General features: G+C 58.9%; 54 protein-coding genes (1 of these 54 running past the window's edge). 18 read left to right on the forward strand and 36 right to left on the reverse strand.

The genetic code is table 11. The features are described from left to right. Positions 1-267: 267 nt before the first annotated feature. Positions 268-606, reverse strand: coding sequence for an osmotically-inducible lipoprotein OsmE (osmE, locus tag JL015_RS24555; RefSeq protein WP_201005192.1), 339 nt, complete (start codon positions 604-606; stop codon positions 268-270). 176 nt (positions 607-782) lie between these two features. Here osmE and JL015_RS24560 point away from each other — a divergent pair, with 176 nt between their 5' ends. Next, a complete protein-coding gene (locus JL015_RS24560) occupies positions 783-1,673 on the forward strand; it encodes an esterase/lipase family protein (protein WP_201020323.1) in 891 nt (296 codons plus the stop codon). Here JL015_RS24560 and JL015_RS24565 read toward each other — a convergent pair. After that, positions 1,670-2,548 (reverse strand): DMT family transporter, encoded by an 879-nt coding sequence (locus tag JL015_RS24565; RefSeq protein WP_201020324.1) that lies wholly within the window; start codon positions 2,546-2,548, stop codon positions 1,670-1,672. The genes JL015_RS24560 and JL015_RS24565 overlap by 4 nt on opposite strands. 134 nt (positions 2,549-2,682) lie before the next feature. On the opposite strand from JL015_RS24565, the gene JL015_RS24570 reads away from it, so the two are divergent. Continuing rightward, complete coding sequence (locus JL015_RS24570) at positions 2,683-2,973, forward strand: PsiF family protein (protein WP_201005076.1); 291 nt, start codon at positions 2,683-2,685, stop codon at positions 2,971-2,973. 188 nt (positions 2,974-3,161) lie between these two features. Next, on the forward strand, positions 3,162-4,172 hold the full coding sequence (locus tag JL015_RS24575) for an AI-2E family transporter (RefSeq protein WP_201020325.1): 1,011 nt from the start codon (positions 3,162-3,164) through the stop codon (positions 4,170-4,172). Positions 4,173-4,277: 105 nt separating this feature from the next. Here the strand turns inward: JL015_RS24575 and JL015_RS24580 are convergent, their stop codons facing one another. Further along, positions 4,278-5,543, reverse strand: a complete 1,266-nt coding sequence (locus JL015_RS24580; RefSeq protein ID WP_201020326.1) for an Hsp70 family protein — start codon at positions 5,541-5,543, stop codon at positions 4,278-4,280. 176 nt (positions 5,544-5,719) lie between these two features. On the opposite strand from JL015_RS24580, the gene JL015_RS24585 reads away from it, so the two are divergent. Further along, complete coding sequence (locus JL015_RS24585; protein WP_201020327.1) at positions 5,720-7,408, forward strand: DUF4153 domain-containing protein; 1,689 nt, start codon at positions 5,720-5,722, stop codon at positions 7,406-7,408. Between the two features lie 133 nt (positions 7,409-7,541). Then, a complete protein-coding gene (gene cbpA / locus JL015_RS24590) occupies positions 7,542-8,492 on the forward strand; it encodes a curved DNA-binding protein (protein WP_201020328.1) in 951 nt (316 codons plus the stop codon). A gap of 40 nt (positions 8,493-8,532) precedes the next feature. Here the strand turns inward: cbpA and JL015_RS24595 are convergent, their stop codons facing one another. The 20 genes from JL015_RS24595 to cbiE form a co-directional block, all read right to left on the reverse strand. Beyond that, positions 8,533-9,648, reverse strand: coding sequence for a sensor histidine kinase (locus JL015_RS24595; protein WP_201020329.1), 1,116 nt, complete (start codon positions 9,646-9,648; stop codon positions 8,533-8,535). Between the two features lie 234 nt (positions 9,649-9,882). Further along, positions 9,883-11,583 (reverse strand): urease subunit alpha, encoded by a 1,701-nt coding sequence (ureC, locus tag JL015_RS24600; protein WP_201005064.1) that lies wholly within the window; start codon positions 11,581-11,583, stop codon positions 9,883-9,885. A 164-nt stretch (positions 11,584-11,747) separates the two neighbouring features. Further along, on the reverse strand, positions 11,748-12,056 hold the full coding sequence (locus JL015_RS24605) for an urease subunit beta (protein ID WP_201005062.1): 309 nt from the start codon (positions 12,054-12,056) through the stop codon (positions 11,748-11,750). Then, positions 12,053-12,586 (reverse strand): GNAT family N-acetyltransferase, encoded by a 534-nt coding sequence (locus JL015_RS24610; protein ID WP_201020330.1) that lies wholly within the window; start codon positions 12,584-12,586, stop codon positions 12,053-12,055. The genes JL015_RS24605 and JL015_RS24610 overlap by 4 nt, the downstream gene beginning before the upstream one ends. A gap of 10 nt (positions 12,587-12,596) precedes the next feature. After that, positions 12,597-13,139, reverse strand: coding sequence for a GNAT family N-acetyltransferase (locus JL015_RS24615; protein WP_201020331.1), 543 nt, complete (start codon positions 13,137-13,139; stop codon positions 12,597-12,599). A 12-nt stretch (positions 13,140-13,151) separates the two neighbouring features. Continuing rightward, positions 13,152-13,454, reverse strand: a complete 303-nt coding sequence (gene ureA, locus JL015_RS24620; RefSeq protein ID WP_201005056.1) for an urease subunit gamma — start codon at positions 13,452-13,454, stop codon at positions 13,152-13,154. An 86-nt stretch (positions 13,455-13,540) separates the two neighbouring features. After that, a complete protein-coding gene (locus JL015_RS24625) occupies positions 13,541-14,386 on the reverse strand; it encodes an urease accessory protein UreD (RefSeq protein WP_201020332.1) in 846 nt (281 codons plus the stop codon). A 48-nt stretch (positions 14,387-14,434) separates the two neighbouring features. Next, positions 14,435-15,133 (reverse strand): urea ABC transporter ATP-binding subunit UrtE, encoded by a 699-nt coding sequence (gene urtE, locus JL015_RS24630; protein ID WP_025262167.1) that lies wholly within the window; start codon positions 15,131-15,133, stop codon positions 14,435-14,437. A 158-nt stretch (positions 15,134-15,291) separates the two neighbouring features. Next, positions 15,292-16,152 carry an urea ABC transporter ATP-binding protein UrtD gene (gene urtD / locus JL015_RS24635; RefSeq protein ID WP_201020333.1) on the reverse strand — a complete coding sequence of 287 codons (861 nt, stop codon included), beginning with the start codon at positions 16,150-16,152 and terminating at the stop codon, positions 15,292-15,294. Continuing rightward, complete coding sequence (urtC, locus tag JL015_RS24640; protein WP_025262165.1) at positions 16,149-17,228, reverse strand: urea ABC transporter permease subunit UrtC; 1,080 nt, start codon at positions 17,226-17,228, stop codon at positions 16,149-16,151. Before urtC ends, urtD begins: the two co-directional genes overlap by 4 nt. Next, on the reverse strand, positions 17,228-18,817 hold the full coding sequence (gene urtB / locus JL015_RS24645; RefSeq protein WP_201005051.1) for an urea ABC transporter permease subunit UrtB: 1,590 nt from the start codon (positions 18,815-18,817) through the stop codon (positions 17,228-17,230). The genes urtC and urtB overlap by 1 nt, the downstream gene beginning before the upstream one ends. Positions 18,818-18,906: 89 nt before the next feature. Beyond that, on the reverse strand, positions 18,907-20,172 hold the full coding sequence (gene urtA / locus JL015_RS24650) for an urea ABC transporter substrate-binding protein (protein ID WP_201005049.1): 1,266 nt from the start codon (positions 20,170-20,172) through the stop codon (positions 18,907-18,909). Positions 20,173-20,489: 317 nt separating this feature from the next. Beyond that, the gene (locus JL015_RS24655) at positions 20,490-21,863 is read right to left on the reverse strand and encodes a PepSY-associated TM helix domain-containing protein (protein WP_201020334.1); all 1,374 of its coding nucleotides are present in this window, start codon (positions 21,861-21,863) and stop codon (positions 20,490-20,492) included. Positions 21,864-21,989: 126 nt separating this feature from the next. Then, positions 21,990-22,415, reverse strand: a complete 426-nt coding sequence (locus tag JL015_RS24660; RefSeq protein WP_201020335.1) for a DUF2946 domain-containing protein — start codon at positions 22,413-22,415, stop codon at positions 21,990-21,992. A 22-nt stretch (positions 22,416-22,437) separates the two neighbouring features. Then, positions 22,438-22,899: a copper chaperone PCu(A)C gene (locus JL015_RS24665; RefSeq protein ID WP_201005043.1), complete on the reverse strand. Its 462-nt coding sequence runs from the start codon at positions 22,897-22,899 to the stop codon at positions 22,438-22,440. Positions 22,900-22,954: 55 nt separating this feature from the next. Then, a complete protein-coding gene (locus tag JL015_RS24670) occupies positions 22,955-23,341 on the reverse strand; it encodes a DUF2946 domain-containing protein (RefSeq protein ID WP_201005041.1) in 387 nt (128 codons plus the stop codon). A gap of 176 nt (positions 23,342-23,517) precedes the next feature. Then, positions 23,518-24,348 (reverse strand): EndoS/ChiA family endoglycosidase, encoded by an 831-nt coding sequence (locus tag JL015_RS24675; protein WP_201020336.1) that lies wholly within the window; start codon positions 24,346-24,348, stop codon positions 23,518-23,520. Between the two features lie 189 nt (positions 24,349-24,537). Continuing rightward, positions 24,538-25,266 carry a cobalt-precorrin-6A reductase gene (locus JL015_RS24680; RefSeq protein ID WP_201020337.1) on the reverse strand — a complete coding sequence of 243 codons (729 nt, stop codon included), beginning with the start codon at positions 25,264-25,266 and terminating at the stop codon, positions 24,538-24,540. Continuing rightward, on the reverse strand, positions 25,263-26,360 hold the full coding sequence (locus tag JL015_RS24685; RefSeq protein WP_201020338.1) for a cobalt-precorrin-5B (C(1))-methyltransferase: 1,098 nt from the start codon (positions 26,358-26,360) through the stop codon (positions 25,263-25,265). The genes JL015_RS24680 and JL015_RS24685 overlap by 4 nt, the downstream gene beginning before the upstream one ends. Then, positions 26,360-27,562 (reverse strand): precorrin-6y C5,15-methyltransferase (decarboxylating) subunit CbiE, encoded by a 1,203-nt coding sequence (gene cbiE / locus JL015_RS24690; RefSeq protein ID WP_201020394.1) that lies wholly within the window; start codon positions 27,560-27,562, stop codon positions 26,360-26,362. The genes JL015_RS24685 and cbiE overlap by 1 nt, the downstream gene beginning before the upstream one ends. 138 nt (positions 27,563-27,700) lie before the next feature. Here cbiE and cobG point away from each other — a divergent pair, with 138 nt between their 5' ends. The 8 genes from cobG (at position 27,701) to JL015_RS24730 (ending at position 35,483) form a co-directional block, all read left to right on the forward strand. Then, complete coding sequence (gene cobG / locus JL015_RS24695; protein WP_307726278.1) at positions 27,701-29,041, forward strand: precorrin-3B synthase; 1,341 nt, start codon at positions 27,701-27,703, stop codon at positions 29,039-29,041. Next, the gene (locus JL015_RS24700) at positions 29,038-29,664 is read left to right on the forward strand and encodes a precorrin-8X methylmutase (RefSeq protein WP_201020340.1); all 627 of its coding nucleotides are present in this window, start codon (positions 29,038-29,040) and stop codon (positions 29,662-29,664) included. The genes cobG and JL015_RS24700 overlap by 4 nt, the downstream gene beginning before the upstream one ends. Continuing rightward, complete coding sequence (locus JL015_RS24705) at positions 29,661-30,395, forward strand: precorrin-2 C(20)-methyltransferase (protein WP_374063481.1); 735 nt, start codon at positions 29,661-29,663, stop codon at positions 30,393-30,395. The genes JL015_RS24700 and JL015_RS24705 overlap by 4 nt, the downstream gene beginning before the upstream one ends. Beyond that, positions 30,395-32,098 carry a precorrin-3B C(17)-methyltransferase gene (gene cobJ, locus JL015_RS24710; protein ID WP_201020341.1) on the forward strand — a complete coding sequence of 568 codons (1,704 nt, stop codon included), beginning with the start codon at positions 30,395-30,397 and terminating at the stop codon, positions 32,096-32,098. The genes JL015_RS24705 and cobJ overlap by 1 nt, the downstream gene beginning before the upstream one ends. Before the next feature lie 196 nt (positions 32,099-32,294). Beyond that, entirely contained in the window at positions 32,295-32,942 is a 648-nt protein-coding gene (locus tag JL015_RS24715) for a hypothetical protein (protein ID WP_201020342.1), read from the forward strand. Between the two features lie 310 nt (positions 32,943-33,252). Continuing rightward, positions 33,253-34,044 (forward strand): hypothetical protein, encoded by a 792-nt coding sequence (locus tag JL015_RS24720; RefSeq protein ID WP_201020343.1) that lies wholly within the window; start codon positions 33,253-33,255, stop codon positions 34,042-34,044. A 72-nt stretch (positions 34,045-34,116) separates the two neighbouring features. After that, entirely contained in the window at positions 34,117-34,824 is a 708-nt protein-coding gene (locus JL015_RS24725; protein ID WP_201020344.1) for a hypothetical protein, read from the forward strand. Next, on the forward strand, positions 34,824-35,483 hold the full coding sequence (locus JL015_RS24730) for a hypothetical protein (RefSeq protein ID WP_201020345.1): 660 nt from the start codon (positions 34,824-34,826) through the stop codon (positions 35,481-35,483). Before JL015_RS24725 ends, JL015_RS24730 begins: the two co-directional genes overlap by 1 nt. A 4-nt stretch (positions 35,484-35,487) precedes the next feature. On the opposite strand, the gene JL015_RS24735 is transcribed toward JL015_RS24730, so the two are convergent. The 13 genes from JL015_RS24735 to JL015_RS24795 form a co-directional block, all read right to left on the reverse strand. Beyond that, positions 35,488-36,084, reverse strand: a complete 597-nt coding sequence (locus tag JL015_RS24735) for a MarC family protein (RefSeq protein ID WP_201005026.1) — start codon at positions 36,082-36,084, stop codon at positions 35,488-35,490. A gap of 67 nt (positions 36,085-36,151) precedes the next feature. Continuing rightward, positions 36,152-38,938 carry a hybrid sensor histidine kinase/response regulator gene (locus JL015_RS24740; RefSeq protein WP_201020346.1) on the reverse strand — a complete coding sequence of 929 codons (2,787 nt, stop codon included), beginning with the start codon at positions 38,936-38,938 and terminating at the stop codon, positions 36,152-36,154. 91 nt (positions 38,939-39,029) lie between these two features. Continuing rightward, positions 39,030-40,325 carry a phosphoribosylamine--glycine ligase gene (gene purD, locus JL015_RS24745; protein ID WP_201005024.1) on the reverse strand — a complete coding sequence of 432 codons (1,296 nt, stop codon included), beginning with the start codon at positions 40,323-40,325 and terminating at the stop codon, positions 39,030-39,032. A gap of 165 nt (positions 40,326-40,490) precedes the next feature. Continuing rightward, positions 40,491-42,098 carry a bifunctional phosphoribosylaminoimidazolecarboxamide formyltransferase/IMP cyclohydrolase gene (purH, locus tag JL015_RS24750; RefSeq protein WP_201020347.1) on the reverse strand — a complete coding sequence of 536 codons (1,608 nt, stop codon included), beginning with the start codon at positions 42,096-42,098 and terminating at the stop codon, positions 40,491-40,493. 86 nt (positions 42,099-42,184) lie between these two features. Then, complete coding sequence (gene fis, locus JL015_RS24755; protein ID WP_002555375.1) at positions 42,185-42,505, reverse strand: DNA-binding transcriptional regulator Fis; 321 nt, start codon at positions 42,503-42,505, stop codon at positions 42,185-42,187. Then, the gene (gene dusB / locus JL015_RS24760; protein ID WP_201020348.1) at positions 42,502-43,515 is read right to left on the reverse strand and encodes a tRNA dihydrouridine synthase DusB; all 1,014 of its coding nucleotides are present in this window, start codon (positions 43,513-43,515) and stop codon (positions 42,502-42,504) included. Before dusB ends, fis begins: the two co-directional genes overlap by 4 nt. A 316-nt stretch (positions 43,516-43,831) precedes the next feature. Beyond that, positions 43,832-45,169: a DUF3426 domain-containing protein gene (locus tag JL015_RS24765; RefSeq protein ID WP_201020349.1), complete on the reverse strand. Its 1,338-nt coding sequence runs from the start codon at positions 45,167-45,169 to the stop codon at positions 43,832-43,834. 24 nt (positions 45,170-45,193) lie between these two features. After that, positions 45,194-46,072: a 50S ribosomal protein L11 methyltransferase gene (gene prmA, locus JL015_RS24770; RefSeq protein WP_201005017.1), complete on the reverse strand. Its 879-nt coding sequence runs from the start codon at positions 46,070-46,072 to the stop codon at positions 45,194-45,196. A 126-nt stretch (positions 46,073-46,198) separates the two neighbouring features. Continuing rightward, on the reverse strand, positions 46,199-47,542 hold the full coding sequence (gene accC, locus JL015_RS24775) for an acetyl-CoA carboxylase biotin carboxylase subunit (RefSeq protein WP_201005015.1): 1,344 nt from the start codon (positions 47,540-47,542) through the stop codon (positions 46,199-46,201). Positions 47,543-47,559: 17 nt separating this feature from the next. Next, complete coding sequence (gene accB / locus JL015_RS24780; protein ID WP_201020350.1) at positions 47,560-48,021, reverse strand: acetyl-CoA carboxylase biotin carboxyl carrier protein; 462 nt, start codon at positions 48,019-48,021, stop codon at positions 47,560-47,562. A gap of 79 nt (positions 48,022-48,100) precedes the next feature. Next, complete coding sequence (gene aroQ / locus JL015_RS24785; RefSeq protein ID WP_201005012.1) at positions 48,101-48,553, reverse strand: type II 3-dehydroquinate dehydratase; 453 nt, start codon at positions 48,551-48,553, stop codon at positions 48,101-48,103. Between the two features lie 129 nt (positions 48,554-48,682). Beyond that, the gene (locus JL015_RS24790) at positions 48,683-50,461 is read right to left on the reverse strand and encodes a protein-disulfide reductase DsbD (RefSeq protein WP_201020351.1); all 1,779 of its coding nucleotides are present in this window, start codon (positions 50,459-50,461) and stop codon (positions 48,683-48,685) included. Positions 50,462-50,570: 109 nt separating this feature from the next. Further along, positions 50,571-52,226 (reverse strand): response regulator, encoded by a 1,656-nt coding sequence (locus tag JL015_RS24795; RefSeq protein WP_201020352.1) that lies wholly within the window; start codon positions 52,224-52,226, stop codon positions 50,571-50,573. A gap of 302 nt (positions 52,227-52,528) precedes the next feature. Here JL015_RS24795 and JL015_RS24800 point away from each other — a divergent pair, with 302 nt between their 5' ends. The 5 genes from JL015_RS24800 to JL015_RS24820 form a co-directional block, all read left to right on the forward strand. Beyond that, positions 52,529-53,608, forward strand: a complete 1,080-nt coding sequence (locus JL015_RS24800) for a DUF2333 family protein (RefSeq protein ID WP_201005006.1) — start codon at positions 52,529-52,531, stop codon at positions 53,606-53,608. Further along, positions 53,608-54,153 carry an NUDIX hydrolase gene (locus JL015_RS24805; protein ID WP_201020353.1) on the forward strand — a complete coding sequence of 182 codons (546 nt, stop codon included), beginning with the start codon at positions 53,608-53,610 and terminating at the stop codon, positions 54,151-54,153. Before JL015_RS24800 ends, JL015_RS24805 begins: the two co-directional genes overlap by 1 nt. Before the next feature lie 175 nt (positions 54,154-54,328). Next, positions 54,329-54,700 (forward strand): translation initiation factor Sui1, encoded by a 372-nt coding sequence (locus JL015_RS24810; protein ID WP_201005002.1) that lies wholly within the window; start codon positions 54,329-54,331, stop codon positions 54,698-54,700. Between the two features lie 88 nt (positions 54,701-54,788). Further along, complete coding sequence (gene speA / locus JL015_RS24815) at positions 54,789-56,702, forward strand: arginine decarboxylase (protein WP_201020354.1); 1,914 nt, start codon at positions 54,789-54,791, stop codon at positions 56,700-56,702. A gap of 213 nt (positions 56,703-56,915) precedes the next feature. Next, positions 56,916-57,215 carry the beginning of a contractile injection system protein, VgrG/Pvc8 family gene (locus tag JL015_RS24820; RefSeq protein WP_201020355.1) on the forward strand. Its footprint extends 1,101 nt past the window's final position, so 300 of the gene's 1,401 nt are visible here — the first part of the coding sequence; it begins with the start codon at positions 56,916-56,918; its stop codon lies beyond the right edge, outside the window.

Below are 57,215 nucleotides of genomic sequence, written 5' to 3' on the forward strand. Positions count from 1 at the left end.
ACAGGGTTTGTCGCCCGCTTCCCCAACAAGGACCTTTTCGAGCAATTCCTGCAATTCCTGCACTCGGTCCTGCCACCCACAGCCGAGTTCATGGAAAGAGACTGGGAGTGGTGAAAAGCCCGGTGCTTGATGCAACGAGATACTTGTAGGAAGCAGCTTGCTGGCGAAAAAGGCCTGAAAACCGGCAGATATTCTGCGTCGGTACGCTGAAGTCGCCAGGCTGCCTCCCACAAAGTGAGTTATGACCTTAACTGTTCGGCATCAGCCTTACAGGGCGCGTTCGTTCGCTTCGCGCTGTTCGCAGGTCATGAAGCCTTTGTTGGTAACACGGCCGTCGCCGTTGAAGCTGACGTGGTAGACCTGTTTGTGGCCATCTTTGGTCATCACGTAGTTATTGCAGGTTCCTGGGCTGACCTTGCGGTCCACTGTGGACGAAGGCTCGCCGCCGATGGTCAGCACTTGCTGTCGAGTCATGCCGTTTTCGACTTGCTTGACCAGTGGCTCGTTGCGATAGGTCACGAAGTCCACCGGATTCTGTACGGTTGCCGTACCGCAACCCGCCAATGTCCCCAATACACAGGTAGCCGCCAGGATTTTCTTGTACATCATTGTCTCTCCGCATGACAGAGCCGGTCTTGGCCCGATGTGCTTTGGAGAGGGGAAGGTGCGTGAGAGTTCGATAATGGATGGCAATAAGGCAGTACACGTGTTTGTCATATATATCTGTCTTGCTGCCAAACACCGCTAAGGTTCTAGCTATTGGCTAACGTCGGAGAGGACACATGGCGCAAGAACAAGCTACGCGATATCCGTTATTGCTGGTGCCCGGTCTCTTGGGGTTTGTGCGTTTGCTGGTTTATCCCTATTGGTTCGGCATCATCAAGGCACTGGAGCGGGGTGGGGCGACGGTGATTCCGGTGATGGTTTCCGGGGTCAACTCAACCGAGATACGGGGAGAGCAACTGCTCAAGATCATTGAGAAGACCGTCCGCGAAACCGGCGCAGCCAAGGTCAACCTGATCGGCCATAGCCAGGGCGCGTTGACTGTTCGTTATGTCGCCGCCAAACGTCCTGATCTGGTGGCCTCGGTGACGTCAGTGGCCGGTCCCAATCAGGGCTCAGAGCTGGCGGATTATCTGGAGCGTACTTTTCCGGTTGGCAGTGCGGGTGGGCGTGTCGTCAATGCGGTGATCGGTTTGCTGTCCTGGACGATCACGACGTTTGAGACCGGGTATCGCGGACCCAAGTTGCCGATGAATATCTCGGCTTCCCACCAGTCGCTGACCACGACCGGGGTTGCGCTGTTTAACAGGCAGTACCCTCAAGGGTTGCCGCAAACCTGGGGCGGGCAGGGCGAGGAACTGGTCAATGGCGTGCGCTATTACTCCTGGTCCGGGATTCTGAAGCCGGGGATTACCAATCGAGGACGTAACCTGATCGACGGGACCAACGTGACCTGTCGTATTTTCGCCCGCACCTTCGTCAAGGAAAAAGGCCAGTGCGACGGCATGGTCGGGCGTTTCAGCTCGCATCTGGGGACTGTGATCGGCGATGACTTCCCGCTCGATCACTTCGATATCGTCAACCAGACCTTTGGCCTTGTGGGCAAGGGCGCGAACCCCGTAAAGCTCTTCCTTGACCATGCGGCACGTCTCAAGGCCGCAGGGCTTTAAGCGGTCTGCCGCATCGGGGTTTTCCAGCGCTCTGCCAGGATGACTCCGCACAAGGTCAATGCTCCACCGGCCAGGTGATAAAGCGCCAGTTGCTCGCCCAGAAAGGCTGCCGCGATCAGGGCAGTCGCAATGGGCATCAGGTTGAAGAACAGCGTTGTGCGGCTTGGTCCCAGACGCATGATGGCGGTCATCCACAACCATGGCGCGAGCATCGAAGTCGGAATGGCCGCATACAGGACCATGGGGATGTTGCTCATGTTCAGGCCTGTCCGGGGCGAGAGAATGAACAGCGGAAACAGCACAATGATCGCAATCAGTATTTGCAGGTACAGCAACTGCAAGGGCGGCAGACACAACTGCCACTTTTTCAGCAGGGTGCTGTAGACGGCATAGGCTGCTGCCGCGACCAGAACCATCGCATCCCCACGATTGATGCCCTGCTCGATGAGCCCGGTCAGATTGCCGGCCGACACCACCACGACTACACCGGCAAAAGACAATACGGCCCCGAACAAGGCGCCGAAAGTCAGTCGATTACCCAGGCAGGCAATTGAAAGCCCCAGCGCCATCATGGGCACCAGGGATTGAATGATTCCCATGTTGGTGGCCGTGGTCATGCTGGCGGCGAAATACGCCAGGCTCTGGTACACCGCCATGCCCAGCACGCCCAATACGACGATCTTGCCCAGCACCGGTTTGATGAGCGCCCGGTTCTTCCACACCGGTCTGAGCATGAACGGCGTGAACAGGAGGCCTGCCAGTAGCCAGCGATAGAAACCGATCTCGGCGGGGAAGATCACTTCCGATGCAGCCTTGGTAATGACGGTATTGGCTGCCCAGATCAGGATGGTCAGCAGAGGAAATGCGTATTGCATGAGGTAACCGATAAAAAGCGAGAGGTGATTATCCGCCTGACAAGGTGTCTTGGCTCGACATATATCGCAACATCTTTGACTACACTCTTTTGAGACCGCGCTGATCGGTACGGTCGTTCTGGAGAGTTGACCTGATGAAGACGCTCGGTATTTCTTTGTTGCTCGTTGGTCTGATGGTATCCGCCCAAGGCTTTGCTGCCACGGCGCAGCAGAACAAGATGACCTCCTGTAACGCGGATGCCACTGCCAAGTCGCTCAAGGGCGATGAACGTAAGGCATTCATGAGCACATGCCTGAAGGCTGCACCGGCTCCGGCGCAAACCCAGCAGGAAAAAATGAAGACCTGCAATGCGACCGCTACCACTCAAGCTCTCAAGGGCGATGCTCGCAAGAGCTTCATGAGTGATTGTCTCAAGAAGAAATAATTTTCCGGTGATGGGCTCACTGGCCTGAATATTGGCCCAGGTGCGGGAAATAAAGCGCTTGGGCCTGATTCGCACCGCAGCTATTGAGCCGAGGCGCGTGCTATTGCTGTTCTGACCTTCGGATCACTGGTCCTCGGCTCTGAACGCTGGCAGACTGCCGTCTTCTTTGGGCCGCCCGTTGAGGCTTTATGCCAACGTTTTCTTTGCGTCAGGTGTTATTGGCCAGCTGGATTCTGGTTTTTGGCGGTTTGCTGCTGATTTTACCTTTCAAGCTGTTGCCAAGTCTGTTGGCAGGTCTGCTGGTCTACGAATTGGTCAACATGCTGACCCCAAGACTGCAACGCCTGATTTCCGGTGAGCGTGCCCGATGGCTTGCCGTGGCCTTGCTGGGGACCATCATTGTCAGTCTGCTGACGCTGATTTTCGCCGGTGCCATCAGTTTTGTATTGCATGAGGCCGAGAATCCCGGCGCGTCACTGGACAAGTTCATGGTTCTGGTGGACCGCGCCCGTGGGCAGTTACCGCCTTTCATTGATGCCTACCTGCCGGCCAGTGCAGCCGAGTTTCAGGTGTCCCTGGGCCAATGGCTGCAAAAGCATATCGGTGAGTTGCAGATGATCGGCAAGGGCGCGGCCCACATGTTCGTGACCATGCTGATCGGCATGGTGCTGGGCGCGATCATCGCCTTGCAGCGAATCTCGGACGTTCATACCCGCAAGCCACTGGCTGCTGCGCTGTTCGACCGGCTGAGCCTGTTGAGCCGTGCCTTCCGCAATATTGTCTTTGCCCAGATCAAGATCTCGCTGCTCAACACCGCCTTTACGTCGGTATTCCTGGCGATTGTCCTGCCGTTGTGGGGCATTCACCTGCCATTGACCAAGACCCTGATCATCATGACCTTCCTGCTCGGCCTGCTGCCGGTAGTGGGTAACCTGATGTCCAACACCCTGATCTTCATCGTCGGGATGTCGGTGTCGATCTGGGTGGCCTTCGCGGCGCTGACCTACCTGATCGTGATCCACAAGGTCGAATACTTCCTCAATGCGCGGATCGTCGGCGGGCAGATCAATGCCAAGTCGTGGGAGCTGCTGCTGGCCATGCTTCTCTTCGAGGCAGCCTTCGGCCTGCCGGGCGTGGTGGCCGGGCCGATCTACTATGCGTATCTCAAGAGCGAGTTGCAGAAGGAAGGGTTGGTGTAGGAGGGGAAGTTTCAAGCTGCAAGCTTTAAGCGGCAAGTAAAAGCACAGCGCGTATACCGTCTGCTTTTTCTTGCAGCTTGAAGCTTACAACTTGCAGCTCACCCCTCACCCATACCTTTTCTTCGCTTCGATCGCCAGGCCGCTACCAATACTGCCGAAGATATTGCCTTCCACATGGCGGGCATTGGGCAGCATTGCAGACACGCTGTTGCGCAGGGCCGGAATGCCGCTTGAACCACCGGTGAAGAACACCGTGTTCACTTGCTCGACACCCACGCCTGCATCGCTCAACAGTTTGCTCACGCTGTCACGCACGCGCTCAAGCTGGGCATCGATGGCTGACTCGAACATTGCCCGGCTCAAATCCACGCTCAGGCCGCTTTCGATACGATCCATGGGAACATGGCGGCTTTCGGCGTTGGTCAGCTGGATCTTGGTTTCTTCCACTTCCATTGCCAGCCAGTGCCCGGCGCGTTGCTCGATCAGTTTGAACAGGCGGTCGATACCACCGGTATCTTCGATGTCGTAGCGCATGCTGCCCAGCGCCAACTGGGATTTCTGCGAGTACACGGCGTTGATGGTGTGCCAGGTCGCCAGGTTCATGTGATGACTGGTAGGCATGTAGGCACCGCTTTTCATGCGGCTGCCATAACCGAACAGCGGCATCACGCCTTGCAGGCTCAGTTGTTTGTCGAAGTCGGTCCCGCCGATATGCACGCCGCCCGTGGCCAGGATGTCTTCATGACGGTCGTTGTGGGTACGTCGCTCCGGTGACAGGCGCACCAACGAGAAGTCCGAAGTACCACCGCCGATGTCGACGATCAGCACCAGCTCTTCGCTATTGATGCTCGACTCATAGTCGAAGGCTGCGGCGATGGGTTCGTACTGGAATGACACGTCCTTGAAGCCGATCTTGCGAGCGACTTCGGCCAGGGTGTCTTCGGCTTCCTGGTCCGCTTGCGCGTCGTCATCGACGAAATGCACAGGACGGCCCAGCACAACCTGCTCGAACTCCCGGCCAGCGGTGCGCTCTGCACGCTTTTTCAGCTCGCCGATGAACAGCCCCAGCAAATCCTTGAATGGCATGGCCGTGCCCAGCACGCTGGTGTCGTGTTTGATCAGCTTGGAACCCAGCAGGCTCTTGAGCGAGCGCATCAGGCGGCCTTCGTAGCCTTCCAGATACTCGTGCAGCGCCAGGCGGCCATACACCGGGCGGCGCTCTTCCATGTTGAAGAACACCACTGACGGCAGAGTGATCTTGTCGTCCTCCAGCGCAATCAACGATTCCACGCCTGGTCTTTGCCAGCCGACAGTGGAGTTGGACGTGCCGAAATCGATGCCGCAGGCACGGGCCGGGGATTGGTCATTCATGTCTTTTACGTTCCAGTCAAAAAACGGCCGCGCAGTGTATGTCAGTGCATCGTGATTGCGTAGTGCTGTCAGGCGAATGGAGTTACAGCATTTTACGTGACATGATCCCGCCGCCCTCTGGTTTCTGCATGGTTTGTGGTTGAGGCCCAGGCTCTCGTTTTCAATAAGGAAGTTGAATGCCCGTACTCAAGGGAACCCTCCCGTTTTACCTTTCCGTCGGCTTTTTGCAGGCCGTCGTGATGGTGTTCTCCTGGGAGTTTGAAAGGAATTCTGTTGTCGTGGCTGCTCTGGTTTTCGGGGTCAACCTGCAATTGCTGGGTAACCATTTCAGGCAGCGTGGTGCCTGGATCGGGGCCGGGTTGCTGGCTTTGATACTGGCCGCCATTACTGAATGGGCCATGCACAGGTCGTTGAGATCCTGGGACGAGCACTGGATCTTTGGCTCACTCATCGTGGGTTATATCTGTTCGGCCTTCATCCTCAGCTGGCCATCAGGCGAGAGGCTACGGCTGCCTTATCGGGTGCTGTTTCAGCACGCCTGGAACAGTGGCCTCATCCTGCTGCTGGCTCTGTTGCTGACAGGACTGTTCTGGTCACTGTTGCAGCTATGCGCGAGTCTGTTCCAGATGATTGGCATCGGCGCACTCAAAGAGGTGATCAAGACCCGGAACTTCAATATTGTCAGTCTGTGCATGGTGTTCTCCTTGGGCATACGCATAGGGCGTGAGAACGACAAAGTCATCAGCATGCTGCGGGGTGTTCTGCTGAGTCTGTGCCGTTTTCTGGCACCGCTGACGGCGTTGATCGTGGTGTTTTTCTCTCTGGCACTGCCGTTTACCGGGCTGGAGTCAATCTGGGAGACTGGCCGCGCCACTACGATCCTGCTGTCTCTGGTGGCTGCGAATCTGTTTCTGGTCAACGGCGTGTTTCAGGATGGCAGCCAGCCACAGGCTTATCCACAGGGGCTCAAGTGGATGATAAACGCCAGCCTGCTGCTATTGCCGGTGCTGGCAGTGTTGGCGGCTTATTCAACCTGGCTGCGTATCGAGCAATACGGGCTGTCTCCATCGCGCGTCATCGGTCTGTTGTCAGTGGTGATCGCCGTTCTATACAGTCTGGCTGCGCTGTGGGCGGTCTTGAGATCAGGCGCTGACTGGCTGGGCAATCTACGAGCAACCAATCCCTGGCTGGCCTTGCTGGCGTGCGTAGTGGTGGTTTCGACTCACACGCCTTGGTGGAACCCGGAAGAGTTGAGCGCTCGTAATCAGATACAACGGTTGATGGATGGAACGACATCGCCTGCCATTTTCGATGCCTATTCCCTGCGCAACTCTTTGGGTAAACCGGGGCTGCGGGCATTTAACCGTCTGATGGCGGACCTGGACCAGCTCCCGCAGAACATGGACGCCAATGCCCGTGAAGTCCTCAAGACGCGGATGTATGACGCATTGGAAACCTCTACGAAACGCTACAGGGCGATCCCTGTACCAGATCAGAACCGGATCTGGATCGGCGAGCCAGTGGATGGTCATGAACAATTCGCCAATCCCAGGCTGGGGAGTCTCAATTGCAATAAGTTGCAATGCGTTATGTGGGTTATCGATCTGGATGGTGACGGTCAGAACGAAGTGGTGCAGTTTTTTGCTTCGACTCAGGCGTGGATGTATATCTTCAAACGCAATGCAGATGGCCAGTGGGAAGAGATCGGGAGAATGGATGGCTCGTTTCATACCGGCAAGGAACTGGCCGATATGATCCGGGCGGGTAAGGTAAGGCTCGTCGAGCCGCGTTATCGAAATCTGGATATCGACGGGCAGTTGTATACCCCGAATATAGAGAGAGATCACACGTCAGCCCATCAATAGGCTATGGCGTTGTCATCCATTGCGACCGTTTACGGATACACTCTGCGACTTGAGTTTTCCAGGCACCGCCCCATGACAGGGTAGATAGTTACGTATGGTGCGGCTGGGCATATTGGGGATGGGTGATCGTTAGATGGATTTCAAAGATTATTACAAGATTCTCGGCGTTGAGCCGACGGTCGACGACAAGGCGCTCAAGGCGGCCTATCGCAAGCTTGCGCGCAAGTATCATCCGGACGTCAGCAGAGAAGCCGGCGCGGAAGACAAGTTCAAGGAAGCGTCCGAGGCTTATGAAGTCCTGAGCAGCCCGGACAAGCGTGCCGAGTATGACGAGCTGCGCAAGTACGGGCGTCAGGGGCGGCCTTTCCAGCCGCCACCTGGCTGGCAGAGCCGTGCAGGCGCTGGCGCCGGTGGTTTTGGTGGGGATACCACGGACTTCTCCGAGTTCTTCAGTTCGATCTTCGGTGGTCGGGCTCAGCAGCAGGGCGGTCGTACCCGTAACCAGGGCCGCAAGGGGCAGGACGTGGAAATGGAACTGGCGATCTTCCTGGAAGAAACCCTGTCAGGTGAATCCAAGCAGGTCAGTTTCAAGGTTCCGCAGCACAGCCCCAACGGGCAACGCATGGCTGACATCACCAAGACCCTGAACGTGAAGATTCCTGCCGGGGTCGTGGATGGCGAGCGTATCCGCCTCAAGGGTCAGGGCGCGCCGGGTGTTGCAGGTGGCGAGAATGGCGATCTGTACCTGATCATCCGCCTGGCACCGCATCCGATGTTCGAGGTCGAGAATCATGACCTGATCATCACCGTGCCGCTGGCTCCATGGGAGGCTGCGCTGGGTGCCAAGGTCGCTGTGCCGACCCTGACCGGCAAGATCAACCTGACCATTCGTCCGGAAAGCCAGAACGGTCAGCGTCTGCGTATCAAGGGCAATGGCTTGCTGGACAAGAAAGGCGAGCGTGGCGACCTGTACGCTCAGCTCAAGATCGTCATGCCCAGAACGATCGATGATGCCACCAAGACCCTCTGGCAAAAGCTGGCTGACAAGTCTGCCTTTGATCCACGGAGCCAGTGGGGTAATTGAGCCATGAGTCAGGTGGTCGACAGACCGGCCACCTGCAGGTTCAAGCCGTGCGCGGCAGGACCACGGTAAACGTGGTTCCATCGCCGATGGTCGATGTCACCGTAATGCTGCCGGCATGGGCATTGACCACTTCCTTGACGATGAACAAGCCCAGACCAAGGCTGGTCGATGGGTTGTGGGTTTCGGCGTCAGGGTTCACGCTGCGTACCATCGGGTCGAAAATCGTGCCGATGGCGTCCTCCGCAATGGGCTCGCCATCGTTGTGGACGATCAGTTCCACATTGTCCTCCCAGCCAGTGACCTTGACGCTGACTTCGTTGCTCGAGGTGCCGTGCTGCAACGCATTGCCGATCAGGTTCTGTAGCAGTTGGCCAATCCTGGCGCTGTCCCACTCGCCTCGGGTATTGCCCGCCACTTTCAGGGTCGGTGTGCTGGCTGGCTGACCGGCACAGGCTTCTTCGATGGCTTCGCGGCATGCAGCGGCCAGGTCCATGGGCTTGCGCTCCACCGGCAGGCTGGCGCCGAGTCGGCTGCGCACGAATTCCAGCAGGTCCCCGACCATGGCGCCCATGTGCCGAGTGCTGCTTTTGATCTGGGAAATATAGGAGAGCGTCTTTTCATTCTGCTCTGTCTTGCGCATCAACATGTCTGTAGACATGCTCACGGCCTGTAACGGCGCACGCAGGTCATGGCCGAGAATGGCCAGAAACATATCCCGCGAGCGGGTTACCTGCTCGACGTACGCGGCGGTGGATTCGGCCAGTGCTTCGTCGATGACTTCGTTGAAGCTGATCATGTCCTCAAAAGAGGCTTGTGCCGGTGTCTCCAGGCTTTCGGTCCACAAGCGAGTGACGCTGGAGCGCAAATGGCGAAACTCGGAAGTCATCTGCACCAGATCGAAGCCCACGGTATGCCGAAGCTCGCCATGGCTGGCGGCTGCTTCATCCAGGTTCAGTACAGTGCCCGGAACTCTGGCGGCCTGTTTGCTCCTGGCAGCATCCATGTCCCGTGCAGCGGCCAGCAGAATCGACTTGGCATGGTCGCGCAGTTCGACACGGCTCATGGAGTCAGCCGCAGGAGTCAGGGTCTTGGCGAAGTCTTCCCATTCATCGACGATGCGATCCACATGAGCGACGATGAATTCGGATAGGCGCATTGCCGGTTACCTTGCTTCGGGGTAATGAGGAGGTGTCGGGCATATTATCGTCTTTGCTTTGTCCGACAAACAGCCGTTTGACGTTATTTGTCTCTTAAGTCAACTTTTTGAGAGTCACTTCAATATGTTGAAAGTGACCGGCTTGATCGCAAAGGGCGAGTATAGGCTTCCGATAGCCTACCCCGGCGCGGCTGAAAACCCAAAGGGCCTTCCCGCAGGAAGGCCCTCGTCGGGTCAGAACAGGAAATACCGCTGCGCCATCGGCAGCACATCCGCCGGTTCACACCACAGCAATACGCCGTCGGCCTTGACCTGATAGGTTTGTGGATCGACATCGATGTCGGGCAGGTAGTCGTTGTGAATCAGGTCTTTCTTCTGAACACTGCGGCAACCCTTGACCACACCAATCTGTTTCTTCAGGCCCAGGGCTTCTGGCACGCCGGCGTCGAACGCTGCCTGGCTGATGAAGGTCAGGCTGGTGGCGTGCAATGAGCTGCCATAGCTGGCAAACATCGGGCGGTAATGCACGGGTTGCGGTGTCGGAATAGAGGCGTTGGCGTCGCCCATCAGGCTGGCCGCGATGGCACCGCCCTTGAGGATCAGCGTCGGTTTCACGCCAAAGAACGCCGGACGCCACAGCACCAGATCCGCCCATTTGCCCACTTCGATGGAGCCCACTTCATGGCTGATGCCATGGGTGATTGCCGGGTTGATGGTGTATTTGGCGATGTAGCGCTTGGCGCGGAAGTTGTCGTTGCCTGGACCATCCCCAGGTAGTGGGCCGCGCTGCTTCTTCATCTTGTCGGCGGTCTGCCAGGTGCGCATGATCACTTCACCGACACGGCCCATGGCCTGGCTGTCGGAACTGAGCATCGAGAACGCACCCAGGTCGTGAAGGATGTCTTCGGCGGCAATGGTTTCCCGGCGGATGCGGCTTTCGGCGAAGGCCACGTCTTCGGCAATGCTTGGGTCCAGGTGATGGCAGACCATCAACATGTCCAGGTGCTCGTCGATGGTGTTGCGGGTGAACGGCCGTGTCGGGTTGGTGGAGCTTGGCAGGACGTTGGGCGAGCCGCAGGCCTTGATGATGTCCGGCGCATGGCCGCCACCGGCACCTTCTGTGTGATAGGTGTGGATGGTGCGGTTCTTGAACGCTCCCAGTGTGGTTTCGACGAAACCTGATTCGTTGAGCGTGTCGGTGTGAATCGCGACCTGCACATCGTATTCGTCGGCCACGCTCAGGCAGTTGTCGATGGCTGCGGGCGTGGTGCCCCAGTCTTCGTGCAGCTTCAGGCCGATGGCCCCGGCCTTGACCTGTTCGATCAACGGGCCGGGAACGCTGACGTTGCCTTTGCCGGTCAGGCCAATGTTCATCGGGAACGAGTCGGCGGCCTGGAGCATGCGCGCCATATGCCACGGGCCGGGTGTGACGGTGGTGGCATTGGTGCCGGTGGCCGGGCCGGTGCCGCCGCCGATCATGGTGGTCACGCCACTCATCAACGCTTCTTCGATCTGCTGCGGGCAGATGAAGTGAATGTGCGTATCGACGCCGCCAGCGGTCAGGATCATGCCTTCACCGGCAATCACCTCGGTCGCCGCGCCCACGGCAATGGTCACGTCCGGCTGAATATCCGGGTTGCCCGCCTTGCCGATGGCGGCGATGCGGCCATTCTTGAGCCCGACGTCAGCCTTGACGATGCCCCAGTGATCGATGATCAGGGCGTTGGTGATCAGCGTGTCCACCACTTCAGCGGCCAGCAACTGGCCCTGGCCCATGCCGTCACGAATGACCTTGCCACCGCCGAATTTCACTTCCTCACCGTAGGTGGTGAAGTCCTTTTCGACCTCGATCCACAGCTCGGTATCGGCCAGGCGAACCTTGTCGCCAACGGTGGGGCCGAACATGTCGGCGTAGGCTTGTCGGCTTATTTTCATCTTTCGGGTCTCGGGGTTGGAGCTGCAAGCTTCAAGCTGCGAGCTATAAGTTGTTCGATGCCGGACTGCTTTTATCTTGCAGCTTGAAGCTTGCAGCTAGTGCTGGCCTCTTCGCCAACGAGTTGGCTCCTACATGGAATCCGTTTCTGGGTGAAAGCGTTATTTCAATCCAGGTCTCCCATAACGCGACCCGCAAACCCGAAAACCCGCCTCAATCCAGCCAGGTCCACCAGTTCTACTTCCCGGGCCTGGCCCGGCTCGAAGCGTACGGCGGTGCCGGCCGGGATGTTCAGGCGCATGCCTCGGCTGGCGGCACGGTCGAAGGTCAGGGCGTCGTTGGTCTCGAAGAAATGAAAGTGCGAGCCGACCTGGATCGGGCGGTCGCCGCTGTTGGCGACGGTCAGGCTGATGGTGCGGCGTCCGGCGTTGAGTTCGATGTCGCCGGGCTGAATCTGGTATTGGCCAGGGATCATGTCTGTTGCCCCAAGGTTTTGAAATAAATGGCGGTTGGCATGTAGCGGCCATCCGGTGTGGCGCAGTAATCCGGCAGTTCGCCGACACGGGTGTAGGCGAGGGCGCGGTAGAAGGCTTCCGCAGGCGAGCCTGCCTCCGTGTCCAGATGCAACAGGCCGCGCTTGTGCTGGACGGCGGCATGCTCGACGGCCTCCATCAACTGTGTGCCCAGGCCGCGACCTCTGGCTTGTTGCAGCACCATGAGTTTTTGCACTTCAGCGCGATTGAGCCCGTTGGGCTTCTGGCACAGCGACAATTGCGCGCTGGCCAGCACCTGTTCTTCCTGGACCACCACCCACAACAGCAGGTTGCCGCTGGAGATATCCGTTTTCAGGCCATCACACCAGGCAAGGGCCTGCACTGTATCCAGGTCGGCCATGAATCCTACCGAAGCACCGTGGCGTACAGCATCGAGCAACAGCTCGGCCAGCCCGTGGCGGTAATGCGCAAAGCTGTCAGCGTTTACACGACGTAACTGTGCAGGATTCATGGAGGATGCCCTAGTGAGGTTGTGGAGCCTGGGAGGCCGGTGCCTGTGCGCCGGGCGACAGATTCAGTTGCATGAAAGTCAGATCCAGCCAGCGCCCGAACTTGGTACCGACCTGAGGCATTTGCCCGGTGGTCTTGAAGCCCAGACGTTCATGCAGAGCGATGGAGGCCGTGTTACCGCTTTCGATGGCCGCCACCATGATGTGCTTGTCGCAAAGGCGGGCGCGTTCTATCAGCGCGGCCATCAACTTTGGCCCCAGCCCCTTGCCGCGCTGATCGGCGCGTATATAGACCGAATGCTCGACCGTGTGACGAAAGCCCTCGAAAGGGCGCCAGTCGCCGAATGACGAGTAGCCCAGTACTTCACCCGCATCGTCGACAGCGATCAGGATCGGATAGGCCTGTGTCTGGCGCGCCTCGAACCAGGCCTGACGATTGGCCAGGTCTACGGGCTGTTCGTTCCATATCGCCGTGGTGTTGAGCACCGCGTCGTTGTAGATGGCGAGAATGCCCGGCAGATCGGCTGGCAGTGCATCGCGAATCAGGTCGTTCATAAGTCTCTTGGCTCAGGCAATCGGTTGATGCACGGTGACCAGCTTGGTGCCGTCCGGGAAGGTGGCTTCCACCTGGATCTCGGGGATCATTTCCGGGATGCCTTCCATCACTTGGTCGCGGCTCAGCAGCGTGGTGCCGTAATGCATCAGCTCAGCCACGGTCTGCCCGTCACGGGCACCTTCCAGCAGAGCTGCGGAGATATAGGCCATGGCTTCCGGGTAGTTGAGCTTCACTCCGCGAGCCAGACGGCGTTCGGCAACCAGGCCGGCAGTGAAAATCAGCAGTTTGTCTTTTTCGCGTGGACTCAGATCCATGGTGTATTCCGTTTCTTAAAGTTCTGGTGTGGAAGCGAATCGGGCGGCGCTCCGCTCATTCGCGAACAAACGCACACACCGTAAAATCATGTGTTCCATATTCTGGGGGTGACCGCCTCGCGGCCCAACAAGGCCGGGCGCAGCAGTTTCCATAGTTCGATCAGCCAGGCCCGTGCATGCAGTGCTTCATCCGCCAGACAGCGGGCAACCACCAGCCCCGGCAATTGAGTCAGGTCGCCGCGTACCGGATTGGGCAGCGAGAGCAAGCGGCAGGTTTCGAGCAGATCACTGTTTATTTCTCCGGTAATCAGCAGGGTCCCGAACACCGTCTTGCCATCCAGGCCGATGGGCGAATCCAGCAAACCGTCGCCTCCGACAATGCGCTGCCGCTCATGCCATAGCAACTGGCCGTCGCGACGGATATCCAGATGCGACTGAAAATGCCCCTGCTCGAAACGCTCGCCACTGGCCGGACGTCCCAGCGCCACCACGTCCCAGTAACACAGCCTGGCATCGCCTTGAAGTTCGATACGGGTGGTCAGTTCGGCCCGGGCCTTGCTGAACACGATGGTTTCCTGCGGCAGCCACTCCAGCGTAGCGCCGGGTTCTACGCGCAGGTCCAGTTGCTGATAGGCCGGGCTCGCGGCGCGATACCATTTGGCTGCGCCGGGGCTGGTCAGTTGCGCCCAGGCCTGGGGGCCGACAGTGGCCGAGATATCCAGCCGGTCACCGCCCGCAATCCCGCCAGGCGGGTGAACAATGATGTGCTGGCAGACTTGCGGACCTTCGGCATACAGATGTTTCTGTACTCGCAGCGGTCCTTTATGGCGTCGCTGGATCGGCCGCGTGCTGTCGTCAAAACGTCCATAACCCAGTTCCAGCTCGGCGTGCCAGCTGGGGGTGAACAGGGCGGTGTGGGCAGGCAGATTCATGGTGTCTTCATTGCTTTGTCGAGTCATGCACCTTAACGGATTGGCGTCTCAAATGGTGACAAGACCACGAACGCCTTCGGCTTCCATATTCTCGCCACGGCCTTGCTGGACGATTTCGCCACGGGACATCACCAGATACTGGTCGGCCAGCTCTGCCGCGAAATCGTAGAACTGCTCCACCAGCAGAATAGCCATGTCGCCACGCTCGGCCAGTTTCTTGATGACCGCGCCTATTTCCTTGATGACCGATGGCTGAATGCCTTCGGTGGGCTCATCGAGAATCAACAGGCGAGGACGACTCGCCAGTGCCCGGCCGATTGCCAATTGCTGTTGTTGACCACCGGACAGGTCGCCGCCACGTCGATGTTTCATTTGCAGCAGCACCGGGAACAGTTCGTAGATAAAGGCCGGAACTTCCTTGGCTTCGGAGCCGGGGAAGCGCGACAGGCCCATCAGCAGATTTTCCTCGACCGTCAGCCGCCCGAAAATCTCCCGGCCCTGAGGCACATAGGCAATACCGGCATGCACCCGCTGGTGCGGCTTGAATCCGGTGATGGGCTTGCCTTCCCACTCGACTGAACCCTCTTTGGACGGCAACAACCCCATCAATACCTTGAGCAACGTGGTCTTGCCGACACCGTTACGTCCCAGCAGACAGGTGACTTCGCCGACTTTCACGTCAAAGGACAGACCGCGAAGAATGTGACTGCCGCCGTAGTATTGATGGAGTTTGCTAACGTTCAGCATGTTTGTTCCTCGGAGCTGAAAGCGGCAAGCTAAAAGCCGCAAGAAAAATCAAAAGCAGAAAAGCAGTCATCAAGCGGAAAGCTACAAGCCCCAAGAAAAATCAAAAGCCAGGGCGCTTTTTCTTGTCGCTTGCAGCTCACAGCTTGCAACTGGGCGCTTCAGCGCCCCAAATACACTTCGATCACTCGTTCATCGGCCTGCACTTCTTCCAGCGACCCTTCAGCGAGAACGCTGCCCTGGTGCAGGACGGTCACGTGGTCGGCAATCGAGCCGACGAAGCCCATGTCGTGCTCCACCACCATCAGCGAATGCTTGCCTGCCAGGCTTTTGAACAGCTCGGCCGTGAATTCGGTTTCGGCGTCGGTCATGCCGGCAACGGGTTCGTCGAGCAGCAATAATTGCGGGTCCTGAACCAGCAGCATGCCGATTTCCAGAAACTGCTTCTGGCCGTGGGACAGCAAACCTGCCGGGCGATGCATCGATGCGCTCAGGCGGATGGTTTCCAGCACGTCATTGATCCGGTCCTTTTGCTCGCCTGTGAGGCGTGCGCGCAGGCTGGCCCAGACCGACTTGTCGGTTTTCTGCGCCAGCTCCAGGTTCTCGAACACGCTCAAGGCTTCAAATACCGTGGGCTTCTGAAACTTGCGGCCGATCCCTGCCTGAGCGATCTGCACTTCGCTCATGTGTGTCAGGTCCAGGGTTTCACCGAACCAGGCTTTGCCGTGGCTGGGGCGTGTCTTGCCGGTAATCACGTCCATCAGCGTGGTCTTGCCTGCGCCGTTGGGGCCGATGATGCAGCGCAACTCGCCAACACCGATGTACAGATTCAGGTCATTGAGGGCCTTGAAGCCGTCGAAGCTGACGCTGATGTCTTCCAGGGTCAGGATCGTGCCGTGCCGGGTATTGAGCCCCTGGCCCGCTATCTGGCCCAGGCCGATGGCGTCGCGGCTGGTCCCGGCGTCGGAATTGGGGTCTAGAATCGGTTCAAGCATGAAAGCGGGTGTCGATGTGGTTTTCATGACTCGCTCCTTTTCTTCAGCAGGCCGATCACGCCCTTGGGCAGATACAGCGTCACGATGATGAACAGTGCTCCGAGAAAGAACAGCCAGTATTCAGGGAAGGCCACGGTGAACCAGCTCTTCATGCCGTTGACCAGACCTGCGCCCAGCAACGGGCCGATCAGTGTGCCGCGTCCACCCAGCGCTACCCACACGGCAGCTTCGATGGAGTTGGTCGGTGACATTTCGCTGGGGTTGATGATGCCGACTTGCGGCACATACAAGGCCCCGGCCAGACCGCAGAGTACGGCGCTCAGGACCCAGACGAACAGCTTGAAACCACGGGGATCGTAGCCACAGAACATCAGGCGGTTTTCTGCGTCGCGCAGTGCGGTCAGCACTCGTCCGAACTTGCTCTGGGCAAGGCGCCAGCCCACATACAGGCTTGCGACCAGCAACAGGACCGTCAGCAGAAACAGCGTGGCCCGGGTGCCTTGGGAGCTGATGCTGAAACCCAGAATGCTGCGGAAGTTGGTGAAGCCGTTATTGCCGCCAAAACCGGTTTCGTTGCGGAAGAACAGCAGCATGCCGGCAAAGGTCAGGGCCTGGGTCATGATCGAGAAGTACACGCCTTTGATCCGTGAACGGAAGGCGAAGAAACCGAATACCAGCGCCAGCAAGCCCGGCGCCAACACCACCAGACACATGGCCCAGAGGAAATTGTCGGTGCCTGCCCAGTACCAGGGCAGTTCGGTCCATGACAGAAAGGTCATGAAGGCGGGCAAGCCATCGCCCGCTGCTTCACGCATCAGGTACATGCCCATGGCGTAGCCGCCGAGAGCGAAGAACAGGCCGTGGCCCAGCGACAACAGACCGGCGTAACCCCAGACCAGATCCAGCGCCAGGGCGACGATGGCGTAGCACAGGATCTTGCCTACCAGCGTCAGGGTGTAGGCCGAAACCTGCAGGCCGTTATCGGCAGGCAGCAACGACAACAGCGGCATGGCCAGCAATATGGCCAGAACCAGAATGCCCACGGTCAGCGTGCCTTTTGGCCCGACTTTCTGTGCGGCGGTCACTATCAATGGCTGATTCATCAGTCGATCACCCGTCCTTTCAATGCGAAGAGGCCTTGCGGACGTTTCTGGATAAACAGAATGATCAGCGCCAGGATCAGGATCTTGCCCAATACGGCACCGATTTGCGGTTCAAGAATCTTGTTGGCGATGCCCAGCCCGAAAGCGGCCATTACGCTGCCCGCCAGTTGACCGACACCGCCGAGCACCACCACCAGGAACGAGTCGATGATGTAGCTCTGGCCCAGGTCCGGGCCGACGTTACCGATCTGACTCAAGGCCACTCCGCCCAGCCCGGCGATGCCCGAGCCCAGCCCGAAGGCCATCATGTCGATACGCCCGGTGGGCACGCCGCAGCAGGCGGCCATGTTGCGGTTCTGGGTCACGGCACGCACGTTCAGGCCCAGGCGGGTCTTGTTCAACAGCAGCCAGGTCAGTACCACCACGAAAAGCGCGAAGGCGATGATGACGATGCGGTTGTAAGGCAGCACCAGATTGGGCAGCACTTGAATGCCGCCCGACAGCCATTCGGGGTTGGCGACTTCAACGTTCTGCGCGCCGAAAGCCAGACGCACCGCCTGGATCAGCATCAGGCTGATACCCCAGGTGGCGAGCAGGGTTTCCAGCGGGCGGCCATACAAGTGGCGAATCACGGTGCGCTCCAGCGCCATGCCGATCAGTGCCGTGACGAAAAACGCCACCGGCAAGGCAATCAGCGGGTAGTACTCGATGGCACCCGGCGCATAGCGCTGGAACATCAACTGCACCACATAGGTGGAATAGGCTCCCAGCATCAGCATTTCGCCGTGGGCCATATTGATCACGCCCAGCAGGCCGAAGGTGATCGCCAGACCGAGAGCGGCCAGCAGCAGAATCGAACCCAGGGACATACCACTGAAGGCCTGGCCCAATACTTCGCCGATCATCAGCTTGCGTTTGACCTGCGCCAGGCTGGTTTCAGCGGCAATGCGCACCGTTGCATCGGTTTCCACGCCCGGCGACAGCAGTGACTCAAGCCGCGTGCGGGCCAGCGGGTCGCCGGTTTCACCCAGCAGACGCACGGCGGCCAGACGCACCGAAGGGCTGCTGTCGACCAGTTGCAGGTTGGCCAGCGCCAGCGTCAATGCGCTATGCACGCCGGAGTCGGTTTCGGCAGCGACCCGTTGTGTCAGCAGTTCGATCTGAGCGGGGCGGGCGCTTTTTTGCAATTGCCGGGCGGCGGCCAGACGCAGTTTTGCATCGGCGGCCAGCAATTGGTGACTGGCCAGCGCGGTCTCGACCAGACCACGCAGCCGGTTGTTCAGGCGCAGTTTGCGCGGTTCATCCGGGGTTGGAGCATCGGCGGCAGCAGGAGCCTGCGCATCCACGGCCACGTATTGCTCATTGTTTTCGAGGTAGGCGCGTTTGCTGCTGTCCGCAGCAACACGGCCATCGCGCAAGGCTTCAAGCAATTCGACGCGCTCAGGCACAGGTTTGGCTGCCCAGGTTTCAAGCAGATCGGCCTGTTGCGAAGAGCTGGCAGAAACGAAATCGCCAGCATCACTGGCGTGTACTGCCAATGGCAGCAGGAACGCGAGCGTGAGAATGAGGCGGTACAGGGTTTTGGGCATATCGGTAGCCTGGGAGTCGGCGGTGAGGCATTTCGCGAATGAATTGCGCCGTCAGAAGCGAATTCATTCGCGAAGGTATTGGCTAGGTCTTAATTACTCTTCACTGCATGATCCGGCTTCTTGTCGTTGCCAGGGATGTACGGGCTCCATGGCTGTGCACGGATCGGATCCTTGGTCTGCCAGACCACGTTGAACTGACCGTTATCCTCGACTTCACCGATCATTACCGGCTTGTGCAGGTGATGGTTGGTCTTGTCCATGGTCAGGGTGAAGCCCGACGGCGCGGCGAAGGTCTGGCCAGCCATGGCTTCGCGAACCTTGTCGACATCGGTGGACTTGGCTTTCTCGACCGCCTGCGCCCACATGTGAATACCGACGTAGGTGGCTTCCATCGGGTCGTTGGTTACGGCCTTGTCTGCGCCCGGCAGGTTTTTCTTCGTTGCGTAGGCTTTCCAGTCAGCGACGAACTTCTTGTTGACCGGGTTTTCCACGGACTGGAAGTAGTTCCAGGCAGCCAGATGGCCGACCAGTGGCTTGGTGTCGATGCCGCGCAGCTCTTCTTCGCCGACCGAGAACGCAACCACTGGCACGTCGGTGGCCTTGAGGCCCTGGTTGGCCAGTTCCTTGTAGAACGGCACGTTGGAGTCGCCGTTCACGGTAGAAATCACAGCGGTCTTGCCGCCTGCCGAGAACTTCTTGATGTTCGCCACGATGGTCTGGTAATCGGCGTGGCCGAACGGGGTGTAAACCTCTTCGATATCGCTGTCCTTCACGCCTTTGGAGTGCAGGAACGAGCGCAGAATCTTGTTGGTGGTGCGCGGGTAAACGTAGTCGGTGCCCAGCAGGAAGAAGCGCTTGGCCGAGCCGCCGTCTTCGCTCATCAGGTACTCGACCGCAGGAATGGCCTGCTGGTTAGGCGCTGCACCGGTGTAGAACACGTTTGGCGACATTTCTTCGCCTTCGTACTGCACGGGGTAGAACAGCAGGCCATTGAGCTCTTCAAATACCGGCAGTACCGATTTGCGCGATACCGACGTCCAGCAACCGAACACCACAGCGACCTTGTCCTGAGTCAGCAACTGACGGCCCTTTTCCGCGAACAGCGGCCAGTTGGAGGCCGGGTCCACGACTACAGCTTCCAGCATCTTGCCGTTCACGCCACCCTTGGCATTGATTTCGTCAATGGTCATCAGCGCCATGTCCTTGAGCGAAGTCTCGGAGATGGCCATGGTCCCGGAAAGCGAATGCAGAATACCGACCTTGATCGTTTCGGCTGCCTGAACTGTCCAGGTCATACCCATTGCGGCGATTGATGCGGTCAGGGTGAAAGCTTTGATCAGGCTGCGACGCTTCATTGGACGGGCTCCGTTCGGTTGGCTTTTTTTGGTAGGGCGAAAGAATTGCCTCAGGGGTCCTAAGCAAAGGCTGTGCCCAGCCGGGCAAATGGAGTGCATATCCGTTCTAGAGGAGTCGCTGGCGAGGTTCGCGCACTGAAGTGGCGCTGATCGTGGTGCGTCGCTGGATTTTTGTTCGTTGTTGGTGCGCGACGTGCCCGGGAGAAATGAAAAAGCCGCTTTCGCGGCTTTTTCAGAAGATCTGACGAGGCCCGAACCGGTCGGGTGAGGAATTCATCACAAAACCGCCCGCCGGTTTCAGGCTTCGTAGCTGCAATTTAAGCTGCCGCCGACGATTTAGCAAAGCGTGAAAAAACTATCCGATCGAACGCCCATACCGCCAGCAGGGAAACGCCTACCAGCGGAAACGCTACAGCAAGCCCGAACATGATCACGATTGCGGTTTTCCAGCGGGGTAAATCATGGCGCAAGGGCGGCACACCAAGGCCTCCCGTAGGGCGGCGCTTCCACCAGATCACCAGCCCGCTTACCGATCCGAGCAGGATCATCAGGCAGGCCACAAAGATCAGCATCTGGTTGATCCAGCCGAAGAACTTGCCTTCATGGAGCATCACGCTCATCTCGGTGGCCCTGGAAACCAGGCTGTAATCCTTCCAGCCCACGTCAGCCAGAATTTTGCCGCTGTACTGATCGATATGCAGGGTCGCGTCATTGCGCGGATCGTCCGCGAACACCGCCACCGTGAAGACCCCTTCGGCGGTCTTGGGTGCGGTAATACTGTAGCCGGGCTCGACGCCCTGTTCGGTGGCGATATCGACGACTTGCTGTAACGTGACTTTCGGTGCCGCTGGGCCGGCAGACATGCCGTGATGGTGCATGTGTTCGGCATGCTCGCCTGTGGACTGCGGCATCGGCGTGTTTTCCAGTGCCCAGGGCACGGTCTGTACGCTGGCGGTATTGAGTTCGCCCGCCAGTTGCGTGGATTTGGGCACGTCAGTCCACATCGCAGCCGGGAAGGTGTTCCACAACTCGGCGTACTGCTTGCCCCAGAAGCCGGTCCAGGTCATGCCGCTGAGCAGCATGAACAACAGAATCAGTGATCCCCAGAAACCGGTGACCGCATGCAGGTCGCGCCACAGCACTCGCCCGCGACTGCTCAGACGCGGCCACAGCACCCCGGCGGCATTGGTCCCGCGCGGCCACCACAGATAAAGACCGGACACCACCAGCATGATGCCCCAGCCAGCGGCCAGTTCGATCAGCCGGTCACCCACGGTGCCGATCATCAGTTCGCCATGCAGAGCGCGGGCGATGGCTTGCAGGTTGTTTTTGGCATCCTGGGTTCCCAGGATTTCGCCGCGATAAGGGTCGATAAACACATTCAGCTCGTGGCCCTGCTCGCGCACCACAAACTGCGCGCTGCCTTCGGCGCTGACGGGCGGGAAGTATTTGCTGATTGCCGCCTGTGGATAACGGCTCAGTACCCGCTGCTGCAACTCGTCGGCGCTGATCTGGTGATGAGCGGGTTTGACGGTCAGCAGGTCGCTGTACATCAGGTTGTCCAGCTGTGGCTTGAACAGGTAAATGATCCCGGTCAGCGACAGCAGGATCATGAACGGAGCGACGAACAGCCCGGCATAGAAGTGCCAGCGCCAGGCCAGGTTATAGAAAGAGACTTTACGCTGTGACATGGAAAGCGTGCTCACGGTAAAAAAGTACAGGACTGAATGGCGGATCATTGCAAGCCCATCTCTGGGACAGGTTTGCGGCAAATCAGTCAGGTTCGAGCGGCCTTCCGGGCTGCGCTCGTTATGGTGTCATGACAGGGCTGAAGAGGGCGGCGCCCGGCTGCGGGCATGCAGGAAGGCGCTCTGTCGCGCATGGCTTTGCCGGGTGATGGCGACAAAGAAGTCGGAGGGTTTGGGAGGTGCGGCAGCTACCAGTGTCAGTACTTGAGGCAGAGCGGGGCAACTGAACAGCAAGGTGCAGTAGCCACATTTGGCCCACAGCGCGTGATCGTCCATGCCCGTATCGACAGGCTTGGGATGCTCACTGCCGTGGTGGGCGTGGTGCGTCTCCATATCCATGGAGGCTGGCATCGACATGGACATACCGGCGTGATGCTCCATCGGCATCGACTGGGAAACCAGTGGGCCGATAAAGATCATCAACATAGCGAACAGACTCAGCCACGTGCCCCGGGCTTTACGAGACGTGGATGAGCGGACGCGATCAGTGCGCATGGCGCTCAAGTCAGGCAGTCACTCAATGCTTGTGTTCAGGTTCCTGCTTCTGGATCACGACTTGTACGTCGATATCACCAGCTTTCTCGAAGTGCAGCGTCATTGGGAAACGCTGGCCGAGAGTGAGCATAGACCGGTCTTTGATATCCAGCAGCATGACGTGATACGCCATGGGCGCAAAGCTGACCTTGGCACCGGCTGGAACCTCGACTGACGGAACCTGGCGCATTTTCATCAGACCGTCGGCCTGCACGTGCTCATGCAACTGTGCCTGGCCTGCGATCGGGGTCTTGACGCTGAGCAGGCGGTCGGCACTGCTGCCTTTGTTCTCGATGGTGAAATATGCCGCGACGGTCGGCGCATTCGGTGGCAGCTCCATGGACCACGGGTGGCCGATCAGCAACTGGCCGCCTTTGTATTCGTGGGCATTGGCAAAACAGGCAGGCAGCAACAATGCAGCCAGCATGAGGGCTTTCTTGAACATGGGTGATTCTCCGGTCAATTCATTCAGGTGCTTCAAGACACGTGCGCAGTGAATGTCAGGCTGGCGGAGAGGCTCGGGGATTAGCGCTTGGCCATTGCTGGCGGGGCGAGGTGTGGGTCAGGAATATGGCTTGCGGAAAGTAATCCGGGCCAGGTCGCGTCTGCGGGCCATGGGTAAAGCCTGAAGGGATGACGACCACGATCGAACCTGAGCAGCATGCACAATGTTGCATGCTGGCGTGTTCTTCATGGTCAGGGATGCTTTTTGCAGTATCGCCCAGGGAAATCGCCACCAGACGTGTGCCACTGCCACTACAGAAACTGCCCCACAACAACTGCTCACCCTGAACGCGCGGTGCGCTCGGTGACAGCGGCATGGCCAGCAGGCTGAACAGCACCGCAAAGCAGGCAATCCAGACCGATGTTGTCCGACGTTGGGACATTACGGTTTCCGTTTTATCGAAGGGTCCAGTCAACTCCGCCATTTAGCCTGAACGGGGGCGATAAGTAAAAAGGGAGACGTGTGGCCGGGTGTCGCGGCCAGATGCCTCTCAATGCTTGCATGCCTCAGTGAGAGGGGCCTTGGCTGCGACAGGACTCGATGACGGCGGATGGATACTCAGGGGTTCATCCGTTCGGTCAGTTTCCGGGTGGCGTAGTAATCGGCGGCGATAATCTCATCGGTGCGTATCGGGATATCCCTGTCGATGGCGTAACTGAACAACCCGCCCTTGCGCCCGCCGTCACTGGGTTGCCAGTCAGCATAATCATAAGCCCGCCCGCTGTTGCGGTCTTCACTGATATCGTCCCATCTCGGGCCGCGCTCTTCATAAAAGGAAAAGCCCGGAACAAACTTTCTAGCCGGCAGGAAGTCCTTGAAACTGTCATATACAGGGTCCATCTGGCTCAGGTCTCTTCCATAAGCCTGTAAGAACAGATAGTCGATCATTGTAGCGGTTGCCCTGAAAAGAGGATCTGTACCCGTTCTATTGGTATCAATAATGAGAAGTTTGCCTGTGCCGGACAGCGGGCCAAGATACCTGGAGAATAAGGTGCAGATATTGACGGTTTTGAGATGTTCAGCAGGGGTTAGCGTTCGCTCGAAGTCTATATCGAACCCGTCAAGTTGGTAGGCGTTTATATACGTATCCATTATGAAGTCGACGTACTTCTGATGCCCGGCGGGATTGTCAGGGTAGTTGACGTTGTCGAGAAGCCCTTGGATGCCCTGGGTAAAGACCACTTTAGTGCCATTGTTGTGCAGGTGCGGGACGTAGACATCCTTCAGCGCCTGCCAGTAAGGGTTTTCAGGCGGTGTCTCCACAGGAAAGACCAGGACGATATCGAGGTTCTCAGGAAGTTCGTTCATGGCGGTTTTATTGACGACAGGGTCTGTGGCTTTATCGCGCCAGGTTCTAAAGTAACCCGCCATGATATTCTCGTTGTTCATGTGTAATTCCTTTTACGTGGTGAACTCCTTGAAAATTCTAGTGCTGATACTCAGGGGTATTAGTTGTACGGTTGTTTTTTCTGATGTGAGGTGGTTGGGGCGATGAGCGGAAACGAATACTTATACATGTCATGAAGCGGGAGGGACCCGCTGATTCAAAGAAATTGCAGCGCCTTCAATGCCGTCTCGCTAATGAGTCCGTTCCTGCTTGAGGGCATTAAGTACTTCTTCGACGCTACTCAGCACCCGATCCACCTCTGGCAACACAGGCCGTTTCAACACCAGCACCGGCAACCCACGCTCCCGGGCGACTTCCAGTTTGGGTTCGGTGGAGCTGCTGCCGCTGTTCTTGCTGATCAGGACATCGATCTGGCGGCGCTCGAACAGGGCGCGTTCGTCTTCGAGGTGGAAAGGTCCGCGTGCGCCTATCACTTCGCAGCGTTCGTTGCCGGGGTATGGGTCCAGGGCGCGGAGGGTCCAGAACTGGTGCTCAGGGATTTCGTGCAGGTGCTGCAAGGGCTCGCGGCCCAGGGTGAACAATGGGCGTCTGAATGTCGCCAGGGCCGTAATCAGTTCTGACCAGTCGGCCACTTCGCGCCAGTCATCACCCGGGCCTGGCTGCCACGCCGGACGACGCAGTGCCCAGCACTCGATCCCGGCCAGCTCCGCCGCGACGGCAGCATTGCGGCTGATCTGTGCTGCATAGGGATGGGTGGCATCCAGCAACAGGTCGACACCCTGTTCACGGATGAATTGCGCCATGCCTTCAGCGCCGCCATAACCGCCAACCTTGAGCTGGCAGGTCAGGTCCGTCGGCACGCGGCCAACACCGGCCAGACTGTAGATGTGCTCCGGCCCCAGGGTTCGGGCGATGGCCAGTGCTTCAGTCACGCCACCCAGCAGCAATATGCGTTTCATGCAGTCACTCCGGCTTTTCCGACAATACCGCCCTGACGATCAATGGCGAAAACCTCTACCTGAACCTGCGCGGGGACTACGCTGCGGGCGAAGTCCAGAGCGTGCTGGCAGACCGTATCGCCCAAAGGCACACCCGCCGCCGTGCTCATGGCCAGTGCTTGCTGGCTGGTATTGGCGTCGCGAATCTGCTGCTGCAACCTTTCATCGGCCCCTGCATCCGCTGCCCATTGCGCCAGTTGCGGCAGGTCGATGCTGGAATGACGGCTGTGCAGGTCCATATGACCGGCAGCCAGTTTGCTGATCTTGCCGAAGCCGCCGCAGATGCTCAGTTTATCCACAGGCACCTTGCGCAGATGCTTGAGCACCGCGCCTACGAAGTCGCCCATTTCGATCAGGGCGATGTCCGGGATCCCGTAGACCCTGCGCATCGTGTCCTCGCTGGCGTTGCCGGTGCAGGCGGCGATATGCAGGTAGCCATTGGTCTTGGCAACATCGATACCCTGATGGATGGAAGCGATGTAAGCCGCGCAGGAAAACGGCCGGACAATGCCGCTGGTGCCCAGAATCGACAGCCCGCCGAGAATGCCCAGGCGCGGGTTCATTGTTTTCAGCGCAAGCGCTTCACCGCCTTCGACGCCGACCGTCACCTCGAAACCGCCCGCATAGCCCATCTCTTGCGCCAGCCCCAGCAAATGCTCGGTCATCATGCGCCGTGGCACCGGATTGATGGCGGGTTCGCCGACATTCAAGACCAGACCGGGGCGTGTCACCGTGCCCACTCCCGAGCCGGCGACAAAGCGCACGCCAGGCTCGGCATCAAGCCGCACACGGGCAAATACCAGTGCGCCATGGGTCACATCGGGGTCGTCCCCGGCGTCCTTGATGGTCGCGGCTTCCGCGCCATCTTCGACAAGACGGCAGAACTCCAGACGCATCTGCACCTGTTTGCCCTTGGGCAATACGATCTGCACCGCATCGTTGACCTGCCCGCCGAGTAACAGGCGAGCCGCCGCCAGACTGGTCGCCGTGGCGCAGCTGCCGGTGGTCAGGCCACTGCGCAGAGGGGCGGGCTGTTCGGCGGTTTCTTCACGCATCAGGGCTTGACCACATCCAGCAGGGTAATGGGCAGCGCCTGACGCCAGGTGTCGAACTCCCCCAGAGGTTTGGCATGGGCGACATGGATACGTGTCAGCTCGCCGCCATGCTGTTCGCGCCAGGCCATCAGGGTGACTTCGCTTTGCAGGGTCACGGCATTGGCGACCAGCCGGCCACCGGAGCGAAGTTGCTTCCAGCAGGCCTCCAGCACGCCGGGGCGGGTAACGCCGCCGCCGATGAAGATGGCATCGGGTGTTTCAAGGCCGTTCAGTGCTTCGGGCGCACTGCCGCGCACCAGTTGCAGGCCCGGCACGCCCAGAGCATCACGGTTGAATTCGATCAGATGCTGACGGCCTTCATCAGCTTCAATGGCCAGGGTGCGGCAGGTGGGATGGGCGCGCATCCATTCGATGCCGATGGAGCCACAGCCCGCACCTACATCCCAGAGCAGTTCGCCGGGCACGGGGGCCAGGCGCGCCAGCGTGATTGCCCGTACATCGCGTTTGGTAAGCTGGCCGTCATGCTCGAACGCCGAGTCCGGCAAGCCCGCCAGGGTGCTCAGACGTGGGGCGTCGATGTCTGCGCGACAGTCGATGGCCACCAGATTCAGCGCCGCTGTTTCCGGGTTGCCCCATTCACTGGCCAGCCCGTCGATACGCCGCTCGGCCTCGCCGCCCAGATGTTCAAGTACGGTCATCTGGCTCGGGCCGAATCCTCGCTCGCGCAACAACCCGGCAATGGCCGCCGGGCTGCTGCCATCGTTGCTCAGCACCAGCAGGCGCACACCATGGTGAAATTGTGAGTTCAGGGCGGCCAACGGACGGGCAACTACCGAAAGCGTGACGACTTCCTGCAACGGCCAACCCAGACGTGCCGCAGCAAGGGAATAAGAGGACGGGGCCGATACGATGCGCATCTCTTCGATGTCGACCACGCGGGCAAGGCTGGCGCCGACACCAAACAGCATCGGATCACCGCTGGCCAGTACACAGACTTCGGCACCGCGCTGCTCCAGCACCGGGTTCAGGGAAAACGGGCGGGGCCAGTTCCTGCGCTCTGCACGAATGCAGCGCGGCAGCAAGGCGAGCTGGCGCGGGCTGCCGAACACCTGATCGGCGTTCAGCAGCGCATGCCGGGCATTCTTGCCCAGGCCTTTGTAACCGTCTTCCCCGATTCCCACGACTGTCAGCCACGGCGACATGTACATCCCTCGATCCAAACTTCCGACAGAGCGTCTTTTCATGCTGGCGGACAAAGCAGGCATAATACCGCGCCCGATAGGCACATGTGCCTATTGAAGCGGCAACCAGGGTCCAGAAAGTCCAGATCGGGTGATTCATTGAACGAGCCGAAGTACGCTCGCAAGTCCTCCATAACCATTCGCCCCTCGGCCTGTCCGGGGTTGCTGCGTATCGTCCCGGCTCTGGACGGCGGAATCTGCCGGATCAAGCTGGCCGGTGGCGTGATCAGTGCCGCTCAGGCGTTGGCGGTGGCGCAGGCTGCGAGTACTTATGCTCAGGGCGTGATCGAGGCGACCAACCGGTCCAACCTTCAGATTCGCGGGATCGGCGCCGATCATGGCGGGTTGATCCAGTCGCTGATGGCTGCGGGGCTTGGTCCGGCCAATCCTGACAGCGACGATGTGCGCAACCTGATGCTCAGCCCGACCGCCGGCCTGGATCCGCACATGCTGTTCGATACCCGGCCGCTGGCGGCGCAGATTCTGACTTCTCTGGAAACGCACTCACGCTTTCATGAGCTGTCGGCCAAGTTTGCCCTCTCGCTGGATGGTGGCGAGGCGCTGGTCATGCTGGAACATCCTCATGACCTGTGGCTTTCGGCGCTGGCTGTGGACGGTGAAGTGCTGCTGGCCTTCGGACTGGCGGGTTGCCCGGCCCATGATCGACCGTTGGCGGCGGTGCCTCTGGCGAGCGGGCATGAGTTGGTTATCGCGTTGCTGGAACTGTTTCTCGATCTGGCCCGCGCCGAACACACTCGCATGCGGCATTTGCTGGCTGAAGTGCCAGTTGCGGAAATTCTGCGCCAGTTGTCTGAGCGCTTGAGCGTTGCGCTGCGGGTTGATCAAAAAATAATCGAATGGCAGCGTTCGACGAACGGCGATAGCCATCATGTCGGCATTTATCCACAGGCGCAGCCGGGGCTGGTGTCAGTCGGTGGTGTCGTGCCCCTTGGGCGTCTGGATCCCGCGTTGCTGAGCGCTGTCGCCCGACTGGCCGGCGAAAAGGGCGACGGAACCCTGCGTTTTACGCCCTGGCAAAGCCTGTTGCTGCCCAATGTGCCCGGCGAGCAAGCACAGGAGGTGGCGGCGGCATTGCAGGCGGCAGGCCTGATCTGTTCGAGCGAACAGCCGCTGTCGCGCATCGTGGCCTGTACCGGTTCGGCAGGCTGCGGCAAAGGGCTTGCCGATACCAAGGCCGATGCGTTGCTGCTGGCCGGGCAGTTGCCCCGCAATGAAGCAGCGCACCTGACCGGCTGTGGTCGCTCCTGCGCCGCTGCGCATGTCGCGCCTGTGACTTTGCTGGCGGTTTCGCCGGGTCATTACGACCTCTATTTTCGCGATGCAGCACACCCCGGTTTCGGCGTGCTGCGTGCGCGTGACCTCACTATTGAAGCAGTTGGCGCGCAGTTGGCCGCCCACTCACGGAGCAGTTCTGCATGATTGATTACATCCGCGATGGTCAGGAGATTTATCGCAACTCCTTCTCGATCATTCGCGCCGAAGCGCGTCTGGACACGATCCCGGCCGATCTGGAAAAGCTGGCTGTGCGTGTGATCCACGCCTGCGGCATGGTCGAGGTCATCGAAGACCTGCGTTTCTCGCCGGGTGCCGGAGCTGCCGGGCGTCAAGCACTGGCGGCGGGCGCGCCGATCCTCTGCGATGCGCGGATGGTGTCCGAAGGCATCACCCGTTCGCGGCTGCCGGCCAACAATCAGATCATCTGCACCTTGCATGACGAAGGCGTTCCGCAAATGGCCCGTGAGCTGGGCAATACCCGTTCCGCCGTGGCGCTGGAGCTGTGGCGTCCGCACCTGGAAGGTAGCGTTGTGGTGATCGGCAATGCACCGACCGCGCTGTTCTATCTCTTGGAAATGCTTGATGCAGGTGCTCCGAAACCGGCGTTGATCCTCGGTTTTCCGGTGGGCTTCGTCGGTGCTGCCGAATCCAAGGCCATGCTGGCCGCCGACAGCCGTGGCGTGCCTTTCGTCATCATGCAAGGCCGTCGTGGCGGCAGCGCCATGGCCGTTGCGGCGGTCAACGCACTGGCGACGGAGATCGAATGATGCAGGCTCGTGGTCGATTGATTGGCCTGGGCGTCGGCCCCGGCGACCCGGAACTGATTACCGTCAAGGCGCTGCGTCTGTTGCGCGAATCGCCTGTGGTGGCCTACTTCGTGGCCAAGGGCAAGAAAGGCAATGCGTTCGGTATCATCGAAGGTCATTTGCAGGAAGCCCAGACGCTGATGCCGCTGGTGTACCCGGTGACCACCGAAGCGCTGCCAGCGCCGCTGTCCTACGAGCAGGTCATCAGTGACTTCTATGACGAGGCCAGCCTGGATGTGGCGGCGCATCTGGATGCCGGTCGCGATGTGGCGGTGATCTGTGAAGGCGACCCGTTTTTCTACGGCTCCTACATGTACCTGCATGACCGTCTGGCCGAGCGTTATGAAGCTCAGGTGATTCCGGGTGTGTGCTCGATGCTGGGCGGTGCGTCCGTGCTGGGTGCGCCACTGGTGTATCGCAATCAGAGCCTGTCAGTGCTGTCCGGCGTGCTGCCGCACGACGAGCTCAAGCGCAAGCTGGCCGACGCCGATGCGGCGGTCATCATGAAGCTGGGGCGCAACTTTCCCAAAGTGCGAGATGTGCTGGCAGAGCTAGGCATGGCCGGGCGTGCGCTTTATGTCGAGCGCGCCACGATGGTCAATCAGAAGATCGTGCCGCTGGATCAGGTCGACCCCATGTCGTCGCCTTATTTCTCGCTGATTATCGTTCCCGGCGAAAGGTGGCAAGGCTGATGGTCCAGAACATTCCAGCCATTGTGATTCTGGGCAATGGCAGCCTGGCTACCGCGCGACGGATTCAGCAGCTTTACCCGGATGCACTGATTCATGGTCTGGCCGAGCGTGTGCAGGGAGCGGACAGCACTTACAGCGAATTTGGCACGACTCTGCGCCAGCTTTATCAACAGAACACGCCGATCATTGCCCTGTGCGCGGCCGGTATCGTGATTCGGACTCTGGCACCACTGCTGCTGGAAAAGGGTGCCGAACCTGCCGTGCTGGCCGTGGCCGAAGACGGCAGCGCAGTCGTGCCGCTGCTGGGCGGGCTGGGCGGGGTTAATGTCATGGCTCGTGAAATAGCCGCTGGCCTTGGCGTTGCACCGGCTATCACCACCAGTGGTGAGCTGCGTTTCGGCACCTGCCTGCTCAACCCGCCCAATGGTTATGCCTTGGGCGATCTGGAGCTGGGCAAGCGCTTTGTTTCCGATCTGCTCTCCGGCGAGCACGTACGCATCGAAGGCGCGGCACCGTGGCTGGCCCAGGCGCAACTGCCGGAAGATCCCCACGCGGATCTGGCGATTCATGTGGGTTGTGCCGAGCGCGAGCCCTCAAGCAACGAATTGCTGATTTACCCGCGCAGCGTGCTGGTTGCGGTCAGTGAGACAGGCCCGGAACTCGCTGACAACGTGCGGGCTGCCTTGCACGAAGCCAGAGTCGCCGTGCAATCCCTGGCCTGCCTGCTGGCCGGAGATGCTCAGATGGCCGATGCTGATTTGCATCAGGCCGCAGCCGGTTTGGGTGTGCCAGTGCGTTTTGTCAAAAGCGAAGCCGCCAGCGAGATGGCCCGGCATGCGGTACCGCAGCTGCTGCCGCCAATCAGTGTGGGCGAGGGCATTGCGATTGCCGTTGCCCGCCAGCCACTGGATGTTCAGCAGATCGGCCGTGGACGCGGACGGCTTGCGGTCATTGGTCTGGGGCCTGGCGCTGCCGAATTCATGGTGCCTGCGGTCAAGGCCGAACTGGCACGTGCCAACGACGTGCTGGGTTATGAAACCTATGTGCGTATGGCCGGGCCATTCCGTGCCGATCAGGTGCTGCATTGCACCGACAACCGCGAAGAAATGATGCGTGCTCGCCATGCGTTTGAACTGGCGGCGCAAGGTCGCTCGGTGGTGGTGGTGTCGTCCGGTGATCCGGGTGTGTTTGCCATGGCCTCGGCCGTGCTTGAGGCATTGCATGAATCCAGTGACCCTCAATGGCATGCCGTTGAGCTGGAAATCCTGCCGGGCGTCTCTGCTTCCCTGGCGACGGCTGCCCAGGCTGGCGCGCCCTTGGGGCATGACTTCTGTGTCATGTCGCTGTCGGACAACCTCAAGCTTTGGGATGTGATCGAAAAGCGTCTGGACCTGGCATCTCAGGCTGACCTTGCGTTGGCTTTCTACAACCCGATCTCGCGCTCTCGCCCTTGGCAACTGGGACGGGCGCTGGAAATCGTGCGCCAGCACCGTAACCCTGAAACGCCCGTGACGCTGGGGCGTGATATCGGTCGTCCGGGGCAGACCCTGCGTGTCATTACCCTGGGTGAGCTGACGCCTGAGCAGGTGGATATGCGCACCATGGTGCTCATCGGTTCTTCGACCACCTGCACCTTTGCCCGCCCCAATGGCGAGCGATGGGTGTATACGCCACGCTGGTATCCGGTAAAACCGGGTAGTTGATGTTGTTTGTGAATGAATTCGCTCCGGCAGGCTATAGGAGCGAGTTCATTCACGACGATAAAGTAAGAAGTCTCTTTAATCCCTGCGGGTCGTTGTTTATTGTTGTTGTAATCTTGTACTTTTAGCCGTTTTCTGTGTTGTGCAGCTGCGTCAGCTTGGCTAGTTTCATATCCTTGTTTCTATAAGGATGTAGATAATGGCAAGTCAAGACTTCAATGCCCTGATAGCGGGCAATACTATCGTGTCTTTCTCTTCGACTGTTTCAAGACAGGCCCGTGAAGATATTGCGGATATGCTGCTGTATGCCGAGTTCTTTGCGACCCAGAGTTACCGGCCAAACGAGTTCTGGACCAGTTGGCTCAACTATTACCGCAGTACCCTGGTCCGTTCAGGGTGCAAACTGAAAAGTCAGATCGTCAAGGAGCCGATGGTCATTACCGGTGCTGAAGAGCTGGATAGCATCAGTTTCGATATCACCGGTTCAGTGCGTGTCGACAACCTGCTGGAACTCACCCGGCGCTCATTCAAGGCGGCGCGGCTCAATCAGTATGCGCGGCATTTCTTTCAGTACGGGTCGGGTTCGGGATCGGTCGGTAATTTTCAGATCGTGCCCTGCGAAGAGGTTGCCGGGGAAGTACATCTCCTGCTGTGCGGTCTGCATGCCAGCTCGACCATTACCTCGGATAGTCGCGGCGGCGACTCGTGGATCAATCGCGAGATGGTCGTGCGCCTGGGGGGTGGTGTCTATGCGTTCAACAGGACCGTTTTTGCTTCGCAAAGGGAGCGTATCCGCGCCAGATTGAAAGCTGTCGGTAACCTCAATATCCGTCAGATAGACATCTGAATTATTTGCTTACAGCAGAGACTGTAAGAAATATCCATTGATGTGCTGGGTATTTGGGTTGCTCTGATGTCATCCAGGTTCTTTGATGGTGAAGGGCCTGAATAGGATTTTTAAAACAACGCCCGTTCTGCTCCTTTACTTATCTTGTACTTGTGGGGTGTGCGGTATTTATTTGTTATTTCTCTATATGCCTGTCGAGGTCCTACTTTTTGCAGTCGGCGGCTTTTGCACGGTATGGAGAAACCCGAATGCATGGAGTAGCTTTGAGTTGTCCTTCAAGGATGAACCCAACTTAAAAAAGGAACTTGAAATGTTTGATGAAGTTGAAAAAAGCAAGATCGAAATCGCTAACTGTGACCTGGGTGACTGTGATCACCAGGAACATGTCGATAACAAGAGGAAGTCTCTCGGCCTTATGGAAGTGGATGAGAAGAATCCCGGTGCTCTGGTGGCCGGAGATACCGTAGTCTCTATCGTTTCCGGCATGTCCAAAGAGAACAAACAGATTATCAAGGACAGCGTTCTGCTCGCTTCGCTGGCCGCCAACAAGAAGTACCGGGACAGCAATGAGAATGCCGTGCAGTGGTACGAAACCTTCACCAAGGTGCTGGGTTACTGCGGCTGGTTCTCCCAGTCCAAAGAGCTTTCGGACTATCGAAGCAGCAATACCCGTTTCACCATGGAACAGGAAGCGCTCAAGATTCTGGAATCGGCCATCGTTGCCATGGCAGTGCCAGGCCCGACTTCTGTATTGCTGCTCAAGGTCGCGAAGGACACCGTGAAGGCACTGCAAGCCAGTGACAAGCCTCTGCGGTTGTTCGAGAACTCAAGCAAAACCCATAAAAGTGCCAAGTTCACTATCGCGTCCGCAGCCGAGTCCAGTGATGGTGAAGTGGTCATGGCGATGGGGGCCGTGAACTTCGTTACCTCTCAGGACATAACCAACGTGCTGTTCTGGGAATGGAACAATGCTTCTGTGCGCATCAAGCGTGCCGAGAACAATCTGGTCCTGAACCTTCAGCATTATGCGCGGGTAAAGGGTGAGGTCGAGGCGAAGCTGACGGCAAATGCCCGATCTGCACTGGCTGAGTTCGAGATTTGACGAGGTGTTGAGCCGCGGTTCGCCGCGGCTTTTTTTCGATGAGCGTAATGAGGGAATCTTATGTGCAAGGGAATGCAACAGCGTTATATCAACGCAGGCAGCCTGTTCTTTTTTTCCAGCGGCGTATCCTCTTCATTCAAGTCGGATGTGCTGGACTGTAGCCTGTATAGCCAGTTGGCCGCCTCGGCCAGGCATGAGAAGTTTGCCGAGCCTGTCGAATGGCGTCAGACCTATCTCAGTGCTCTGACCCGGTTTCGCTGCAATATCACCTACCGCGAGGTGCAGGATGCGCCCCTGGAGTACACAGGTTCACTGTGGGACTACACCAGGGAAAAGCTGGCCAGTCGAGTGCCTTTGCCGTTCATCGAGCAGGCAGAGCGCACCCTGAAGCACTTTGTAAGTGGCACCGAAGAGATTGCCGCCAAGGCTTTGTTTATTGAACAGACGACCCGCTGTCTGCCGGCCCCGAGGCTTCCCGGGTCGACGGCAGAGTTGGCCTCGCCCGACAGGCAGGATTGCTCCATAACCCTGCAACTGGGGTTTGTCGATGTCGAGCCGGTGCTCAACCTGATCATTCTTTCGTTCCAAAGCACGCCACTCGCAGGTGAAATGCCGCTTTCGCAATTGTTCGCCCGACCGGACAGCTTGAAGAATCTGGAGATCGCAACTGTTTCGGCCGAGCTGGATGAACACGGCTTCGGTTATTTCAGGAAGGATCTGGTCGCCAGGCTGGGTGAAAGACGTGATCAGTTGATTGTCGATCTGGGGGAGGGCGAGTGATGAATTCAAACTCTCTGTTGATGGCCAATAACCTGGTTTCTTTCCTGCCCGGCATTGATGCGCAGGAGCGTGCGGATATTCAGGACTGCCTCTTGCTGGCCGAGCTGTGTGCTTTCGAGGCTTATGACCGCAAGAGAAACTGGGAGGGCTGGATCAATGCGTACCAGCAGAAGCTGGTGACGTGCGGGCTTTCACGCACATCGGTGATTGATCAAAAGTCCGCGGTCTTCAATAAACCCAAGGATTTCCAGCGTCAGGCCGCGTTGCTTGTGGCCCGTATCACTTCTCCCCGGCTTGCTGAACTGGCGAAATCTTCGCTTCAGCTCATGTTCAACAGCGAGCATGCAAAAGACTTTTTCAGCAGTTGGTTCAGTGTGGGGCGCTCCGAAAGCTTTCAGATAGTGCCTTGCGAGAAACGAGAGTCCGGGCAGATTCATATCGTGATCTGTGGGCTGCAAATGATCAGCCTTACCAAGCCAAAACCCTGGTACTCATGGATATCCAGGATTCCCATGTGGCCGCTCAATTATGAAATGAGGCTGTTGCTCAAGGGCGGCGGCTTCGTCTTCGACAGCGCTCAATACGCTTTGAACCGCGACCGTGTGCGAAAGGAATTACAGGGCAGGGGAGCGGAGCGTATCAAGCGCATTCCGCTCTGAGGTCTCAGGGAACCAGATACCCTCTGACACCGGTAAAAATGATCTGCGCTGCCAGAGCACAGACGAACAACCCCATCAGGCGGCTGACAATCTGCAGGCCCTGGTCACCGAGGATGCGTTCGATTCGATCAGACAGATACAGAACGACTCCAACGCTGAAACTGGCCAGGGCAATACTCAGAATGGCGGTGAGCTTGTCGTCCCAATGAGGCTGGCTGACGCCCATGACCAGCAGCGCACCGATGGTGCCGGGGCCGACGGTGATCGGTATGGTCAAGGGAACGATGGTGACATCCTGCTGGATGTTATCGGTCTGGACCGCTGATTTGCCTTGCGCCATGCCCAGTGCCGAAATGAACAGCACGCTGCCAGCGCCAATCCGGAAGGCATCCACAGTGATGCCGAATACATCGAAGATCACTCGCCCGAACAGATAGAGCAGCACGCTGGAAATCAGTGTCGCCAGTGCGACCTTCCACGCCAGGCGCCGTTGTTCCTTGCGCGAGTGGCCGCGTGTCAGGCTGATGAAGCAGGAAAGAACGAAGAACGGGCTATAGAGCACCAGCATCTTCAAATAAACGCTGAACAGCACATGGAGCATGATCTTGGCTCACGGCAGCAAGTGGGGAGAGGCAGGCAAGTCTATCAGGCGGCTTTGTTTCGACTCATCAGTTCTGCTGGTAAAGGCTGCCGTTCGACGTCAGGTTGCGTGTTGCTTCACGCTGCGCGACCCAGTATTCGATCAGTTCCCTCAGCTGTGAAAGCTCGATGGGTTTTGCCATGTGCCCGTCCATGCCTGCCTGACGGGCGCGGTCCTTGTGTTCGGCCAGGATGTGCGCCGTAAGGGCCACGACCGGGGTCCGTACGCGCTGGTTGCCCACTTCCCAGGCTCGCAGTTGTTCGGTCGCCGAGAAACCATCGAGGATCGGCATTTCACAATCCATCAGGACCAGATCATAGCGCTGGGCTTTCATGGCACGCAGGGCTTCTTCGCCGTTGCTGGCAGTATCGGGGTGCAGATTGAGCTTTCCGAGCATGCCGCGGATGACCTTGGTGGAGATGCTGTTGTCTTCGGCCACCAGGATACGGAAGTCGCCGGGCACGCTGACCGGAGTGTTCAAGGAAGGCTGCGCCGGGAGAGGCACGACACCTTTGTTCAACTGGGTCAGTTCGTCCGCCAGTGTGGTCTTGAGCGTGTAACCGGCTACCGGCTTGGCCAGGATACGCTTGATACCGGCATTGCGGGCGATGATCTTGCTGGGTGCATTACTGATGCCGGTGAGCATGATCAGCAGGATATCGTGATTGAGGCTCGGGTCTTCCTTGATCTTGGCAGCCAGTTGCATGCCGCTCATGCCGGGCATGTTCTGGTCTAGCAGCACCACGTCGAAATAGTCGCGCAGATGCGCCTTGGTGCGCAGCAGCGCCAGGGCTTCCTTGCCGGACGGTACGGCACTGACGTTCAGGCCCCACGCACTGCATTGCTGCACCAGTACCTTGCGGCAGGTATCGTTGTCGTCGACGACCAGCACACGGGCATCCTTGAGCGGGCCGTCCAGATCGGTAGTCGGCTGCTCCAGCAGTTTGGAGTCCAGTGGCAGGCTCAGCCAGAGCGTGGTGCCCTGAGGGTTGCCGTTCTGGATGCCGAATTCGCCATCCATCAATTCCGTCAGCCGGCGTGCGATCACCAGGCCCAGATGGCCGCCGAGCTTGTTGCTGGTCAGGAAGTGCTTGCTGTGCAGTTCGGTGTGCATCAAGGCATCGCGTTCCTCGGTAGACAGGGGCATGCCGCTGTCCTGCACAGAAATACGCACGCGATGTTTGCCGGGTTTGGAGTCAAGAGCGACTGCCAGCAGGATCTCGCCCTCTTCGGTTTTCTTCAGGGCGTTTTCCAGCAGGCTCATCAGCGTCTGGCGCAGACGTGTCGGGTCACCACTGATGACGCGCGGAACCTGAGGGTGAATCATGCTGATCAGCTCGACATTCTGCTGCTCGGCCTTGGCGCGGAAGATATTCAGGCAGTCTTCGACCAGAGCGCTGATATCGAACTGCACATCGTCGAGTTCGATCTGCCCCGATTCCAGCTTGGTGATGTCGAGAATCTCGTTGATGAGTGTCAGCAGTTCGTTGCCTGCACTGTGGATGGTTTCCACATAGTCGCGCTGCTTGACCGACAGTGGCGTGTCCAGCAGCAGCTCGGTCATGCCGAGCACGCCGTTCATCGGGGTGCGTATTTCGTGGCTGATCTTGGCCAGGAACTCGGCTTTGGCATTGACCTCTGCCGTGCTGGCAGCCTGGTCGCGGCTGAGGCTGAACTTGTCCTCGGTAATGCTGCGCGAACGCTCGTTCAGGGCGATGCCCATCAGCAGGCCGCAGATACAGAAAACCCCCAGCAGGGCGAGGATCAGCCACTGCGGCGGGATCAGGCTCAGCCACAGCAGGCCCGGAACGATGACCAGATAGCCGAGGTTGAAGATGATCATCGAAACCACGAACAGGCGCGCCGGCCGGTAGCCTTTCTGCCAGTGCCAGATCGATACCGTCAGGATGCTCAGCGTGGTCAGGGAAACCAGCAGGAAAGTCATGACGTTGAGCGGCAGGCTGTCGAAGAGCAGTACCAGCAGCACACCCGTGCCCATGAGTACGGCGTCGATCTGCATCAGCCGGTCGAGTGGCTTGATGCCCCGATGCACAAAGAAGCAATAGGTATAAAACAGCCCCGCCACGGCGGCGAGCAACAGCGCAATGTGAGCGCCCGGAGTTTGCGCGATATGCCAGGTCTTGGCCATGTCGAGCAGGTTGAGCAGCAGGAACGCACTCAGCGCGAGCAGGGTTTCACAGGCTGCCAGCCACAGGTTGCTGCGCGATTTGGTATGCCAGTAGCGCGTGAGGTTCTGGGTGATCAGCATGATCAGCGCGCCGAACAACAGGCCGAACAGAAAGGGTTCGCGCTCATCTGCCGCGCTGGCTATCGCCGGTTGCAGCGTGATGCTGGGGCGCAGTTTCTGGGTCGAGACGAGTCGCAGATACAAGTCCAGCGTGACGTCGCTTTGCGGGACGGGTAGCAGAAAATCGTTGGAGGGCAGTCGCTGGTCCTGCTTGGGCACATCGTTGCCTGTGCGCAGGTGATCGACCAGCTTTTCGCCTTCGATGATGTACAGGTCTCCGCTGGCCAGGTCTGGCGCGAAGATGCGTATCAGTTGTTCGTGCCGGGTAGGAGGGACCCGATAGTGAAGCCATAGCGCGCTGTTGCGGTCTGCGGCAGTGACCCGTTCAAGGTCGATGGGGCTGAACTGGTTCTGGTAGCGGGCCGAGCGGATATCGTTCAGTTGCAGGCTTGCCTGTTCGTCGAGCAGCGTCGACCAGCCTGCGCCATGCTCGGCCTTGGCCGTAAGCATGAAGAGCAAGGACAGTAATCCGGCTGTTGAAACTATGGCAATCCTGAGCCAGCGCACGTTGATATCCCTTCCTGAGTGAATGCCTGATAACAGTGCGCAGTACCGGAGCAACCGACCAGCCCCCTTGTCAGGGGCTGGTCCGGCAGACTTATTCCTGACTCTCACCACGCTCACGGGCAATGGCGCGATAGCCAATGTCCTTGCGGTAGAAGCAACCTTCCCAATCAATCTTCGCAGCCAGGGCGTAGGCGTTTTCCTGTGCGTTACCGACGCTGTCGCCCAGTGCGGTTGCACACAATACGCGACCACCGCTTGTGACGACACGCTCATCTTTCAGTGCCGTGCCTGCATGGAATACCTTGCCCGGCAGTTGTGCCGCTGCATCCAGACCTTCAATCGCCGCGCCTTTGGCGTAATCGCCAGGGTAGCCACCGGCAGCCAGAACGATACCCAGGCTTGGACGAGGGTCCCACTGTGCTTCAACCTTGTCCAGTGCCTGGGCCAAAGCGGCCTCGACCAGCAGCACCAGGCTCGATTGCAGGCGCAGCATGACAGGTTGGGTTTCCGGGTCGCCAAAGCGGCAGTTGAACTCGATGACTTTCGGGTTGCCAGCCTTGTCGATCATCAGACCAGCATAGAGGAAACCGGTATAAACGTTGCCTTCTTCTGCCATGCCGCGAACAGTTGGCCAGATGACCAGATCCATGACGCGCTGGTGAACTTCGGCAGTAACCACAGGAGCAGGGGAGTAAGCACCCATGCCGCCGGTGTTCGGACCGCTGTCGCCGTCGCCGACACGTTTGTGGTCCTGGCTGGTGGCCATTGGCAGAACATTCTTGCCATCGACCATCACAATGAAGCTGGCTTCTTCGCCATCGAGGAATTCTTCGATCACAACTCGCGAACCGGCTTCGCCAAAGGCATTGCCTGCCAGCATGTCGCGAACGGCGTCTTCTGCTTCGGTCAGCGTCATTGCAACGATCACGCCTTTACCGGCTGCCAGACCGTCGGCCTTGATGACGATAGGGGCGCCTTTCTCACGCAGATAAGCCAGGGCAGGCTCGATCTCTGTGAAGTTCTGGTAGTCGGCAGTCGGGATCTTGTGGCGAGCCAGGAAGTCCTTGGTGAACGCCTTGGAGCCTTCGAGCTGAGCGGCACCGGCAGTCGGGCCAAAGCAGTCCAGGCCACGGCTGCGGAACAGATCCACGACGCCTGCAACCAGCGGGACTTCCGGACCAACGATGGTCAGGGACACGTTCTTCTCGGCAAAGTCGGCCAGTTGCTCAAGAGCCAGTACGTCGATGGCGACGTTCTCGCACTTGGCTTCGATGGCCGTACCGGCGTTGCCCGGCGCGACGAAAACCTTCTCGACCCGCGGGTCCTGAGCCACTTTCCAGGCAAGAGCGTGTTCACGACCGCCGCTGCCGATAATCAATACGTTCATAAGTGAAAGTCTCCTTCGGAGAAAAGCTACAAGCTGCAAGTGAAGGCTGATCGCGCAGCTCTCGAACTACAGCTTATGGCTTTGAAAAATTGAACTGCCGCATCAAGAAAGAACGGCGCAATCCGCTCTTTCTTGTCGCTTGCAGCTTGAGGCTCAAAACTGCAATCAGTGTCTGAAATGGCGCATGCCGGTAAATACCATCGCAATGCCCGCTTCGTCTGCTGCCGCAATCACTTCGCTGTCGCGCATCGAGCCACCTGGCTGGATGACGGCAGTGATGCCTGCCTTGGCGGCATTGTCGATGCCGTCGCGGAACGGGAAGAATGCGTCGGAAGCCATGACCGCGCCCTGAACCTGCAAGCCAGCGTGCTCAGCCTTGATGGCGGCGATGCGTGCGGAGTTCACGCGGCTCATCTGGCCTGCGCCGACGCCGATGGTCTGGCGATTCTTGGCGTAGACGATGGCGTTGGACTTGACGTACTTGGCGACTTTCCAGGCGAAGATCAGGTCGTGTACTTCGTGTTCGGTCGGTGCGCGCTGGGTGACGATCTTGAGGTCGGCAGAAGTGATCATGCCGATGTCGCGGCTTTGTACCAGCAGGCCGCCATTGACGCGCTTGTAATCCCAGGCAGCGCCACGTTCGGCAGCCCATTGGCCGGTGGTCAGCAGGCGAACGTTGGCTTTGGCCGCAACGATGGCAGCAGCTTCGGCGCTGACGCTTGGTGCGATGATGACTTCAACGAACTGACGGTCAACGATGGCCTTGGCGGTGTCGGCGTCCAGCTCGCGGTTGAAGGCAATGATGCCGCCAAAAGCGGATTCGGCGTCGGTGGCGTAGGCCAGGTCATAGGCCTTGCGAATGCCGCCTTCGTCGTCCGGGCTGACGGCGACGCCGCACGGGTTGGCGTGCTTGACGATCACGCAGGCTGGCTTGACGAAGCTCTTGACGCATTCCAGGGCGGCATCGGTGTCGGCCACGTTGTTGAACGACAGTTCCTTGCCTTGCAACTGGGTAGCGGTCGCGATGCCGACTTCGGCAGGTCTGGCCTCAACGTAGAACGCCGCGCTCTGGTGCGGGTTCTCGCCGTAGCGCATTTCCTGCGCCTTGATGAACTGGGTGTTGAAGGTACGCGGGAACTGGCTGCGGCCTTCGGTGCTGAGGGTTTCGGCGCTCTGGTCGACGCTGCCCAGGTAGTTGGCGATCATGCCGTCGTAGGCAGCAGTGTGCTCGAAAGCCTTGAGCATCAGGTCGAAACGCTGAGCGTAGGTCAGGCCGCCGGCCTTGAGGTTTTCCAGGACCTGGGCGTAGTCGCTGGCATTGACCACGATGGCGACGTCCTTGTGGTTCTTCGCAGCGGAACGAACCATGGTCGGGCCGCCGATATCGATGTTCTCGATGGCGGTCGGCAGGTCGCAGCCCGGCTTGGAAACCGTGGCTTCAAACGGATAGAGGTTGACCGCGACCAGATCGATCGGCTTGATGCCATGCTCGTTCATGATTGCATCGTCGATACCGCGACGACCCAGGATGCCGCCGTGGATCTTGGGGTGCAGGGTTTTGACCCGGCCATCCATCATCTCGGCGAAACCGGTGTAATCGGCCACTTCCACGGCTGCAACACCGTTGTCCTGCAGCAGCTTGAAAGTACCGCCAGTCGAAAGAATCTCGACGCCCAGCGCTTCAAGCTCGCGTGCGAATTCGAGGATTCCTGTCTTGTCGGAAACGCTGATCAAAGCGCGGCGGATCGGCAGGCGGGTAGTCTGGTCGGTCATTTCAATTTCCATCAAAAGCAAAGGAAGTCAGCAAAAAAAGGCGACCGCTGTGCAAGGCGGGTCGCCTTTTCTGTATTGAATAATGCTTAAAGCAGGTCGTACTGCTTGAGTTTCTTGCGCAGCGTGCCGCGATTGAGGCCCAGCAGTTCGGAAGCCTTCGTCTGGTTGCCCTTGACGTAGTTCATCACGCTTTCGAGAAGCGGAGCCTCGACTTCCGACAACACCAGGTTGTACACGTCAGTGACGGAAGCGCCTTCGAGGTGGGCGAAATAATTGTGCAGCGCCTTCTCGACACTGCCGCGCAGGGTCTGACCCTCTTCGCTCGGCGTGTTGAGGTGCTGTTTCAAATTGACGTTGTCACTCACGGGTGTTGTTCCACTCACTAAAGTCTCGGTCATCATCGTCATGCGGCCACCTCTTCTTTATTCTGGTTATCCGGGCCCTTGTAGCCTTGGCTCAAGAACTCCCGGACGTTGGCGCACTGTGCTTCCGTATCTTCCAAACGATTGAAATGGGCGCGAAATTCCCTGGCGCCCGGCAAGGTTGCGAGATACCAACCGACATGCTTGCGTGCAATACGCACGCCCATCACGTCCCCATAGAAGGCGTGGAGGGCTGTCAGATGTTCAAGCAGAATACGTTCCACTTCACTGACCGGCAGCGCTGGCAGTTTTTCGCCAGTACGCAGGTAGTGATCTATTTCACGAAAAATCCATGGTCGCCCCTGGGCGGCCCTTCCAATCAGTAGCCCGTCCGCTCCGGTGGCCTGTAGCACGTACCGGGCTTTTTCGGGTGAATCGATGTCGCCATTGGCGAATACCGGAATCGACATCGCCTGCTTGATTTCGGCAATGGTGTCGTACTCGGCTTCGCCGGTGTAAAGGTCTGCACGGGTCCGACCGTGAACCGCCAGCGCCTGTATTCCTGACTGTTCGGCGATTCTGGCGACCGTAAGGCCGTTCTTGTTGTCGCGGTCCCAGCCGGTGCGGATCTTCAGGGTCACCGGTACATCGACTGCAGCCACTACGGCCTGCAGAATCTCACTCACCAGCTTTTCATCTTTCAGAAGCGCCGAGCCTGCGGCCTTGTTACAGACCTTCTTGGCCGGGCAGCCCATGTTGATGTCGATGATCTGGGCACCCAGTTCGACATTGGCCCGCGCTGCCTGCGCGAGCATCTGCGGATCACCGCCGGCGATCTGGACCGAGCGGGGCTCGGGATCACCTTCGTGGATCATGCGCAGACGCGATTTGCGACTGTTCCACAGGCTCATGTCACTGGTGACCATTTCCGATACCACCAGGCCTGCGCCGAGTTCTCTGCACAGTTGCCGGAAAGGCTGGTCGGTGACGCCCGCCATCGGGGCGAGAATCAAGCCATTCTGTAACGTATACGGACCGATGCGTACCGCCGACATAGCTTTACCTATCGTGGGGCCGGATCATCCGCAGGCCGTGTAAAAAACCGTTCCACACGGTCTGCAACAGCCCCGTCTTCAGTTGCTTGCGCAACCTTGAGACTGAACCGAGAGTTTGAAAAAGGGTTGGCATGATACCCGCTCTCGATGACTGGATAAAGGCTGAATTGGATAAAATCTGAACAGTTATTTTCTTATCGCTAACGGTTCGCTTTTTGGGCGAAATGTCATGAAAACTTCGCTATTTATGCTTCATGGCCCGCGCAGACGTGCTTTCAGGCACCTGAGAGCATCGGCGGGCAGGGTGAGGCCGGGCTCATTCCGGTGAGCGGAAGTTCAGGCTGTAATTCACGGCTTTGGCGCCAGGATCGAGGATATCCAGCGCAATATGGATCGGTGTCTGGGGTGGCATCTCTTCCTTGCCAGCCATTTCGCCGCTCAAGTATTCGCCCGGTTTGAACCGACGACTGGCAATGAGCTGACCGCTGGTATCGGCAAATCTTAGCTCAAGAAGCGGAAACGGCTGTGAGAATGATGCGCGGTTGTAGATGATTGCGTCCACTACCAGTGCGCCCTGGAACTCCGGATGGCTGCGCACCACCAGATTGCTGCTCTTGAGCAGTGCAATGTCGACCTTCGATGGCACCTTGCAGTCAATTTTCGGGCAGATCTGCTGGAACCAGGAGCGGTACTGGTCCTGTCTGGCCAGATGGTCGAAGTGATACCAGATGTACTGGCCCGCCAGCCCTGCCAGGGCGAGCAGAACCAGCAGGCCCCAGAACAGGCGGCGTCCCCAGCGTGGCTTGGGGCGTTGCCAGTCCAGTTGCAGCGGGTCATCGGTCAGGTCCAGAAGTGCCTGATCGCGCACCGCCGGTTCGTTTCGCGTGCGTTTGCCGCGAGGGGCGATCGATGGCTCGTGTTCGTCGTCGTGATTGTCTTCCTCTTCATCCCGTGCCGACCAGCGCTCAGTGCTTTCACTGGTTGGCTGCTTGCGGGAGCTGAGTGCCGGCTGGTCATCGTCCAGATCGACGTCGCCCAGTGACAATGACGGCTCGGTCCGTTCACGGCCGGCAGGCTGCTCGGGTTCGGGGCTTGAGTCGGGTTCGGGCTCCGCAGTCGGCTCTGTGGCGGTGACAACTTCGGCCTGTATTTCCGGCAGGTGGCTGACATCGTCATTGCGCAGGCTGCCGACCCATGTGCTTTCTTCGGCTTCCGCATTGTCCCGCTGGGCCGTCAGCAATGCATCGCCGTTGCGGGTGTTTGCCTTGCCGAAGGTGTCGGGCAGCTGGATTTCCCGCTGTTCAAGCCGGGCGAGTTCTTCGTCGAGGTCCAGATTGTCCAGGTCGAACTCGCTGACCTTCCAGGGATCGTCATCTTCCGGGATGACTTCCTGAGGTGCCGGAGTCGGTTCGGGCTCGACGATCGGCGCGGGAGGCGCTTGTTCGGTGACTTGCGGGGCGGCGATTTCCTGTGCGGGCGGTTGCGTGATCTCGGGTTCGTCGGCCGAGCGCTGCTCCAGCAGTTGCCGGGCGGCATTGAAAACCTGCAGACAGGCTCCGCAGCGCACCACGCCGCGGGCCACGCTCAGTTGGGCGTGGCTGACTCTGAAACTGGTTTGGCAGTGGGGGCACTGGGTGACGAAGCTGTCGGTCATGCTGCTGTCCGGTTCAGGCGGCTGTTAACGGCGACGACCTGTGATGCGTACCCAGCCATCACGGTTGGCGATAGGGTCCAGATCGAATGTAGCAGCATAGGCTGCGGCTACTTCCTCACCTTGTTCTGCAAGAATTCCGGACAGTGCCAGACGACCGCCGGTCTTGACCAGTGTTGCCAGTTGCGGGGCCAGCGATACCAGCGGGCCGGCCAGGATATTGGCGACCAGCACGTCGGCCTGTTGCTGGGGCATGTCTTCAGGCAGGTATAGCGGGAAGCGCTCGGCTGCGATGTTGTTGCGTCCGGCATTGTCACGAGAGGCTTCAAGTGCCTGAACGTCGATATCGGTGCCCACTGCCTGCTCGGCGCCCAGCAACAGTGCAGCGATCGCCAGGATGCCCGAGCCACAGCCGAAATCCAGCACGTTGCAGCCTTTGAGGTCCTGGCCGTCCAGCCATTCCAGGCACAGGGCTGTGGTCGGGTGGGTGCCGGTGCCGAATGCCAGGCCCGGATCGAGCAGCAGGTTCACGGCGTCAGGCTCTGGAGCAGCGTGCCAGCTCGGGACGATCCACAGGCGCTGGCCGAAGCGCATTGGCTGGAAGTTATCCATCCAGCTGCGCTCCCAGTCCTGGTCTTCGATGACTTCGGCGGTGTGCTCGGGCAGTTCGGCGTCGGTCAGCAGGCGCAGGTGCGCCAGTGCCAGATCGGCGTCGGTGTCGGCTTCGAACAGGGCCAGCAGGTGGGTGTGTGCCCACAGCGGGGTGGTATTGAGTTCAGGCTCGAAAATCGGCTGGTCTTCGGCATCCATGAAGGTCACGGATACGGCGCCGACTTCAAGCAGCGCGTCCTCGTAGGTTTCGGCTTGTTCTGGGCTGATGGCGAGGCGGACTTGCAGCCAAGGCATGGCGGATTACCTTCGAGTCAAAATGTGTGCGCGGTACTGCCGCGAAGAAGCGGGCAAGTTTACTTCTATGCGGCGCAAACAACAAAGCCGCATCGCTGCGGCTTTGTTGATCTGAAACACGCTGACTTATTGATTGGCCAGTTTGTGCTCAAGATAGTGGATGTTGACTCCGCCTTCGCAGAAGCCTTCATCACGGGTCAGGTCGCGGTGCAGCGGGATATTGGTCTTGATCCCGTCGACCACGATTTCGTCCAGGGCATTGCGCATGCGTGCCATGGCTTCGTCGCGGGTCGCGCCCCATGTGATCAGCTTGCCGATCAACGAGTCGTAGTTCGATGGAACCTTGTAGCCGCTGTACAGATGCGAGTCTACACGCACGCCGTTACCGCCTGGCGCGTGGAAGTGCTTGACCAGGCCCGGGCTCGGAATGAAGGTTTTCGGATCTTCAGCGTTGATACGGCATTCCAGCGCATGGCCCGTGATGACAACGTCATCCTGGGTGTACGACAGTTTGTTGCCGGCGGCGATGCTCAGCATCTCCTTGACGATGTCGATACCGGTGACCATCTCCGAAACCGGGTGCTCTACCTGAACTCGAGTGTTCATTTCGATGAAGTAGAAGCGGCCGTTCTCGTACAGGAACTCGAACGTGCCGGCGCCACGGTAGCCGATGTCCACGCATGCTTTTACGCAAGCTGCGAACACGTCCTTGCGGGCTTGTTCGTCGATGAACGGTGCCGGTGCTTCTTCCAGGACTTTCTGGTGACGGCGTTGCAGCGAGCAGTCACGGTCGCCCAGGTGAATGGCATTGCCCTGGCCATCGGAAATGACCTGAACTTCCACGTGACGTGGGTTGGTCAGGTATTTTTCCAGGTAGACCATCGGGTTGCTGAACCAGGCAGCCGCTTCGGCGCGGGTCTGGCTGGCAGCTTCGATCAGGTCTTCCTCGCGGTGAACCACGCGCATGCCGCGACCACCACCGCCACCGGCGGCCTTGATGATCACCGGGTAGCCGACTTCACGGCCGATGCGCAGCGCGGTTTCTTCGTCTTCCGGCAGTGGGCCGTCAGAACCTGGAACCGTCGGTACGCTGGCGCGCTTCATGGCGTCCTTGGCGGAAACCTTGTCGCCCATCAGGCGAATGGTGTCTGCTTTTGGGCCGATGAAGGCGAAGCCCGATTTCTCTACCTGTTCGGCGAAATCCGCGTTTTCCGCAAGAAAGCCGTAGCCCGGGTGAATCGCCGTGGCGCCGGTCAGTTCGGCTGCCGAGATGATTGCCGGGATATTCAGGTAGGACAGGTTGGCTGGAGCCGGACCGATACAGACGGTTTCATCTGCCAGGCCCAGGTGCATCAACTCGCGATCTGCCGTGGAGTGTACAGCGACGGTCTTGATGCCCAGTTCCTTACAGGCACGCAGGATGCGCAAGGCAATTTCGCCGCGGTTGGCGATCAGAACTTTTTCCAACATCGCAGGCTCTCCCCGGTTCAAACGATAGTGAACAGCGGCTGGTCAAATTCAACCGGCTGACCGTTTTCTACCAGGATGGATTCGATCACACCGCTGGCTTCTGCCTGGATGTGGTTCATCATTTTCATCGCTTCGACGATGCAGATGGTGTCGCCTTTCTTGACGGTCTGGCCGACTTCGACGAATGCAGGCGAAGTAGGTGCCGGAGTGCGGTAGAACGTACCGACCATTGGCGACTTGACCACGTGACCGTTCAGCTTCGGAGCCGAAGGTGCTTCTGCGGCAGCAGCAGCGGCAACCGGTGCGACCGGAGCAGCAGCTACAGGCGCGGCAACTGGAGCCGGCGCGTAATACGGTTGTGCCGGAGTCTTGCTGTGACGGCTGATCCGTACGGATTCTTCGCCTTCACGGATCTCCAGCTCGTCGATACCAGATTCTTCCAGCAGTTCGATCAGTTTCTTGACTTTGCGAATATCCATTAATCATCAACTCCCAAGGGGTCTGTCAGGGCATTTCGGCAGCCGGTTCAAGCCGTGAGGGCCAGCGATGCTGGTCCGGTCATGGCTTGGAGCTAACGGCCAATTGTTCCAGGGCGGCCTCCAGGGCCAGTCGGTAACCGCTGGCGCCAAGGCCGCAGATCACTCCTACAGCAGCATCTGAAAAGTAGGAGTGATGGCGGAAAGGTTCGCGTTTGTGCACGTTTGATAAATGCACTTCGATGAATGGGATGCTCACTCCCAGCAGCGCGTCACGTATTGCCACACTTGTATGTGTAAAAGCAGCCGGATTGATGATGATGAAGTCCACGCCTTCGGTGCGTGCAGCATGGATTCGGTCGATCAATTCGTACTCGGCGTTGCTTTGCAGGTACATCAGATGGTGACCGGCATCGCGAGCGCGCTGCTCCAGATCCTGGTTGATTTGAGCCAGGGTGACGGCACCATATATCCCGGGCTCGCGAGTACCGAGCAGATTCAGGTTGGGGCCGTGCAGTACCAGGAAAGTCGCCATCGTTTATTCCTTTATTTTGTTTACGGGCGTTCACGCCCGGCGACTATGCCGCAAGGGGAATGTACTGTCCAGTTAACTACAGTAGCCAGCACAATGAGCGATGTTTGCGTAAAGTTTATGACCCGACACCTAATTTTGGTCATTTGCTCTATTTATGCGCTCAAGGAAAGCAGGAACGTCGATTTCACCAATGACTCGGACATTTTTCAGTTCTTCGCCGCTTTTACTGAAAAATAACAACGCGGGTGGTCCGAACAGCTTGTAGCGGTCAAGCAGGGCACGTTGCTCTGCATTGCTGTCTGTCATGTCGAACCGGATCAGGCTGTAGCCCGTCAGTTTCTCGACGACGCCTGGATCAGGCAGGACTTCATGCTCGATAACCTTGCAACTGATGCACCAGTCGGCATACCAGTCGAGCAGCAAGGGTTTGCCTGCATCTTTTGCTTCGCTCAAGGCCCGGTCCAGTTCGGCAGACGTGGTGATGGTCTGCCATTGGGACGTCACCGGTATTGCCATACCGTTGCTGATGGTGGCTGCCTGTGGGCGCCCCAGTGGACGAGTCGGGTCAGTTTGCCCGCTCAATGCGCCGTACCAGCATGCCAGAGCGTAGACGAACAAAAGCAGGCCGAGAAGTTGCGCGAGTTTTTGGCGTGAAGATTTTGCAGTGAATTCCAGGGCTCCGAGGAACAGCGCGACACCGGCACACAGAATGCCGATCAGCAGCAAGGTGATCTGCCCTGGCAATACGCGGCTCAGCAAGCCTATGGCCAGGCCCAGCAGCAGCACGCCAATGGCGTTTTTCACGGTTACCAGCCATGGGCCACTCTTTGGCAGCCACGCCGCTCCGCCGGTCGCGACCAGCAATAACGGCGCTCCCATGCCCAGCCCCAGGGCGAACAGTTTCAGGCCGCCGCCCAGAGCATCTCCGCTGGCGCTTATATAGAGCAGCGCGCCGGCCAGTGGTGCCGAGACGCAAGGTGATACCAGCAGGCTGGAAACCACGCCGAGCACGGCTGCGCCCCAGAGCGAACCACCTTCGGTCTTGCCTGCGATACGATCCAGTCTGTTGCTGATGGCTTGCGGAAGACGCAGTTCAAAGACGCCGAACATCGCCACGGCAAACAGCACGAAGAACAGCGAAAACGGCACCAGTACCCAGGCCGATTGCAGACGTGCCTGCAGGTTCAGGCCCGCTCCGAACATGCCCATCAAGGCGCCCAGCACGGCGAAGCACACGGCCATCGGCAAAACGTAGGCCAGTGAAAGACTCAGACCGCGCAGACCGCCGACCTGACCCCGCAAGACCACGCCGGAAAGAATCGGCAACATTGGCAGCACGCAGGGCGTGAATGTCAGGCCGATACCCGCGAGAAAAAACAGCGCCAGCTCTTTCCAGCTCCAGGCCTGCTTGCCTGCCGCTGATGCGGTGTCGGCAGGTGGCACGTCACCAATATTCAGTCGCTCGGTTTCCGGCGGGTAACACAAGCCTTTATCGGCGCAGCCCTGATAGCTCACGCTCAGGACAAAAGGCCGCTCTTCACCGGGCTTGCGGGGCAGGTCGATGTCCAGAATGCCGTGATAGACCTCGACGTCGCCAAAGTACTCGTCGTGTTTCTTTTCGCCTTGGGGCAATTGCGCCTCACCCAGGCCGATGTCGGCAGGTTCGGTGCGGAACTGGAAGCGATGGCGATACAGGTAATAGCCGTCGGTGGCGACGAAGCGTAGCTTGATCGATTGCGGGGTCGTTTCGATCAGGCTCAATTTGAATGCCTGGCGTACAGGCAGGAATTCCTTGCTGTTATCCAGTGTGGCGCCGCCCAGTGTCGGTGCAGGGCGACTGTCCAGCAGGCTGGTCCCGAAAGCGGGCAGGGCCAGGATCAACAGCATCAGGCATAACAAACGGCGCATGGCAGGCTCGATTCTCGAAAGTCAGCGCATGATAGCGGAGTGTTTCACGGCATGCAGGGATGAGGTTTGTAAGGATGGATTTCGGGAGGGTCCTTGAGCGACTGAGCTTTCAGGCCTGAATCTCAGGCAATACCACGTGGTAAGGCACCTCGACGACCGCCGAATGCACTTGATTGCGCCCGGCATGCTTGGCGCGATACAGCGCGTTGTCGGCCTGGGATGCAAGAGTCAGGCTGTCATCATGCACGCCGAGTGCGACCACGCCGGCACTGAAGGTGCAGAACAGGTCTGTGGGTTGCGCGGGGTAATGTATTTCCGCAAAGCGATAACGAATTTCTTCGAGCACCTGATGTGCGCTCTGAATGTCGGTGTCCGGCATCACGATGGCGAACTCTTCGCCGCCGTAGCGGCCAATGAAATCGGTTTTACGCAGGCGCTGTTTGAGGAATAACGCCAGGCTCTTGATGACACGGTCGCCCATCGGGTGGCCATGGGTGTCGTTGACCTTCTTGAAGTGGTCGATATCGAGCATGGCAAAGCACAGGGGCTTGTTCTCGCGGCGTGCGCGGAAGCTGCAATCCTCCAGCAACTGGAGGATGTGTGTGTGGTTGTACAGGCCGGTCAGGCTGTCGCGCACCATGCGGGCCTTCAGGCTTCGCGCCCGGGCTGCCCGATTGCGCACGGTGGTGATCAGGTGGCGTGGCTTGATGGGCTTGGTCAGGAAGTCATCGCCACCTTCGCTCATGGCGTCGAGCTGTTTGTCCTGATCATCTTCGGCAGACAGATAAATGATCGGGACGCTGACGTAGCGGTCATTGTGGCGAATGACCTTGGCCAGTTCCGTGCCGGTGCATCCGGGCATGTACATGTCGAGGATGATCAGGTCCGGCTGGAATTCGGCCAGTTCGGACATGGCCTGGATCGGGTCCAGCAATGTCCGGGTCACGATTCCGGCGGCATTGAGCAGGCGTTCGGTGTGAGTGGCCTGGGCGCGGGAGTCATCGATGACCAGCACTTTATAAGGCTCATACTGGGCAACGCAGGTCAGGACCTCGATTTTCTCCAGCAGGCTTGAGGCTTCCAGTGTGCCGGTCAGAAACTCTTCGCCACCGGCGCGCACTGCGGCCAGCCTGGTCGGCGTATCGGTTTCATGATGGCTGAAGAACAGTAGCGGCAGTTTCTGCTCCAGTCCTTCCTGAACCTGGGAGGCGAGCTTCAGGCCTTCGCCCGGGCCGCTGAAATCCACGTCCATGATGATGACCGACGGATGGCGCTCCAGCATCGCGGACTGGAACTGTGCCACGTTGTCCAGTGACAGGGCCGACAGGCCGAAGAACTCCAGCTGTTTGGCCAGCCGTTCGGCCCGCTCGCGGTCCTGCAAGACCACATAGACTGGCTTGCGCAGTGGCGGAAGGGAGGTTTGTTCCAGTTTGTCGCCGTGACGCAGGCCTGTACGTGAGAGGCGTTGCATCAAACGGTTGAGTTCGGTGATCAGGCTGCTATTGAGGCGGCCGCGATTGGCTTCGACCGTTTCCAGTGCCAGGCCGATATCCCGGGCCAGTTGCAGGTGTTCGGCCTGCTCGAAACGCTCGGCGAAACGCAACAGACGCAGGGTCGAATCCTTCAGCTCGGCCATATCGGCGAGCGACCATTCGGATTTCTGCAGGCGTTGCCAAGTCTCAAGAATCTGACGCGCTTGATGAGTGACCCTTTGGGCAAAGTGATGCTTGAGACGATCGCGGCTAGGGTCTTCTGACTCGGTCATATTATGAGTACTGTGGGTTCGCTGAGTAGTACCACTGCTGGCGCTATGCTAGCACCTCCGATTGTATAGAAGAGTGCCGTAAGTCACTTATTCGTCAACAAAAGAGCGTCTGGTTTCTGTCAGAGTCATTTTTGTGCCCAAAGGTTGCGTGATAGTCGTTATTTCTCTGCCATTCGCACCTTGTTCCTGAGTCGGGGTGTTGGTGCGGCAACAAAACCTTGCGCCGTACATGTCAGCAAAAGGCACCTTGCTGTAAGGTTGCGGTCGAAGCCCTGAACCTGTGATTGAAAAGGACCCTTACCATGCTGGATTGGAAGAACCGCGCAGGCAGCGCGGGTGAGCGTACCGCTGATACTGCGTCGGTCAAGAGACGTGGTTACCTGGGCAACCTTTTCTATAGCAGGGCCTTGGGCTCCCTGATTCTGATCTATCTCCTGGTCTCCCTGCTGGTGGGCTGGTACTGGAGCAAGGAACCTGCCCTGTTTCCTGTGCAGCAGAATGCGCAGGCCGCCGCCGAGCGTGAAGGCAAGCCGATGGTCATTGGCTACACCACCGTCGAAACCCTCAAGACAGTTACCCAGACGCTGCTCACCAAGCGTGGCGGTTATCTGTCCAACGACCGCTTTCCGCCAGGCCTGTGGCTGGACAACATGCCAAGCTGGGAATATGGCGTGCTGGTGCAGGTTCGTGACCTGAGCCGTGCGTTGCGCAAGGACTTTGCCCGTTCGCAGTCGCAATCGGCTGAAGACGGGGATCTGGCCCGTGCCGAGCCGTTGTTCAACTTCGACAACCGCAGTTGGGTGTTGCCTTCGAGCGAGTCGCAGTACACCGATGGCATCAATGCCTTGAGCCGCTATCAGGCCCGCTTGTCCGATCCTAACCAGAAGGGCGCGTTGTTCTACGCCCGTGCCGACAACCTGAATAACTGGCTGGGCGATGTCGGCACCCGTCTGGGTTCCCTGTCGCAACGCCTGTCGGCCAGTGTCGGTCGGGTCAAGCTCAACAGCACTCTGAAAACCGAAGCCATTGCCTCGGTCAAGCCGGGCGAAGTGCCGCAGGTCGATGAGGAAATAGTGGAAACCCCATGGTTGCAAATCGACAACGTCTTCTATGAAGCTCGTGGTCAGGCCTGGGCGTTGTCGCATCTGCTGCGTGCCATCGAGGTGGACTTCGCGGACGTACTGGCCAAGAAGAACGCTACCGTCAGCGTGCGTCAGATCATTCGTGAGCTGGAGGCTTCCCAGGAGCCGCTGTGGAGCCCGATGGTTCTGAACGGCAGCGCATTTGGCGTGTTGGCCAACCACTCGCTGGTCATGGCCAACTACATCTCGCGAGCCAACGCGGCAGTTATTGACCTTCGTCAGTTGCTGTCCCAGGGCTGATGGCCGTTTCTTCGCACGAGGCCGCGCACCGCGCCGCCTCGGATGCCGAACTGATCGCCTGGGTCGATGAGCAGGATCAGCTATTGGGCTCGCTCCCCCGTGCCCAATTGCGCGAGCGCGGCCTTATCGGGCGGGGTACCTATATATTGCTGTTCAATTCGGCAGGCGAACTCTGCGTTCACCAAAGAACCCTGAGCAAGGCCATTTACCCAGGTTTCTGGGATGTGGCGGCGGGCGGTATGGTTCAGGCTGGCGAAAGCTATGCCGAGTCCGCAGCCCGCGAGCTTGAGGAAGAACTGGGCGTCGCTGGCGTTGCGTTGCAGGCCCATGAGCAGTTTCTCTTCGATCAGCCGGGCAACCGGATCTGGTGCGCGGTGTTTTCCGCCGTCTGGGACGGGCCTCTGAGCCTGCAACCGGAAGAGGTGTTGCAGGCGCGTTTTATCCCGGTTGCCCAAGTGCTGACGGAAACCGCTGAAAAGCCTTATTGCCCGGACTCTCTGGCGGCGCTGAAACGCTATCTGGAGCAGGTCGCAAATGTTCAGTAAATTGGCGCATTCAGGCTCTTAGCAAGCATGCTTTTTGCCGGTACACTGCGCGACCTTTTCAAGCTGGGCCGGCCGAGCCGTTCCAGTAGCGCTGCCCCTGCCAGAGTGGGGCTTCGCGGTCGAAGGCTCAATACCGAGCCCGGCCCGTCTTCAGTCCTCAACAAGAGGATTTCCCGTGGCTAAAAAAGCCGCATCCTTCGCCGCCTTGGGTGGCCTGGTGTTTTCAACCGACGCAGGGCGCCATTGCCCCGAATGTCGTCAGCCCGTCGATGCCTGCACCTGCAAGCAAACCGTCATCCCTGAAGGAGACGGCATTGCGCGCGTGCGGCGCGAGAGCAAAGGCCGTGGAGGCAAGACCGTGACCACCATCACGGGCGTGCCGCTGGCCGAGGAAGGGCTCAAGGATCTGGCCAAGGCGCTCAAGCAGCGTTGCGGTACAGGCGGAGCCCTCAAGGACGGAGTGATCGAGATTCAGGGCGATCACGTCGAGCTGTTGCTGGCAGAACTGGTCAAGAAAGGCTTCAAGGCCAAAAAGTCTGGCGGCTGAGCGAGAACCAAACCGTCATTTCCACTCTCTACACTGCGCATGCCTGTCATTGGGCCGGCGCTACATGACTTATCTATAGGGGACTTCGATGTCCGTACGACGCACACGCAAAGACGATGGCAGCCAATGGACCGTTGCGGACAGCCGCAGTGTTTACGGGATTCGTCATTGGGGGGCCGGTTATTTTGCGATCAATGAAGCCGGTCGCGTTGAAGTTCGTCCCAAGGGGCCGGGCAGTTCGCCCATCGATCTCTATGAGCAGGTCGACAATCTGCGCAAGAGCGGTCTGTCCCTGCCATTGCTGGTGCGTTTCCCCGATATCCTGCAGGACCGTGTCCGCCAGTTGACCGGCGCTTTCGACAGCAACATTGCACGCCTGGAATACCAGAGCCAGTACACGGCGCTGTACCCGATCAAGGTCAACCAGCAGGAAGCGGTGGTGGAAAACATCATCGCCACCCAGAACGTCTCCATCGGCCTTGAGGCGGGTTCCAAGCCCGAGCTGATGGCGGTGCTGGCGCTGGCCCCCAAGGGCGGGACCATCGTCTGCAACGGTTACAAGGACCGCGAGTTCATCCGCCTGGCACTGATGGGCCAGAAGCTGGGTCACAACGTCTTCATCGTGATCGAGAAAGAATCCGAAGTCGAACTGGTGATCGAAGAAGCCGCAGAACTCAAGGTCGCTCCGCAAGTGGGTCTGCGCGTGCGCCTGTCTTCGCTGGCCTCCAGCAAGTGGGCCGACACCGGTGGCGAAAAATCCAAGTTCGGGCTGTCGGCCGCACAGTTGCTCTCGGTGGTCGAGCGTTTCCGCAAGGCTGGTCTGGACCAGGGCATTCGTCTGCTGCACTTCCACATGGGTTCACAGATCGCCAACCTGGCGGACTACCAGCACGGCTTCAAGGAAGCGATTCGTTACTACGGCGAGCTGCGCAACCTGGGGCTGCCGGTGGATCACATCGATGTGGGCGGCGGTCTGGGTGTGGACTACGACGGCACGCACTCGCGTAATGCCAGCTCGATCAACTACGACATGGACGACTACGCCGGTGTCGTGGTCGGCATGCTCAAGGAGTTCTGCGATGCGCAGGGCTTGCCGCATCCGCACATCTTCTCCGAAAGTGGCCGTTCTCTGACCGCGCACCACGCCATGTTGGTGGTGCAGGTGACTGACGTCGAAAGACACAACGATGACGTCCCGGTGATCGAAGACAAGGAAAGCCTGCCGGAAACCGTGCAGTGGCTGATCGATCTGCTTGGCCCGACCGATATCGAGATGGTGACCGAGACTTACTGGCGCGCCACGCACTACATGAGCGATATCGCGACCCAGTACGCCGATGGCAAGATCAGCCTGGCGCAGAAAGCCTTGGGCGAGCAGTGCTATTTCGCAGTCTGCCGCCGCCTGCATAACTCGCTGAAGGCCCGTCAGCGCTCCCACCGTCAGGTGCTGGACGAACTCAACGACAAGCTGGCCGACAAGTACATCTGCAACTTCTCGGTATTCCAGAGCCTGCCCGATACCTGGGCCATCGGGCAGGTATTGCCGATCATCCCCTTGCATCGTCTGGACGAAGAGCCTGTGCGCCGTGCGGTGCTTCAGGACCTGACCTGTGACTCGGATGGCAAGATCAACCAGTACGTGGACGAGCAGAGCATCGAAACCAGCATGCCGGTGCATGCCCTGAATGAAGGCGAAGACTACCTGCTGGGGATTTTCCTGGTGGGCGCCTATCAGGAGATCCTGGGTGACATGCACAACCTGTTCGGTGATACCGATTCGGTGAACATTTACCAGAACCTGGACGGCAGCGTGTACCACGCCGGTATCGAAACCCACGACACCATCGAGGACATGCTGCGTTACGTACACTTGTCGCCGGAAGAACTGATGACCCATTACCGGGACAAGGTTGCCAGCGCCAGGATCAGCCCGCGTGAGCGTACGCAGTATCTGGATGCGTTGCGCCTTGGCCTGACTCGTTCGTCTTACTTGTCTTCCTGATCTGTTCTTCTCGAATGAGCGGAACGCCGCCCGATTCGCTCCTACCCCACACCTCGTAGGAGCGAATCGGGCGGCGTTCCGCTCATTCGCGATCAATCACTGTGTAGTCCAAAACCGCTTCACGTGTAGGCAACGTCCTGTTCTGCCTTTTGCTCTCTACTCGATCCCGCTTCTCGGCCAGAATCGTTGGCCGCCCCTGTAGAGAACATCCCCATGCCCGATCCCGCCAGCGCGCCGCTTTTTCGTCTGGAGATCGCCCGTCTGCGTCATTGTTTTACCGTCCTTTCGTTACAAGGCATGGAAGCAATCAGTCAGCCTTTTGCCTTTGAGCTTGAGGTCGTCAACGAAGGGCTTGAGGTGAATCTGGCAAGTCTGATGTACAAGCCGGTGTTCCTCTGCTTTCAAGGCAGTGATCACGGTTTTCATGGGCAGATTCACGGCGCGAGTCGCAGTCATTTCCGTCCCGGGCCTGCCTGCTACCGGCTGAAAGTCGGTCCGCGGCTGGCCTGTCTC

The sequence above is a fragment of the Pseudomonas cichorii genome, from assembly GCF_015471405.1.
GTDB lineage: Bacteria > Pseudomonadota > Gammaproteobacteria > Pseudomonadales > Pseudomonadaceae > Aquipseudomonas > Aquipseudomonas serbiensis.

Bases quoted from the DNA above. Each gene is read 5' to 3' on its own strand.
- osmE (WP_201005192.1), bottom strand. From the start codon at position 606: ATGTACAAGAAAATCCTGGCGGCTACCTGTGTATTGGGGACATTGGCG.
- JL015_RS24560 (WP_201020323.1), top strand. From the start codon at position 783: ATGGCGCAAGAACAAGCTACGCGATATCCGTTATTGCTGGTGCCCGGT.
- JL015_RS24565 (WP_201020324.1), bottom strand. From the start codon at position 2,548: ATGCAATACGCATTTCCTCTGCTGACCATCCTGATCTGGGCAGCCAAT.
- JL015_RS24570 (WP_201005076.1), top strand. From the start codon at position 2,683: ATGAAGACGCTCGGTATTTCTTTGTTGCTCGTTGGTCTGATGGTATCC.
- JL015_RS24575 (WP_201020325.1), top strand. From the start codon at position 3,162: ATGCCAACGTTTTCTTTGCGTCAGGTGTTATTGGCCAGCTGGATTCTG.
- JL015_RS24580 (WP_201020326.1), bottom strand. From the start codon at position 5,543: ATGAATGACCAATCCCCGGCCCGTGCCTGCGGCATCGATTTCGGCACG.
- JL015_RS24585 (WP_201020327.1), top strand. From the start codon at position 5,720: ATGCCCGTACTCAAGGGAACCCTCCCGTTTTACCTTTCCGTCGGCTTT.
- cbpA (WP_201020328.1), top strand. From the start codon at position 7,542: ATGGATTTCAAAGATTATTACAAGATTCTCGGCGTTGAGCCGACGGTC.
- JL015_RS24595 (WP_201020329.1), bottom strand. From the start codon at position 9,648: ATGCGCCTATCCGAATTCATCGTCGCTCATGTGGATCGCATCGTCGAT.
- ureC (WP_201005064.1), bottom strand. From the start codon at position 11,583: ATGAAAATAAGCCGACAAGCCTACGCCGACATGTTCGGCCCCACCGTT.
- JL015_RS24605 (WP_201005062.1), bottom strand. From the start codon at position 12,056: ATGATCCCTGGCCAATACCAGATTCAGCCCGGCGACATCGAACTCAAC.
- JL015_RS24610 (WP_201020330.1), bottom strand. From the start codon at position 12,586: ATGAATCCTGCACAGTTACGTCGTGTAAACGCTGACAGCTTTGCGCAT.
- JL015_RS24615 (WP_201020331.1), bottom strand. From the start codon at position 13,139: ATGAACGACCTGATTCGCGATGCACTGCCAGCCGATCTGCCGGGCATT.
- ureA (WP_201005056.1), bottom strand. From the start codon at position 13,454: ATGGATCTGAGTCCACGCGAAAAAGACAAACTGCTGATTTTCACTGCC.
- JL015_RS24625 (WP_201020332.1), bottom strand. From the start codon at position 14,386: ATGAATCTGCCTGCCCACACCGCCCTGTTCACCCCCAGCTGGCACGCC.
- urtE (WP_025262167.1), bottom strand. From the start codon at position 15,133: ATGCTGAACGTTAGCAAACTCCATCAATACTACGGCGGCAGTCACATT.
- urtD (WP_201020333.1), bottom strand. From the start codon at position 16,152: ATGAAAACCACATCGACACCCGCTTTCATGCTTGAACCGATTCTAGAC.
- urtC (WP_025262165.1), bottom strand. From the start codon at position 17,228: ATGAATCAGCCATTGATAGTGACCGCCGCACAGAAAGTCGGGCCAAAA.
- urtB (WP_201005051.1), bottom strand. From the start codon at position 18,817: ATGCCCAAAACCCTGTACCGCCTCATTCTCACGCTCGCGTTCCTGCTG.
- urtA (WP_201005049.1), bottom strand. From the start codon at position 20,172: ATGAAGCGTCGCAGCCTGATCAAAGCTTTCACCCTGACCGCATCAATC.
- JL015_RS24655 (WP_201020334.1), bottom strand. From the start codon at position 21,863: ATGTCACAGCGTAAAGTCTCTTTCTATAACCTGGCCTGGCGCTGGCAC.
- JL015_RS24660 (WP_201020335.1), bottom strand. From the start codon at position 22,415: ATGCGCACTGATCGCGTCCGCTCATCCACGTCTCGTAAAGCCCGGGGC.
- JL015_RS24665 (WP_201005043.1), bottom strand. From the start codon at position 22,899: ATGTTCAAGAAAGCCCTCATGCTGGCTGCATTGTTGCTGCCTGCCTGT.
- JL015_RS24670 (WP_201005041.1), bottom strand. From the start codon at position 23,341: ATGTCCCAACGTCGGACAACATCGGTCTGGATTGCCTGCTTTGCGGTG.
- JL015_RS24675 (WP_201020336.1), bottom strand. From the start codon at position 24,348: ATGAACAACGAGAATATCATGGCGGGTTACTTTAGAACCTGGCGCGAT.
- JL015_RS24680 (WP_201020337.1), bottom strand. From the start codon at position 25,266: ATGAAACGCATATTGCTGCTGGGTGGCGTGACTGAAGCACTGGCCATC.
- JL015_RS24685 (WP_201020338.1), bottom strand. From the start codon at position 26,360: ATGCGTGAAGAAACCGCCGAACAGCCCGCCCCTCTGCGCAGTGGCCTG.
- cbiE (WP_201020394.1), bottom strand. From the start codon at position 27,562: ATGTCGCCGTGGCTGACAGTCGTGGGAATCGGGGAAGACGGTTACAAA.
- JL015_RS24700 (WP_201020340.1), top strand. From the start codon at position 29,038: ATGATTGATTACATCCGCGATGGTCAGGAGATTTATCGCAACTCCTTC.
- JL015_RS24705 (WP_374063481.1), top strand. From the start codon at position 29,661: ATGATGCAGGCTCGTGGTCGATTGATTGGCCTGGGCGTCGGCCCCGGC.
- cobJ (WP_201020341.1), top strand. From the start codon at position 30,395: ATGGTCCAGAACATTCCAGCCATTGTGATTCTGGGCAATGGCAGCCTG.
- JL015_RS24715 (WP_201020342.1), top strand. From the start codon at position 32,295: ATGGCAAGTCAAGACTTCAATGCCCTGATAGCGGGCAATACTATCGTG.
- JL015_RS24720 (WP_201020343.1), top strand. From the start codon at position 33,253: ATGTTTGATGAAGTTGAAAAAAGCAAGATCGAAATCGCTAACTGTGAC.
- JL015_RS24725 (WP_201020344.1), top strand. From the start codon at position 34,117: ATGCAACAGCGTTATATCAACGCAGGCAGCCTGTTCTTTTTTTCCAGC.
- JL015_RS24730 (WP_201020345.1), top strand. From the start codon at position 34,824: ATGAATTCAAACTCTCTGTTGATGGCCAATAACCTGGTTTCTTTCCTG.
- JL015_RS24735 (WP_201005026.1), bottom strand. From the start codon at position 36,084: ATGCTCCATGTGCTGTTCAGCGTTTATTTGAAGATGCTGGTGCTCTAT.
- purD (WP_201005024.1), bottom strand. From the start codon at position 40,325: ATGAACGTATTGATTATCGGCAGCGGCGGTCGTGAACACGCTCTTGCC.
- purH (WP_201020347.1), bottom strand. From the start codon at position 42,098: ATGACCGACCAGACTACCCGCCTGCCGATCCGCCGCGCTTTGATCAGC.
- fis (WP_002555375.1), bottom strand. From the start codon at position 42,505: ATGACGATGATGACCGAGACTTTAGTGAGTGGAACAACACCCGTGAGT.
- dusB (WP_201020348.1), bottom strand. From the start codon at position 43,515: ATGTCGGCGGTACGCATCGGTCCGTATACGTTACAGAATGGCTTGATT.
- JL015_RS24765 (WP_201020349.1), bottom strand. From the start codon at position 45,169: ATGACCGACAGCTTCGTCACCCAGTGCCCCCACTGCCAAACCAGTTTC.
- prmA (WP_201005017.1), bottom strand. From the start codon at position 46,072: ATGCCTTGGCTGCAAGTCCGCCTCGCCATCAGCCCAGAACAAGCCGAA.
- accC (WP_201005015.1), bottom strand. From the start codon at position 47,542: ATGTTGGAAAAAGTTCTGATCGCCAACCGCGGCGAAATTGCCTTGCGC.
- accB (WP_201020350.1), bottom strand. From the start codon at position 48,021: ATGGATATTCGCAAAGTCAAGAAACTGATCGAACTGCTGGAAGAATCT.
- aroQ (WP_201005012.1), bottom strand. From the start codon at position 48,553: ATGGCGACTTTCCTGGTACTGCACGGCCCCAACCTGAATCTGCTCGGT.
- JL015_RS24790 (WP_201020351.1), bottom strand. From the start codon at position 50,461: ATGCGCCGTTTGTTATGCCTGATGCTGTTGATCCTGGCCCTGCCCGCT.
- JL015_RS24795 (WP_201020352.1), bottom strand. From the start codon at position 52,226: ATGACCGAGTCAGAAGACCCTAGCCGCGATCGTCTCAAGCATCACTTT.
- JL015_RS24800 (WP_201005006.1), top strand. From the start codon at position 52,529: ATGCTGGATTGGAAGAACCGCGCAGGCAGCGCGGGTGAGCGTACCGCT.
- JL015_RS24805 (WP_201020353.1), top strand. From the start codon at position 53,608: ATGGCCGTTTCTTCGCACGAGGCCGCGCACCGCGCCGCCTCGGATGCC.
- speA (WP_201020354.1), top strand. From the start codon at position 54,789: ATGTCCGTACGACGCACACGCAAAGACGATGGCAGCCAATGGACCGTT.